This window comes from Psychrobacter halodurans (genome assembly GCF_017498075.1).
GTDB classification, from domain to species: domain Bacteria; phylum Pseudomonadota; class Gammaproteobacteria; order Pseudomonadales; family Moraxellaceae; genus Psychrobacter; species Psychrobacter celer.
This window is the reverse complement of the sequence record NZ_JAGBKN010000001.1, coordinates 230686-288356: the sequence shown is the minus strand read 5'-3', so window position 1 is coordinate 288356 and position 57671 is coordinate 230686. Positions and strand designations below refer to the sequence as shown.

The window sequence follows — 57671 nt, the reverse complement described above, 5'->3', positions numbered from 1 at the left end:
TAGGTCGGTTGTTGTATGATTTTATAATGTAGCTGATGAGCAGTATTTACTCATCTGAAGATACCAGATACCAGATACCAGATATCTGAGACATCTCAGGGCAAAATCGTACAAATTTTTCATACCCTAGCAAATTAAACTGAGCGCTATCAGTAGTAGGATTGTTAATACGATAGCTTTTATAAGTGGTAAGCGGTGGCCTTCATACGGTTGGCCATCCAGCGCATCGTCTGGCGTACAGCGGGTGACAGCGCCGCACCCCCATTTGCGAGCGCCAGCTCACGGTGATGCAGCTCTTCGATATCCATTTGTGCCAATATCTCTTTTGAGCGCTGGTCTTGCTCTGGTAGCTGGGTGATATGATCTTGTAAATGCTCGCTGACTTGCGCTTCTGTCTCAGCGACAAACCCCAAGCTAAACTCATTGGAGATAGCACCTGCCACCGCACCCAGACCAAAAGACATGCCGTACCACAGCGGCGTAAAAATACTGGCATGGCTACCCAGCTCGTCTAGCCGAGTCTCACACCATACCAGATGGTCGACTTCTTCTTCGGCAGACTGCTGCATGGCTTGTTTGACGCCGTCGTCTTTTGCGCTAAAGGCTTGACCATGATACAGGCCTTGCGCGCATACTTCGCCTGTGTGATTGATGCGCATCAGCCCTGCGACATGACGCGCCTCGGTGATGCTCAGCTCAGGAATCTCATCACTACTCACCGGTAAGGGGCGCGTGCTAGGATTTGAATGTGGGACGACAGCTCGTAACGCCTTATCGACCCCAACTAACAACTGGTCGACTTTGGACAAAGGACGCGGGGCCATAATTCACTCCTCATGACTTATAATCAAAAACAACAAACATTACTATAGCAAACAATCCAAAATATCAGCACCACTATTTATTATGCACGTGCCTACATATCGTCTGCGAAATGTATTATAAAACGCTCGTATCATGGGTTTGGATGACCGCCGCTTTGATATGTTTATGCAGCTTGATGTACAAAAACACGCCAAAGGCGATATTTAGCAGGCCTGTCACCAAAAACAACTGCGGTAGCGTCAAACTCAAGGCGTTTAAAATAACAATCGAAAAAATCGCTGAGGTGACCATAAATATCGCATTAAAGATATTGTTGGCACCCACGATACGAGCACGATGGCTTTTTGGCGCATATGCCTGCATCGACGCATACAGTGGCACGATGTACAAGCCGCCACTAAAACCCAAAAAGAATAAGTCGGCAAAGACGCGCCACGTGCCACTCATCCCAACCAGCTCACCGATACCCAGCAGTGTGCCATCAGCGACAGCCATATTTAGGCTAGATAAGGACCAATATAAATCGACAGCAAAAATACTCAAACCTGCGATACCAAACGGCAGTAGCCGCAAGCTGACTTGGTTTTTGGTCAGTGATTTACATAGTAGCGAACCGATCGATACGCCAACTGAAAACAGCGTTAATAAAAAAATCACCACCGACTCATCGCCGTGCAAGATGACCTTGCTAAACTCTGGCGTCTGCGTCAAAAACGTCGCGCCATAAAACCAAAACCAGCTGTTGCCAAGAATGACAAAAAACAAAAACGGCAAGGAGTATAGATAGCGTACTGTACTCAAACTGGTGGTGAAGATATTCCAGTTGATTGTCAGCGCCGGCTGCATTGCAGGCATCAGCGGGATATAGCGCGCGGCCAAATAGCCGAGCATAGCCACTAGCAGCACCGTCGCACTGATCCAATAAAGCGATGCGGAGAGCTGCGTCAATACCCCAGCGACTATCATCCCCAGTAAAATCGCCAGTGAAGTGCCCATCTGAAACAAGCCATTAGCGCCGACCAGCTCATTTTCTTTCATCGCTTGTGGTAGATAAGCGTACTTGATCGGTCCAAAAAACGTCGAATGCGTGCCCATCAAAAACAGCGCCACAAACAGCAAGCCATACCATTCAAAGACAAAGCCCACGGCTGCCACCGCCATAATCACCAGCTCAAGCAATTTAATAAACTGCGTCAGCTTGGACTTTTCAAACTTATCAGCGATTTGACCTGCCAATGCTGAAAATAAAAAATAAGGCAAAATAAACAGCATGGCGGCCAAGTTGTTTAAGATACTGACTTCCATACCCAGCTGGCTTGCCGCCGTATACGTCAGTACCAATATCAGCGCTTGCTTAAAAATATTGTCATTAAAGGCGCCCAAAAACTGCGTAAAAAACATGGCGCTAAAACGGCGATGCTTAAATAATTGAAACTGATTTGCCATGAAAATTCCTACCGATGGGTCGCGGTTGGTGAGTAAAAAACCGTCAAATAAAACAGTCGGGTGACTGTGATTGTTACTAATATCAATAACTTATAAAAATATAGTATAGGGCTTGTAGCCATTAAGCCGTATAATAGCAAGGCTTTGCCAAAAATACATGCGTACAACGCTATGATTTCATAATTATCTAAGTTATGATTTGTAAATTTATATGGCTATATTGCCAAATATAGTGATAATTCAGACCACTGCGATAAGTTTATTCACCGGTAATGCTGAACAATGGCCGTCGTTGTTGATACGGTACCGCGTGAGCTGATAGGAATCAATCATGAAGCACCAGCCATCAACTCTAACGCACAACGTATCGCTGACGCCGCAGGATACCTGTGGTCATAGTGCGATTGCCCGTAGTATTATCCGCTCTGATAACAGCGCTCGACCTCACGCCGTGTGCGCGCACGTTACGCGCTCAGCATTATTTACCGCGCTGACGACCAGCTTGGTGGGTTTTGGGGTAGCGCCTACGGTATGGGCTGATGCGCCGCCTACGGTCATGGTCAAAGCTCCTGCCACTCAGTCTGCTAATAGTCGTTCAAGCGCTAGCTCAGCGCCGCGTGAGCCGTTAGAGGACGGCTCGCAAGTAGATGCTGCACTAGACGCGCTACGCCTAAAAAAAGCGGTGGAGCAAGGTATTATCGATCAATCTGTGCTCGATGAGTATAGTGAGCAAAGTCTAGGCCTCAAAAAGTCAGACGTTAAAAAATCAAACACTGAAACATCAAATGTTGTAAATAGTAACTCTTCAATTAACGACCCTTCAAACCGAGCGAATAACCAGACGAATAACACAAATGGCGCTGACCGTCATCAAATAAATCAGGCCAGCATGATAGATGGTGTCGACAACGATGCGCTGAATAACAGTTCACTTAATGACAATTCACCTAACGACAATTCACCTAACGACAATGCCCTAAACAATGATGCGCTGGCTAGTGATATGTCTAATACAGGCGCGAACGACAATCTGTTGCAGCAGGCCGCTGAGGTACAGCAGCAGGGTTATCAGATGATGACGCCTGCGCAGATAGAGCGTGAGCTGGCAGCTATTAATCGTCAAAATAATGACATGCTAGAGAGTAATAGCACGGTGACTGGCAATAGCAATGTCAGTACTCTTGACGGTGCTGGCCGCTATGACAGAGACTTTGACGCTCCGATTGCCAGTTTGGACGATACCACTCCGCCCGTGGGTTTGGATGTGGCGCTGGATGCCACCAATTTGCCAGTCCCAAGTAACTTGGAGACGCTGGGTAAAAATGAGAAAGATGAGCGCGCGGCAACACAAGCGCAGACAGACGAAGTGATGTCGCGTCCGATCGATGTTAGTGATTCGGTCAGCAGTGGCCGCACTAATGAAGCGACTGATAGCGAGATTGTGGCCAATACCAGCGCCGCTAATGGAGAAAGTGCCGCAGCACAAAACATCAATCCTGATGACTATTTGCCAGATTATCAAACCGATACGCAGGCAGTCAGCCAAAGTATCGAGCAAGCTGATGAAAAAAGACCGCTAGCCCGTAATAACAATGGTAATATCATCAAGCGCCTTTATAATCGCCTGTTTAATGGGGGGGTGAGGGCGTTGCCGCATGTCGACACCACTGTCTATCTGCAGCAGGCAGCGGGTACAGACGATGGCAAACCAAAGCTCAAAAAAGCCGATGACGATACCCAACCGATAAAAAACATCAAAGCGGCGCTGGATGATACGACGGTTCAGTCAGTCGTTGACTTTACCGCAGCTTTGCCTCGCCTGCGTCAGACGGCATTAGATGCGGCAAAAGCGGTGGGGTATTATGATGTGACTTTGCGCTTGCGTCAGCCTAACAGAGATAGGATTGATGTCATCATCGAAAATCTGGGAGAGCCTGTGCGTGTGGATAGCCGCATCGTCGAGATTCGCGGTGAAGGCGGTGAGCAGCCGGAATTTGCTGCGCTCGAAACGGACTTGCCACCACAAGAGGGCGATATCTTTAACCACCGCGTCTACAAAAACAGCAAAGCAGCTTTGGAGTCGTTGAGTAACACTTATGGTTATTTTGATGAGTATTGGCTAAACAAATCGGTTGATATCATCTTGCCAGACAACACCGCCGACGTCGCTTTGGTTTATAACACAGGCGATCGTTACGAGTTTGATGACGTGGTGTTTTTTACTTATGATGAAGCGACCAACACCCTGACACGAGACCCTGACAAGCTGCCAGTTGAGATGTCATTGTTACAGCAGCTCATCGGCTTTGAGCCGGGCGACAAGTTTTATCGGCCAGCGGTGACCAAGTTTAGTAATGATTTGTCGGCGACCCGTTATTTTAACACCGTCAACGTAGAGTCCATCTTGCCACCTGATGAGAGCAGTGAGGCGAGCACTTTGGCTTTTGACAATGCGCCTACTGCTAATGGCGATGAGGTGTTGGACAATGATGTCAATAATGGTGCAATCAATAATGCCGCCACGGCAGCCAGCACAGCCAGTAATGACGGGCGTATGAGTGCAGAAAGCAGCGGTGTCGCAAGCGAAAGCTCGGCCAGTAATAGCGGCGCGACGGTCGACCCTGCCGATATCGCGGCCATCGAGTTTGAGGCAGACGAAGCCACGCTGGATAAACTACAAGCCATTAAACAAAAAGCTGAGCGTTTAAGCCGCTTGCCAAACGATCGCGTACTTGATGAAAAAGACCAAGAGGCGGACAGCATCTTGGGTAAAATCAGTGACTCCATCAGTAATGTGGCGCAAAAGATATTTCCAGATGAAAAAAACTTACTGGCCGACGAAAACTTTGTGCCGCCCACGCTGGCAGGACGTAAAACCCCGCAAGACGTGGCTGAAAGCAAAAAAGTACCGCTGTATGTTTTTGTGTCCTCCAACAAGCCGCGTGATGCGCAAGTCGGTCTAGGTTATGGGACAGATACAGGTGTCAGGGCCACTGCCAAAATAGATTATAATTTGCTCAATCGTCAAGGCTATCAAGCAGGGGTAGAGACTGAAGTTTCGAGAATCACGAAAAATGTCGCCGTCTATGGCAGCAGGCCTTGGAAACATCCGCTCAATGATAAGTTAGATGGGCGTCTGACTTATGAAGAAGAGGTCATTGATCAAGGCGAAGGTAACTTTGATTTGTCCACCAAAACGCTAAAAGCGGCCATTGCCCGTAACATCCGCCGTGACAGTGGCTGGAACCGCAGCTACTCTATGCGTTATCGCTTAGATGAGCTAGAGACGGGCGTAGATGAGACAGAGCTTGATGACCTGCCCATTCGCTTTACGTCTTCTAAGCCCAAGCAGCAAGCATTACTGTTTGGCTATGGCATGAACAAAACCGACGTGGACAGTACGACCAACCCGACGCGCGGTATCCGCCAGTATTACTCGCTCGAAGCTGGGACTGACAAAGCGCTGAGCGACACCGATTTGGCCATCGTTCGCGCTGGTGTCAGTGGTATTTATAGTTTTGGTGATGATAAAAAACATCAAGTATTAGGCAGTCTCAATACAGGCTATATTTGGGCAGATGATTTTTATGATGTGCCTTATAAGCTGCGTTTTTTTGCAGGCGGCGACCAAAGCATTCGCGGCTACGACTATGAGAGTTTATCCCCGCTAGATAAAGGCTACTTGACAGGCGGGCAGGTGCTGGCAGTCGGTAGCGCTGAGTATAACTATGAGTTTAGACCAGGGTTTCGCGGTGCTTTCTTTACGGATGTGGGCAATGCCTACGACAAAGACTTTGAGACAGATACCAAGGTCGGCGTCGGTGTCGGTATCCGCTGGGCTTCCCCTGTCGGTGTGGTACGGGTGGATGTCGCCGCGGGTGTGACAGAGGAGAGTATTCCGGTTAGACTGCACTTCTTTATTGGTTCGCCCTTATAGCTTTATTGTCATTTTTCGTATTTATCGCGCCGATTGCTGGTCATCATTCTTTAACGTAGTTGAGTGTCATGCTGACAAAAAACACCCCGCCCAATAACGCACCAGATGAAGATCCAGCACAGCGCGATGCTCGTGCTGTCAGGCGTTGGTATCCACTGTCTTTTTTGCTCAAACTGCTGGTGCTCATCACCATCGTCTTGGCGATTATGTTTGTGGCGTTTTTTTATGCTGCAGGTACCGAGTCGGGCACGAAGTTTATTTTAGAAAAAGTCAGCGCTGAGACAGGCATTGATTTTAAATATGGCCGTGGCAATCTGCGCGATGGTATTTGGGTTAGCGATATCGATATCAACGCGACTGACGACCTTGAGGTTTTGGTCGATAAGGCGTATGTCAAAATAGGCTGGCGTGCGGTGTTTGCCAAAGAAGTGCATCTGCGCGATGCAGACATTCATACCATTGAGATCATCAATAACCAGCCGCCAACGGGCGAGCCATTTGATTATAAAACCCTGCAACTACCAGTGAACCTGCGTTTTGATCAGGCCAAAATAAAAAACATTATTTATAAACAAGTGACCAAAGAGCCTATCGTGGTGCATGATATCGCCGCCCGTGATTTGACATGGGTTGGTACTCAGGTCACCGTGGGTCGTGGCGACTTGCAGTATGCTGATATCGTCAACGTCAGTGCATTGCAAGGTGAGATTGAGCTGCAGGGTGATTACCCGCTAGATTTGAGCGCTATCGTAGAGGTCAGCGCGCTAGAAAAAGCCTATGTTGATCCGCTCGATGTCACGGCCACAGGTACGCTAAAACGCACCGTTGGTAAAGTGCGTAGCCGCTATAACGACAGCGATGTCAGCGGTAGTTTTGTCGCTCAAGGTTTAGATGACGGCTCGCCATTTCAGGCAAAGCTGCAATGGGATGATATTCTGATTCCGTATGCTGAGAGCCAAAACATCCGTCTACAAAGCGGTACAGCGACAGCCACAGGCGTCATCTCCGAGATACGCCTGCGCATCAATACCGAGCTGACCGCCAAAGACATCCCATCAGGACATTATCAAGGCCGCGGTATCATTGCCAATAGTCAGCTGCGCGTCGATCGCTTAGATGCTCAAGTACCCGCGGGTCATCTTGTATTACAAGGCATCTTGGACTGGCAAGACAGCTTTGATGCCAAAGTGCGCGCCACTGGCAGTAACTTTGATATTCGCCGTGCCATTCCAGATGACTACGCCGACTTTAAAGCATATGCACCGCAAAAACTAAATGGCAGACTGTCAGTCCATTATCAGCAGCAAGACAGTAATGGTAATCTACAGATAGATGCTGATTTGCGCCAGCGTGATGGCGAGCACGTCAACGCCAATATCGCTCGTGGCAAAGCATCGGCCAAATCCACACAAGCCGCGCCTTGGTATATCGATGCCAATTGGCAAAACCTTATCCGCCGTGATGTACCAAGCATCGGCAATATCGACAGCCCACGTGGGCAAGCAGACGTCATCATCCGCGGCTCGCGTCTGTCGGTCGATGCCAATGCCACCATCACTGAGCTAAACGCTGCCCCTAAAGGTAACTATGATGTACGCGTGCGTAAAGTCGGCGACGTCATTGATATCAATCGCCTCAACTACAATGGTGTGGTGGGCGATTTGTCTGGTACCGGCCAGATCCAATTGGCGCGCAAAAACCGTCCGCTGACATGGCAGATAGATGCACGTACCAAAGGCTTGCTACCAAAAGCGTATCGTAGCGACTTGCCGCTAGAGCGCCTGACTGGCAGTATCAGCGCGCGCGGTCGTTTGCTCAATATCAATAAGGGCGGCGCGCGCGGCCAGCGTCATATCGTCACCCTAAACAATACTGACTTACAAGCAGCGCTCGATGCCACACAAGACGGCCGTCGTATTGGGCTGACAGGCACAGGCGATGCCAGTGTCGATATCGTCGGAGGTGAGCTGTCGGTATTTGACGCTCGTTTTGCTGGTCAGGTCGATACCGCTAATGTGCCAAAAGGTCGCCTCTCAATTGACGCAGCGGGCACGCCAAAACTCATCAGCATTCGAAACGTAACCTATAACGGTGAAGCAGGGGCGGTCAATGCCAAGGGCGTTATCGACCTGCGCAACCATATCGGCTGGACAGTAGATGGTCGTTTTGACAAGTTTAATGTGGGGTATTTTTTACCCAATAATCCAGCGATTATCACAGGCGACTTGACCACCAGCGGTGCGTGGCAAACGGCTGCCAAAAACATCCCCAACGCCTCAGGAAAGTTGCAGCGTTTTGCCATAAACTTCGATGGCGTGTTAGACGCCGAGCAGCTACCAGCGGGTAAGCTGACGATAGATGCCAGCGGCGATGCTCAGTTGATTCGTATCAAGCGTCTGCGTCATATAGGCGCTGCGGGTAGTATCGATGCGACAGGTACGGTTGATGTACGTCAAGGCATCGCGTGGGATATCAAGGCGGTCATGGATCGTTTTAATATCGGATACTTCCTAAAAGATACGCCAAGCCTCATCACTGGCACGATCGATACGGATGGCCGCTGGGGCGACAATCAGCAAACCGTCAATATCAGACAGGTAGATTTAAGTGGTCGACTAAAAGGCCAGCCGCTCAGTGCCAAAGGCAGCTTGACGGCGAAAATGCGGTTGCCAAAAGATATAGCAAGCTACTTTAAACGCTTACAAACGCAGGATGCGCAAGCGCAGTATAGACAAGTCAATGCGCTAATCGATAGCTTAAATGCCGATAATTTGGTGCTACGCTGGGGCGACAACTACGTCACTGCTGATGGCAACGCCCAGCAGCTGCAAACCAAAATCAATATCACAAGCCTTGATCAGCTATCAGACAAACTTGCGGGTAAAGTCACAGGCGGCGCAACCTTATCGCAGCCAGTAGGACAGGCACTGCCCACCATTTATATCGATTTGGTCGGTGAGCGCATCGCGCTGCCAGGATTTATCCTGCGTCAAGGCCGCGTGCGCGGCAAGCTTGTCAATTTAGCAAACAGTCCAAGCCAGCTTATCGTGACAGCAGAAGGTTTGGATGCGGCAGGGCAAAGCTTTAAAAGTGTCAAAGCGTCCTTTAATGGCACCGAGCAGGCCCATGTAGTCGATCTGGATGTGGCTAATGAGCAGCTCGATATTGGCGCTAGACTCAAAGGCGGCTTTAATCGTGACAAGCTCGTCTGGTCAGGGGTCATCGGTAAAGGGCGTATAAAGTCTAAATACGCTACCCTAAACCAGCTGCAGCCTGCTCAGCTGATTGTCAACTTGCCTCATGAGCAAAACGGCAGTCGCAACGACTTTAAAGTACAGCTGGCCGCACACTGCTGGCAAGCGTCTGACCAAAGTGGCAAGCTGTGCCTACGCGACAACTTGATTGCCTCACCAGATAAAGGCGAAGTCAATATCGCCTTACAAAACCTTGATACCACGCTGTTTTCAGTATTTTTGCCCAAAGATATTGACTGGCATGGCAAGATAAATGGTAAGGCCATCGTCGGCTGGCAGCGTGGTCGTCCACCGACTATCAATACCACGCTATACTCGGACAATGGCAAAATCGGCTTGATTCAGGACGGTGATAGTGCGCCAGTGACATTACCGTACAAACGCGTGTCCCTGATTGCGTTGTCGGTGCCTGAAGGTATCAAGCTACGCACAGATATCAATACAGGGCGCGGCGCCCGTGGCTATGCTGAGGTGGTTGTAGACCCCTATAAGACACCCAAGCCAATCTCTGGCGCGCTGGTACTCAATGAGCTGAATTTAGCGATATTTAAGCCGTTTTTCCCCGGCATGCGAGTATTGGAGGGCAATGTCACGATGGCAGGTGGTTTAGGCGGTACGTTGGATAAACCGCAGTTTTATGGTGATGTCAAACTGGCAGATGGCCGTATTGCCATGCTTGATTTGCCCGTCAATCTGACCAATGTCAATACTGAGGCCAAAATCCGCGGTACACAGGCGACCATCGATGGTACCTTTAATAGTGGCTCAGGCACAGGTACTTTGACAGGCACGGTGAATTGGCAGCAAAAACTGCAAGCCAAGCTCAGTGTCGTCGGTGAGCGCTTGGTCATCACCCAGCCGCCTTTGCTCGTCGCTGAGATCAACCCTGACATCGATATCATCGTGCGTCCAGGCGATCGTTATGTCGATATCAAAGGGGCGGTGAGCGTGCCGTCAGCGACCATCCGTCCGCCAGAGGCCAGCGAAGATATCATCACTCAGACAGAAGATGCCGTCGTTCTTGACCGCCGCTTGATTGGTAATATCGATGAGGTATTAGCAGTCTCCAAGCCTTGGTCGATCAATGCCGATATCGGTGTCGACTTGGGTGACGATATCAACTTCCGTGGCTTTGGTGCGGTCATTCCTTTGGCTGGGGCGATTAACATCAATCAAAATGGCACTGGTATCATGCGCGCAAAAGGGGTAGTGCAGGTGTCACGTCGCACCAATATCAACGCTTTTGGTCAAAGTCTGGAGCTAAACTATGGGCAAGTACGCTTTAATGGCGATGTGATGAAGCCCAACCTTAGTATCGAGGCGGTCAAAACCATCAGTGGCAAGACGGTGGGCTTACGGGTTAAGGGTAATACAGAAAACCCAAATATCATCGTCTTTAATAATGCAGGACTCACCCAGCAGCAAGCGATGAATGCTCTAGTCACCGGTAGAATCAATAACAAGAGCGCCACCCAAATCAGTGAGCAAGGCTTTAAGTCGCAGGTCACCAACAACTTGGCGGCGGCTGGCTTGAGCTTTGGCCTTAGCGGCACACGCAGCTTGACCAACCAGATAGGTCAGGTGTTTGGTTTGCAAAGTCTGACCGTAGATGCCTCAGGCAGCAGTGAAGACACTAATGTCAATGTCACAGGTTATGTGACGCCGGATCTGTATATTCGCTATGGCGTGGGGGTGTTTAATGCCCAAAACAGCCTGTCTATTCGTTATCAGCTGACACGGCGCATCTACGTCGAGGCTACCTCAGCTGCAGAAAACGCGGTGGATGTGGTGTATAGTTGGCAGTTCTAAAAGGGATATGGTTAGTTGAACATAAAACAGTTATAGATTGAGAGTCACGGCTGGTATACATTTTCCTTATTTGGCTGCAATCTATCTCACTGCTATCCCTGTTTTTAAAACAGAGGCACGCTGCAATAAAAAACGCCTTTGATACAAGGCGTTTTTTATTATCGGGGATGTCTGATAATAGAAAAATATCAATTTATTTGGTCAAAATCAAACGGTTATTACGAGTTAGGCGCAGGCGATACTCTTCGCCCTCATGTTCGATACGGACTTCTTTGGTTAAGGCAAATAGGTGCTGCGACTGCAAAGTAGGCAGACGATTTTCGCGACAGTTTAAGTAACGAGAGATGACCATGCTCATAATAAATTCCTTTTGATAAAGTGATAAAACAATAAGTGGCAATAGAACTACTACCTTTAACGATAATAATTATCATTTAGATTTAATGATTTTGCAAGCCAATTGATAAAATAAAATGCAGTTATTATGTAAACTTATATAAATCCCTTGTCATCAACCACTTTTTTGTGCTCGCAGAATATAGAAAACCAGCCGTTTGCTAAAATCAGCGCATCACTAAAGGCAGTCAGATCGCAGTCAGTATTTCATCATCAATATCATCCATCACTACTACTATTACTATTTTTAAGTAGTTATTAATGCCCTCAAGGACCCTCATGACCCACACAAACCATCCTTCGCTCATTACCAACACTGCCCACATGCCTGCCAGCACCAAAGCCAATGCTAGCACCAAAGTTGTCAATGTCGCCGTGGCGGTCATTTATTATAAAAACTGCTATCTCCTTGGGTTTCGTCATGCCGCGCAGCATCAGGGCAATCTTTATGAGTTTGTCGGTGGCAAGATCGAAGCACAGGAGGGTGCCGAGCGGGCGTTAATACGAGAAGTCGCCGAAGAGACAGGCATCAACGTCGATGATAACTTGATGGTCAAGCTTGGCCGTATCCATCACGACTATGGTGATAAGCAGGTCAGCTTGCAGGTATATCAAGTTGAGCTGATAGCAGAGCAATACGAGCAGCATAAACTGGCTGAGTATGGTCTAGAAGGGCAGGCGCTCAAGTGGGTAGATAAACGAGCGTTACTGGCAGGTGAGTACCCGTTGCCAGCGGCCAATCGTACGATTTTACAGTGGCTGCAGCTGCCACCTGCCATCGCCATCACTTATCCGTTAGCGCATTTTGGCGGCCATACCGATCCAGCGGCAGCATGGCTGGCCTACCACCAGCAGCACCTTTTGCCCAGTGCGTGGGTGTATGTACGGCTCAAAGACGCAAGTGTGTCACGCGCTGACCGCACAATTACCCAACTCATGCAGCAGCGACCAGATATTCAGGTTATTTTGCCATTAACTGATGGTAGCCTTAGTAGCGCTGAGATTAGGGATACGCTCACCTCTCAGGCGCTAATGACACACCCGTCCATCAGCGCATACCATCTGACTCACACGGAGCTGCTGCACTGGCAACATAGCCAATATGGTCAGACGGCAGCTGCCGACTCAATACCCGCAGGGCAGCCACTTATCGTCAGCTGTCATAATGCCGAGAGCATCGCCGCCGCCAATCAGCTGGCACGCATGCGCATTCAGCAGCAACTGCCGCCCGTCATCGGTATTTTTGTATCGCCCGTCCTGTCCACCCAAACGCATCCTGATACTGCGCCACTTGGCTGGCAGGCATGGTCTGCACTGACCAAACTGGCTGACATGCCCGTCATTGGTTTGGGTGGATTATCGCCGTCAATGATCGATAAGGCCAAGCAATACGGCGGCGTCAGTGTGGCGGGTATTCGTCAGTTTTTATAGGCCCAAAACAGCAAAAACACAACAAATATTAAGTCGGCTAAACCACTGATTTTTTAGCGTATTTATCTGCTTGGTAAACATGTATTTATATTGCATCATAAACACATATTTACTTACAAACCGTTGCGTTTCCCTACATTGCGACACTGTTTTTGTGGGGTGGCTGGCCTTAATATATACCGTCTAACAAAGTCAATTAAATACCGATTAAAACGCGTCTAAGCAGCTGACTGTTCATCGCTTATCCAAACGATACCTTATTATAAAAACAGTATGGCAGACGCAGCATTTAGTGAATAGCGTTTAGTAAAAAAGCGCGCTGATACTTACTGATATTCTTATGTGTTTAGCGCCATTATAGGCTTAGGTTAAGACTTAAGACCACGATTACACCCATTAGGTGTTATCTACAATGTATAAAATTGACAGTGTATCAAGCATATTTAACAGACATAATAAATACGGTATATCTATGAAAACCAATAAGTTACCTAAATCAGCTTGGTCTGATTCACAGGAAGCTGGTTCTCAATCTCAGCAGAGCAGTTCATTTAGTGACTGCTATTTACACAGTGAATTGACCAAAAGCAGCGCGCAGCAAACAGACAATGTCAGTCATGCTGCCAGCAATGATGCCAGCAATGATGCCAGCTATCGTGATGATCTGGTAGATGAGATAGCGAGCAGCAGGTATTCGCAGCCAGCGCCTAATCAGGTGTCTTTACAAGACAGTTATTTTGGTTATAAAAAAGTGAGCAAAAAACCTGCCAAAATAGAAGAGGCTGCCATGATGGATGACATCCAAGTAACCTCGTTGCCAAAAGATAAGCACACAACGTCAAAGTGCCTCACGGGTCATGGACAAACGCCTGTGGATGCAATCATGCAGCAAGGCGCTCTTAATACCTACGACAAGTCTAATAAAGTAGGCGCGTCATCAAAGCCTAGCTCATCAACAGCCGATGGACAGACATCCTACGGCTCTACGTCTTATACAGACTCATACAGCGAAATACCGGAGCGCGTATTTATGAATGGATTGATCAAGCACACAGGCATAGCATTAGCGATTATCATACCTCTGGCCGCGTTTTCTGCTTATGCTGCTTCGCCTGAGCCAAACACAGCGGCAAAGGCCAGCAGTACTGAAATAACAGAGACACTAGCTGTGCAGCCAAGTGATATCATCCATAAATCTGTGATCACGCCGACCACAGTCGATAGTGTGGATCTAAACAAATACGCGGGGACGTGGTATGAGATAGGTCGCTTACCGATGTATTTTCAGCGCAACTGTGCAGGCGATGTGACGGCCAACTATACGCAAAAGACGGATGGCTCGGGCGTTATCGTCACCAACAAGTGCTTGGATAGTGACGGCGCAGAGATCGTTGCCGAAGGTTTGGCCAAACCTGCCGATGCCACTGGTAGTAAACTCAAGGTCACGTTTTTGCCATCGTGGATACGCTGGCTGCCAGTGGGCCGTGCCGACTACTGGGTGTTGGCACGTGATGGCGAGTACAAAACCGCCTTGGTAGGGACGCCTGACAAAGACTATCTTTGGTTGCTGGCACGCTCACCAGATATCGCTCAAGAAACGTATGCCAAATATCGTCAAATTGCCCAGCAACAAGGCTACGATTTAAAAGAATTTAAGCTGACACCGCAGTCCAAGCAAACGGTCAACTTGGTCCCATAATACCGTTCGCGTGGTTAATGACTGGCAAAATAGGGCGTTTTAGGCTAAAATCTAGGCGCTCTACATACTCTAACGCAAATAACCAAAATCGAGAGTCTAGATGACTCCATAAGTGTCAACGCTTAGAGCCTATACTGCCCATCTATTTATTTTTCTTCACACTTTACTGATCATACATTACTGACCATAAGGATGTTTCTCGTGAGCAACGCTGATACCTTACGCCAATTACATCAAGACCACTTGAGCAACTACAACACCCAAGAGCAACAAGCCATTGAGCTAATGGGGCTGCTAAATAAGCTTTATAATGAGCAAGACGTACAAGTGACTTTGTTCGGCGAAACGCTAGATACCAGCTCAGTGGGTCAAATATTGGCACTGCATCAAAAAGTAGCATTGCGTGAGCAAGGCGCAAAGACCATCCAGGTCGCTGACACCTTGGCCATGGTAAAAACTTTGGCAGAAAATAAAGGCCTTCAAGCCGCTCGTATCGATGTCGGTCAGCTAATTGCTTCTGACACTGATGTACAGGCTGCTCTGCAAGCCGTCAACCATGAGCAAGGGGCGATGAATAGCGCCACTGACGTGGTACTATACGGTTTTGGCCGTATCGGTCGTATCTTGACTCGCCTATTGTTATCGCAAGCATCTAGTGCCAAAGGCTTGCAGCTAAAAGCCATCGTTGTACGTCCTGCAAAAGCAGGCGATCTGGCCAAGCGTGCGTCGTTGTTAGAGCGCGACTCTATCCATGGCAGTTTTGCTGGCGGCGTGACGGTTGATGAAGACAACAACGGCCTGATCATCAATGGTCGCTTTGTACAAGTGATTTATGCCAATGATCCAAGCACCATCGATTATACCGCTTATGGCATCGCTGATGCATTGGTGATCGACAACACAGGTATCTGGAAAGACGAAGATGGCCTTGGTAAGCACTTACAATCTACTGGTGTCAAAAAAGTACTCCTAACCGCACCAGCAGGCGGCGATATCAAAAACGTCGTGTATGGTGTCAACAATGACACAGTCGACGATGATACCATCGTCAGTGCAGCCAGCTGTACCACCAACGCTATTACCCCAACGCTAAAAGTACTCAACGATGAGTACGATATCGAAAACGGTCACGTCGAGACCATTCACTCATTTACCAATGATCAAAACCTAATTGATAACTATCACAAATCAGACCGCCGTGGTCGTAGTGCCGTATTGAACATGGTCATCACCAGCACAGGCGCTGCAAAAGCAGTCGGTAAAGCGTTACCGGAGCTCAGTGGTAAGCTAACTGGCAATGCCATTCGCGTTCCGACCCCCAACGTGAGTCTTGCGATTTTGAACTTAAATCTAAAAACCGCGCCAGAGAGCGCTGATGCGTTAAATGCATTTATGCGCAAAATCGCCAACAGTCACACTTGGCAGTCGCAAATCGCTTATACAGATTCGACTGAAGCGGTGTCGACCGACTTTGTTGGGACCACTCATGTCGGTATCGTCGATGCGCAAGCAACTATTTTGACTGATAATCATGCCATCGTATATATCTGGTATGACAACGAAGTAGGCTATAGTACTCAGGTCTTGCGTTTGGCTACCCAGATGGCTGGCATTAGCTATACGCAAATTCCTGCATAAAACGTAAGCTAAGCGCTGCAAACTCAAATATAATATAAAGCACCCGATAGTCCGATTGGTTATCGGGTGTTATTGTCATCATGAAGGCTAACTACTCAGTGCTAAGCACCAACAATGGGACTTTGGCAGTCGTCATGACAAACCCCCTAGCAAAAACCTAAAATACAGCCGCTGGTTGTAGCCAGTTATAGACTGGATTGTAAATTAAGGAACGTAAGATGCGATTTATTGATGAAGCCGTCGTAACGGTAAAAGCAGGTGACGGTGGTAACGGAATCGCCAGTTTTCGCCGAGAAAAATATGTCCCACGTGGTGGCCCTGATGGCGGTGATGGTGGTAGCGGCGGTGATGTCTATGTCATTGCTGATGATAACACCAACACCCTAGTGGACTATCGCTATACGCGCCGCTATGATGCAAAACGCGGCGAAAATGGACAAAGTAAAAACTGTTCAGGCAAAGGCTCAGAGGATATTTATCTGCCTGTGCCGGTCGGTACGACGGTGGTCGATACCGAGACTGATGAAGTATTAGGAGATTTGGTCGAAATTGGTCAGACGCTATTGGTTGCTAAGGGCGGCGATGGTGGTCTGGGCAATACCCATTTCAAAAGCTCGACCAACCAAGCACCGCGCAAGGCGACTTCAGGTTTTGAGGGCGAGTTAAAAGTACTTAAGTTTGAGCTAAAAGTCGTCGCTGATGTGGGATTGGTCGGTTTGCCCAATGCGGGTAAATCCACCTTTATCCGTCAGGTTTCGGCTGCCAAACCAAAAGTAGCGGATTATCCCTTTACCACGTTGGTGCCAAACTTAGGCGTCGTCGATATCGGTCGCCATCGCTCGTTTGTCATGGCAGATATCCCAGGCTTGATCGAAGGCGCATCCGAAGGGGCTGGGCTGGGTATTCGCTTTTTAAAGCACGTGGCTCGTACGCGTCGTCTGCTACACTTAGTCGATGTTAAGCCCGTCGATGGTAGTGATCCGGTAGAAAATGCCCGCGTGATCTTAAATGAGCTTGAGCGTTTTTCTCCTGAGCTGGCCAACCTCCCGCAGATTTTGGTACTCAACAAAATCGATCAGGTCGCTGAGGAAGACTTAAACGAGCTGTGTACGCATATCGTGGCCGAGCTTGGCTGGACAGGTATGGTCTTTCGCACCTCTACCTTGACTGGGGAAGGGGTGGACGCGGTCAAATACCACCTGATGAACGATATTGAGCGCGAGCGCGAGCGCGAGATAGAAGACCCTATCTTTGCTGAAGCACAAAAAGAGCGTTTTGCGCGTTTGGAAGAAGAAGTCCGCCTAAATACCGAAGCCCAGCGCGAAGCATATAGAGCCGCTCGCCGAGCTGCGCGTGAAGGCATAGATAACAACGACGATCGTTTAGATGACGACGAAGATGGCGTTGAGGTGGTTTATGTGCCTTAAGCTATGACGCTTAAGCTGATATACTTAAATGTTTAGAGCAACCCCCGTAATCAATTGACACAAGACACAGGAGTTTATATGGCAGATGACATAGCAAATACGACCGAAGAAGCAAGGTTTATTAAGCAAACTCGCAACTTTGATATTCAGCGCGTTATTGTCAAGATTGGCTCATCGTTATTAACCAATAACGGCCGAGGGCTGGATCGAACTGCCATTTACGAATGGGCCAAGCAAATTGCAAAGCTGCATAAGCAAGGCGTGGAAGTGCTGCTGGTGTCCTCTGGTGCAGTTGCCGAAGGTGTGGTACGTATGAACCTTGAGGAGCGCCCACGGAAGCTTGCCGCCTTGCAAGCGTGTGCATCTATTGGTCAGATGGGTTTGATTGAGACCTGGTGGTCGGCTTTGATTCAACACGGTATCCAAAGCTCACAGCTTTTGCTGACGCACGATGATTTGTCCAACCGTAGTCGTTACCTAAATACCACTGGTGCCTTGACCCAATTGTTGGACTGGCGCGTCCTGCCGGTCATCAATGAAAATGATACCATCACTATCGACGAGATTAAGTTTGGTGACAATGACACATTGGGCGCGATGGCAGCGGCGATGGTCAATGCGGATTTGTATATTATCCTCACAGACCAAGAAGGCGTCTTTACAGACAACCCGCGTGACAACCCCAATGCCAAGATGATTCGCCAAGAGCGCGCGATGGCAGATTATTTGTTTGATATCGCAGGTGATGGCGGCAAGCTTGGGCGCGGCGGTATGCTGACTAAGATCCGCGCCGGTCGCCTTGCTGCTATGGGCGGCTGTCCGACGGTGATTGTCAGTGGTGCGATCGATGATGTCATCACTCGAGTGGTCTCAGGCGAGGCGGTGGGTACGCTATTGACCACCAATGATGAAGATAAAATCATCGCCCGCAAACAGTGGCTGGCCGCCCATCTACGCATGTCAGGCACCCTGATCGTCGATGCTGGAGCGGCCAAGGCGGTGGTCGAGCATCATAAGAGCTTATTGCCTGTCGGGGTGGTAGAGGTACGCGGCGATTTTGATGAAGGCGATGTGGTAGAAGTGGTGCACCAAGACACAGGCGAGCGTATCGCGGTCGGCCAAGTCAACTTTTCATCTCGTGATGCGTGCCGTGTGGCTCGTGAGCGAACTGAGGAGTTTGATAAGATACTTGGCAATCATGAAGAGCGCGTGGTCATGGTGCACCGAGACAATCTAGCACTGACTGTCTGATCCTATTTAGCGGTCTGATCGCTATTTTCAATGACGAAGGTGTGTCCTTATTTTTATCGATAAATATCTAGCGATAGATATTTGATTGAGGATACGCCCTAATAATAAATGGCATTTAAGCTTAAGCTTTGGGCGCTCTATCAACTCATGAGACGGTTTTTAGTATTTATATGCCGCCATCTATACGTTATCAGCGTTTATCATTTTTTATTCACTTTATTTATCCAGTACAGTATGCAAAGAGATATAAATACTGTGCGGTTTTGGAGATTTGTACATGAGTGCTTCAGACAATAATCATTCGGCTCAGCAAACGTTTGCGCCGTTAAAAAACGATAGATTGCTACGTGCCTTACGCTTTGAGCCTGTTGATACCACCCCTGTTTGGATGATGCGTCAAGCTGGCCGTTATTTACCAGAATATAAAGCCACGCGGGCAGAGGCTGGCGATTTTATGAGCTTGTGTAAAGACACTGCGCGTGCCACCGAGGTCACCTTGCAGCCACTGCGTCGTTACGATTTAGATGCGGCGATTTTATTTAGCGATATTTTGACCATTCCTGATGCGATGGGTTTGGGCTTGTACTTTGAGACAGGCGAAGGCCCAAAGTTCAAGTACCCGATTCGTCAGCAGGCAGACCTTGATAGACTACCGGTGCTGGATATGAATGACTCGCTTGACTATGTCATGCGTGCGGTGACCAGTATTCGTCAGGCGCTAAATGGCCAAGTACCCTTATTTGGGTTTTCTGGTAGCCCTTGGACACTAGCCACTTATATGATCGAAGGTGGCAGCTCAAAGGACTATCGTTATACCAAAGGTTTTTTGTATAGCAATCCTGAGTTTTTGCATCAGTTATTGGATAAGTTGGCTAGCGCAGTGGTGGATTATTTGGACGCTCAAGTGGTCGCTGGTGCTCAGATTTTACAGATATTTGATAGCTGGGGCGGCGCGCTTGGTCATCGTCAGTTCGTTGACTTCTCTCATGCCTATAATAAGCGTATCGTCGCTGAGCTAAAGATTCGTCACCCGCAGATCCCAGTGGTGCTATTTACCAAAGGCGGTGGCCTGTGGCTCGATGTGCAAGCAGACAGTCAGGCGGACGCACTCGGGCTAGACTGGACCATGCCGCTAGATCGCGCGCGCCAAGTGCTCAATGAGAGCCAGCGTCAATTGACCAAGCAGCACAAAAAACTACAGAGCAGCAAAGCACTACAAGGCAACTTAGATCCAGCAACCTTGTACGGCTCGCCTGCCACCATCCGCGCAGAAGTAACGGCGATGCTCGATAGAGCCTATGCAGATGGTGAAAAAACAGGCTACGTGGCAAACTTAGGTCACGGTATCACGCAGTGGGTCAACCCTGACAATGCCAAGGTGTTTATTGATGCGGTTCATGACTATAAACTTTAGTTTATAGCGCATGAGCCATGCTTTGATGCGAGAGCAAATGCTTATCGCCAGTCGAATCCTGCAACGGGTACTGTCAGCGAGCTTGATGAGAGTAGAGCGATACTTGCGTTTGTTTTCTGGCTACTTTATTTTTAGGCATGATGTTACTCAAGTAAAAAACAAGTAAAAAAGGATATCTTATGATTTCAGCAGCTATTGTCGGCGGTACAGGCTATACAGGTATTGAGCTTATTCGCTTATTGTCTGCCCACCCCAACGTGTCTCTTGATTTGCTAACGTCACGTAGCGAGGCGGGTACGCGCGCTGATGAGATATTCCCAAGCTTACGCGGTATATCAGACATCGTTTTTAGTGATTTGGGTGAAGATACGCTCGGGGCGTTACAAAAGTGCGATGTGGTGTTTTTTGCGACCCCTCATGGGGTGGCGATGAAGCAGGCCGAGGCGCTCACGCAAGCGGGCGTTAAGGTCATCGATTTGGCTGCTGATTTTCGTTTGCAGTCCTTGACGGATTTTGAGCACTGGTATCAGCAGTCGCACGCCTGCCCTGAGCTGCTAAAAACGGCTGTTTATGGCTTACCTGAGGTCAATCGTGCCAAGCTTGCCGAGGCGCTGGTCGTGGGCAACCCTGGTTGCTATCCTACCACGGCGATTTTAGGTCTCAAACCCATTATCGAAAAACAAAACGCCCAAGCAGATAGACTGATCGAGCCGCGTATCGTCATCGATGCAAAATCTGGTGTCTCAGGCGCTGGACGTCAGGCAAAACTTGCGCTCAATTATGCCGAAACGACAGATAATTTTAAGGCTTATAGCGTTGAGGGGCATCGTCACCTGCCTGAGATCGAGCAGGGGGTGGCACAGTTACTAGGCAGTCAGTTTACGCATCGCATTCGTTTTTTACCGCATTTGGTGCCGATGATACGCGGTATGCTCAGCTCCATTCATATGGAGATGACAGAGGCTGGGACGGCTATTGACTGGCAGCAAGCCTTCGAGAATGCTTATGCAAGTGAGCCATTTATCGATGTCATGCCCAAAGGCAATTATCCAGATACCCGCAGTGTCCGCGCCAGTAACCGTCTGCGTATAGCGATACATCAAGACAACGAGCGCGCTGAGCTGACAGTGATCGTGGTACAGGATAACCTCGTAAAAGGAGCAGCAGGACAAGCGGTACAAAATATGAATGTCATGTTTGGGCTTGATGAGTCATTGGGATTGAATTTTGCACCCATTGTCCCTTAAGGTGTTGTTTTGTTCGCTTTTTTCTCACCTTATCATTCATCTTTATGGTGCTAGGTATTGATTATAAATTCCGCTATACTAACTTGCCCTTACTATTAAGAGATACTGTCTAAATGCGTATTCAGATCGCACTACGCCTTAGCCCGCAGCCAGCATGTGTATCATGCCAAGCCTTTGCTCCATGTGATATGGAGCAAAGAAAGCAGTCTTTTAAAACCAGCGTGGCGAGCAATATCGGGCGCACGCAGCAAGGCGCTTCGTCGTTGGTACTGGCTTTGTTTGTGGTGGTGATTCTGGTCACCGCGATTGTGGGGCTGATGTTTGGTCACAAGCTTGGCTATCAGCGCGGTACTCACTCGATGCAAAACGAAGCCAAGCAGGCGATCATTGATAGCAAAGAGGCCAGTAAAGAGCTGGAGGATTTGCGTCTAAGTAATAAGATTGCGACCAATCAAGCCGCCACTGCCAAGCAAGAGCTGGCTATTAGCTTGGCAAACTTGCATGAACTGCGTGAAAACCAGCAAACTCTGACAGTAGAAAATCGCCAACTGACGCAGCTAAATGAGGTGTATGCAGAGGCGCTCACTGAAAAAGGCGGCATGCCACTAAAAGTACTGGGGGCTAAGATTGAGCCACTACCTGAGAATGCTTTTGAGTATGGGTTTGATATTGGTATGCTCAGTGCGGATGGATCAGCCAAACGTCTAAGACCGACTTTGACCTTGCTCAATGATGGCGAGCTGGTCGAAGTGCCACTTGAGCCGGCAAACCATATAATAGAAGGTATCGTACGTATTCGCGGTCGCTTTATGATGCCATCAGGCTTTAAACCTCTACAAGTCAAGCTCAGCTTGCAAGCAGGCGATCAGCAAGTAGAGCAGCTGTATGACTGGAAGTTGGGCGATAGGGTGGACAATATGCCGCTGTCTTTATTGGATCTGCCTGAGGTGGATGAAAGTCCGATTGAGACAAAGAATACGACAGACTAGCGGCCATCTGTCTGTTCAAATCGACATCAATAACAGACGATAATAGTCTGCCTGCTAGTTACCACCTTTATCACTTCTATTACTTCAAACTTACCTTATAATTATACTTTGATTATGATAAAACAAACGACACTACAAGATGCGCCAACGGTATGCGATTGGCACTTTCCAAACCTACCCGCCCACCGTGCCCAAGATGGTGATACAGAAGAGGAAACCTCACCGCAAGCAGACGTACTGGTGGCTGAGCCAGAAATCGCCAAGCCGCCGATGTATGCGGTGGTCATGTACAACGACAACTACACACCGATGGAGTTTGTAGTGTATGTCCTGCAGTCGGAGTTTCGTCATAGTATGGATGCTGCTGTGGAAATTATGCTGACTATTCATAATAGTAGTAAAGGTATCGCGGGCATCTACCCAAAAGATATCGCTGAAACTAAGGCCAAAAAAGTCAACAGTCTGGCTCACCGCGAAGGGTATCCGTTATTGACCCAAATCGAACCACATCAAGGGGAAGGATAATAGCGACGTCTGATGCCCACACCTTTACGGAAGCCTCAAATTAATAGGTTTGGTTGTTGATGGTGTTTATCAGTCATTCCCCCATCACCATACAAGTCGCTCAATAAAACAGTGAAAACATGAAGCAGTGAGATAATAAAACGATGTTTTATCTCACTGTACTGTTTTTATAATGAATTCACTATCACGTCCCCATTCTTCACCTTACTTCTGTCTCTCTGCCTCTTTGTTGTTTGTTTTCCATTCTGTCTGTTTATCTATCTTGCTGTCTTGACGCAATATGCTTCGATACATTTTAGTCGATGTTAATAGATTGACTATGGGTAAATATCGTGTTGAGATAAAGAAAAGCGAATATGAGTCATAATGCCCTGTACTTGACTGCTCGGCGCAGGCTTAATCGTCGATAGATGACTCTTTTTATCGGTAAGGGTATCCAAAACAGGGAGGTTATGGTCCGCATTATTGATTGATATCAAGCAATTATGCCGCCATTGCCCTTGAACAATCCATCTATCGCCCTGATTTACTTACTAACTCATTCATAAAGCTATCAATTATAAAGATAGGTACAACCGTAGGAAGTCCTTATGTTAAGTCGTCATCTTGAAGTTTCTTTGCGTTTAGCAATGACGCTTGCGCGCCAAAAATCGCATGAGTATCTCACTGTTGAGCATCTATTGTTGGCACTACTAGAAAACACTCATGCCGCCAACACCCTAACGGCTTGTAATGCCAATGTTTCAGCGTTACGCACCGAGCTTGAGGCTTATATTAATAAGCACACGCCGACGGTGGATGCTGATACCGAGCAATCCCCGCAGCCAACCCAAAGCTTTGATCGCATCTTGCAGCGTGCTATCTTTCACGTACAGTCTATCGGCGGCGGCCGTTTGGTAGAAGGCTCGGATATTCTTGTGTCGATGTTTTCAGAGCACGACACCTATGCAGTATATTTGCTCAAAAAGCAAGGCATCAGCCGTCTTGAGCTGACGCAGTATCTCTCGCATGGTCAAGATAAAGATGAGCCATCAGAGCCGCGTGCATCGATGACAGGTGAGCGCCGCGGTGCCTCAGAAAAAACCAGCAAAGATCCGCTAGTCGAGTTCGCTACCAATCTAAACCAGCGTGCCGCGGAAGGTAAGACCGATCCGCTTATTGGCCGCGCGTCTGAGATTGAGCGGGCGGCACAAGTGCTATGCCGTCGCCGCAAAAACAACCCGCTATTGGTGGGCGAGCCAGGCGTAGGTAAGACCTCTATCGCTGAAGGTTTGGCGTGGCTTATCATCAACGAAAAAGCGCCAAAGCCATTAAATGGCTGCGTGATTTATAGTCTGGATATCGGCGCGCTCATCGCTGGCACCAAGTATCGCGGTGATTTTGAGAAGCGCATGAAATCCTTGCTTGATGCGCTAAAGAAAAAACCCAATGCGATTTTGTTTATTGATGAGATTCATATGATTATCGGTGCAGGGTCATCGATGAGTAGCAATATGGATGTCTCAAACTTGATCAAGCCGGCCCTTGCCAACGGCGAGCTGCGCTGTATCGGCTCGACCACCTTTACCGAGTATCGTCAGGTGTTTGAAAAGGATCATGCTCTCTCGCGTCGTTTCCAAAAAATCGACGTAAAAGAACCAAGTGTCGACGATACTATCGATATTTTACGCGGGCTTAAACCGCGTTACGAAGAGTTTCACAATGTCGAGTATAGTGATGAAGCATTGGTCACAGCAGTTCAGTTGTCAGCCAAGCACATCCATGAGCGTTTTTTGCCAGACAAGGCGATAGATGTCATCGATGAGGCAGGTGCCTATAAGCGTTTGGGTGTCGTCCCTGATGCTGATGCTGTCGCGGCAGAAGAAAGCTTCATCGCTGATTTAGAGCAGGATTTTGATACACCAGGTGCAGCAACGGACGACGATGAGACAGACTATAGCAGCGAGATGCAAGCAGAGGCAAAAACTGCCAAAGCCGATGATCGAGCCTATGCGAACGAGAAGTCTCACGAGGAATCTCAAGCCACTAAAGTGAAAAAAGCACCGATGAAAATCGATGTGGCAGATATCGAAGCCATCATTGCTAAGCTTGCCCGTATTCCGCCCAAGTCGGTGTCCAGTGATGATAAGAGTATCTTGGAGCACTTGGACCGTGACCTCAAGCACTTGGTGTTTGGTCAGGATGAAGCCATCACGACTTTGGCAGATGCCATCAAGCTGTCGCGAGCTGGGCTCAAAGCGCCAGACAAGCCGATTGGCTCGTTTATGTTTGCCGGCCCAACAGGGGTAGGTAAGACAGAGGTATCACGTCAGTTGGCCAACCTGCTCGGCGTGGAGCTGGTACGTTTTGACATGTCAGAATACATGGAAGCGCACACCGCATCACGTTTGATTGGCGCGCCTCCTGGCTATGTTGGTTATGATCAAGGCGGTCTGCTGACCGAAAAAATCAATCAGCATCCGCATTGCGTGCTGCTACTAGATGAGATCGAAAAAGCCCACCCAGATGTCTTTAACTTGCTACTGCAGGTGATGGACCATGGTACGTTGACGGATAATAATGGCCGCGTTGCTGTCTTTAAGCAGGTGATTATCATCATGACGACCAACGTCGGTGCGGAGAGTATCAGCCGCTCGTCCATGGGCTTTACCCAGCAAGATCATAGCCGTGACAATACTGAGGCGTTAAAACGGGTCTTTACCCCTGAGTTCCGTAACCGTTTGGATGCGATTATTCAGTTCAACCCATTAGATACGTCGGTTGTGGTATCAGTGGTCGATAAGTTCTTGGTTGAGCTACAAGTACAGCTCGATGACAAACAAGTGACATTAGAGATCGACGATGACGTACGTGACTATCTGGCGGACAAAGGCTATGATCGTCTAATGGGGGCTCGTCCGATGCAGCGCTTGATACAGGATGAAATCAAGAAGCCGCTCGCAAGTATGATTTTGTTTGGTGACTTGGTCAATGGCGGGGTCGTACATCTGACCTTGGCACCTGAGGCACAAGATGAAACAGACGAAAACGCTGTCGCATTAGAAAAAGGTCAGAGCGCCAATAAAGGCTCAGCAGACAGTCGTATCGTGCTGACGGTGGTGGAGACGCACGAGCCACACCCAGATTCTGAGTCATTAGCCAGCTAAGATTTTGCTACTAATATAATAAGAACGGTTGCCATATTCGTGCGGTAGCCGTTTTTTTATTGTTATAATTCATCATCTCATTTTTATTTATGTTGATTGATTTTACTAAAAGTAAGGGTCTTTTAGGTAGTAGCCAGCCAACTTTTATACATAGTTAATTCATTTCAAAATAAGTACCAGTCGTATATAACAACTAAAAAAGGACACAGTATGGAACCTCTCGATGCAAAAGCGCCAAAAACAGCCGCACAAAAAAAAGCCATCTTAGACAAAGTACGTTTGCCAGAAGACTGGAAGATGGCCTTGGCAGATGAGCTGACTTCTGAGAATATGGACAACCTACGGGCTTTTTTAAAGGAAGCTTATCAGTCGCCAGATAGCATCTATCCACCAGCGCCACTAATGTTTAATGCCTTCAATCTCACGCCATTATCTCGCGTTAAAGTGGTCATCTTAGGGCAAGACCCTTATCATCGCCCAGGTCAGGCCATGGGATTGTCGTTTTCGGTACCCAAAGCCATTCCAAAACCGCCATCACTCAATAATTTGCTAAAAGAGATGGCCGATGATATCGGTGTTCAGCCATCAGCGCATGGGGACTTGACCTATTGGGCGCAGCAAGGTGTATTACTGCTAAACAGTGCGTTGACTGTGCGAGAAGGTGAACCAAACAGTCATCAAAATCAAGGCTGGGAGCAATTTACCGATGCAGTGATCGATGTGATCAACGAACAAACAGAGCATACGGTGTTTATTTTGTGGGGTAGTAAAGCCCAGAAAAAAGGCAAATACATCCATGCTGATAAACATTTGATTTTAACCGCTGTCCATCCATCGCCGCTGGCGGCAAACCGTGGTGGATTTTTTGGTACTAAGCCGTTTTCGAAGACCAATGATTATCTCCGGCAGCATGGTCGTACACCCATTGACTGGCAGTTGCCACAGTAGCTATCTATGACCATTCCTTTTTTTGCCGCAGAGACACTGCTGCCTGATGGTATTAGTTACCACTCAAGCCCTGATAGCTTGTCTGTGGACGCTGCTGGTAGCCGTGCTCGACATCAGCTTGAGCTGAGCACTCAGCAGTTTTGGACGCTAGAAGATGTACAGTGGATGCATCAAGCATTGGCATTGGCTCAGCATGGCGCTGAGCTGGGCGAGGTGCCAGTTGGCGCGATACTGGTACATGAGCAGCAGATGATTGGTAAAGGCTTTAATGAGCCAATCGGTCGCCATGATGCCACCGCCCATGCCGAGGTAGTCGCTCTAAGAGATGCCTGTAGCCACCTAAAAAACTACCGCCTACCATCAAACACCACCTTATACGTGACCTTAGAGCCTTGCACCATGTGTATGGGCGCGCTAATCCATGCGCGAGTGGCGCGGCTGGTGTATGCGGCAAATGAGCCGCGAGCTGGCATGGTGGGTAGTCAGATGGATCTATCGGCACAAGATTTTTATAATCATATCATTACTGTACAACGGGGTTTGTGCAGTGAGCATAGCAGTCAGCTACTTAAGCGGTTTTTTCGAGCGCGTCGTCAGCTGGCCAAGCAAAAAAAATTAGATGTTAAAAAATAAGGGCTTTTGCTTATCTACAAAATGCACTGCCTGCAAATATAAGCATCAGTCATGGTGATGATAGGGTTTTCTTGCTATAATATCGCCCTATTTGGCGCTGCGATTATCAGATGGCTGTTAAGCGTTTGATAAGGTGGTGAATATCGCGCTGTCCTTGCTAGCAGTGGGCGATATATGTTGTTTTTATAATTGAGTAAACATGATGACTGTCTCTACACCTGACTTTACGCCTGATAATGCCTTACAGGACCATGATCCCTCTGAGCAAGCGGTACAGCGTTATCCCGTGATTTGTATTGATGGTCCAAGCGGGGCGGGTAAAGGCACAGTCACCTGGCGCTTAGCGCAAGCACTGGGTTATCAGTTATTAGACTCAGGGGCGCTATACCGCATCGTCGGGCTCAAAGCCTTTGAAGCAGGGTTGCTCGGTGCCGATGGTTGTCAAGACATTGACGAGCAGGCAGTACTGGCATTGACCCAAGGTTTAGATATCGTGTTTGTGCCCAATGAGGCATCAGGCCGCGTAGATATCATCGTCAATGGCGATGCCGTTGGCGAGCAAGTCCGTAACGAAACCGTTGGCGGTTATGCCTCAAAGATCGCGGTATTCCCTAAAGTGCGTCAGGCGCTGCTCACGCTGCAGCAAAAAATGGCCAGTCGCTCAGGGCTGGTCGCTGACGGCCGGGATATGGGTACTGTGGTATTCCCTGATGCGGATGTTAAGGTGTTTTTGACAGCCAGTGCCAAAGCGCGTGCTGAGCGCCGTGTGACTCAGCTACTGAATGCAGGGCAAACCGCAGACTTTGAGGCGATTTTAGCAACGATCAAAGCGCGTGACGAGCGTGATGAAAACCGCGCGACGGCACCATCGAAGCCTGCCAAAGACGCTTTATTGCTGGACAGTTCATGTTTGGATGCCGATAGCGTATATGCACAAGTCAAAAAATACTGTCAGGACAAAGGTATTTGTTTTAATAATTAATAAAAACAATACAGTAACTACCAACTCACTACCAAAAAATTTGCTACAGGCTTTGGTTTTAGTATAAAATTGTATAAGTAGAGATGTGCAATAAGCCAAAGCCAACATTGAACCAAGAGTAAAAATGTGAGCGGGCAGTAAAGACAGTTGTTGCTAATGAGTGTGATGAGATGCTCGCTTATTAGCAACAAAGGTTTTTTATATGACTGCATAAGATATAAAACCAGTATTCTCGTTTTATGCAATCATAAATTTGATCCGTACTGTGCTGGACAGGATACGGCTATACAAAGGTAGACATAATGGAATCATTTGCTGAACTATTTGAAGCGAGCATTGAAGAGCAGGGTCTGGATATCGAGCGTGGCTCGGTTATTACAGGTACTGTTGTGGCCATCGATAGCGATTGGATCACAGTAGATACTGGTCTTAAATCTGAAGGTATCGTCGCTCGTGAAGAGTTTTTAAGCGAAGAAGGCGAACTTGAAGTTGAAGTTGGCGATAGCGTTGATGTCGTGGTTGAAGCGGTTGATAATGGTATGGGTCAAACCCTACTATCACGCGAAAAAGCCAAGCGCGTCGAGACGTGGAATGTCCTTGAAAAAATCTATGATAACGATGAGATCGTAAAAGGTATCATTTCTAGCAAAGTAAAAGGTGGTTTTACTGTAGACGTGGGTTCAGTACGCGCGTTCTTACCAGGCTCATTGGTTGATGTACGTCCGATTCGTGACACCACACATCTTGAAGGCAAAGAGCTAGAATTCAAAGTCATCAAGCTTGACCAAAAACGTAACAACGTTGTGGTTAGCCGCCGCGCAGTAATGGAAGCTGAAAACTCAGCTGAGCGCGAAGAGCTATTGAACAAGCTTGAAGAAGGTATCGAGATCGAAGGTATCGTCAAAAACCTAACTGATTACGGTGCGTTCGTTGATCTTGGTGGTATCGATGGCTTGCTACACATCACTGACATGGCATGGCGCCGTATCAAGCACCCATCTGAGGTGGTTGAAGTCGGTCAAGACCTAAAAGTTAAAGTATTGAAGTTTGACCGTGAGCGCAACCGCGTAAGCCTAGGTCTAAAACAACTTGGTACCGATCCTTGGGACAACGTTGGCGGTACTTACCCAGTCGGTAGTATTGTTAAAGCTCGCGTTACCAACCTAACTGATTACGGTTGCTTCGCTGAGATCTCTGAAGGTATCGAAGGTCTAGTACACGTATCAGAGATGGATCACACCAACAAAAACATCCACCCATCAAAAGTTGTACAAGTGGGTGACGAAGTTGACGTGATGATCCTAGATATTGATGAAGAGCGTCGTCGTATCAGCTTGGGTATCAAGCAAACCCTAGCAAACCCATGGGAAGAGTTTGATAAGAAACATGAGCGTGGCGATAAAATCACTGGTACTATCAAGTCAATCACTGACTTTGGTATCTTTATCGGTCTAGACGGCGGTATCGATGGTCTGGTTCACTTGTCTGATATCTCTTGGAACGAAACGGGCGAAGAAGCAATCCGCAACTACAACAAAGGCGACACTGTAGAAGCAATGGTATTGTCTGTAGATGCAGAAGCGAACCGTATCAGCCTAGGCGTGAAGCAGTTAAGCTCAGATCCATTTAACGAATACCTAGTCGCCAATGACCGCGGTGCTATCGTCAATGGTAAAGTAAAAGAAGTAGACGCTAAAGGCGCTACTATCGAGCTTGCTGATGAAGTTGAAGCGTACTTACGTGCCTCTGAGATTCAGCGTGACCGTGTCGAAGATGCAACCAAGCATCTAAGCGTTGGTGATGACGTTGAAGCGAAGATCATCAGTGTGGATCGTAAGACTCGCAACATCAACTTGTCTATCAAAGCAAAAGACGAAGCTGAAGAGCGTCAAGCGATCAAAGATCTAGGTAGCAATGCGCCACAAGCAGCTGATGCTCAACCAAAAACCATTGGTGATTTGATCAAAGAGCAAATGCAGTAAGCGACAAGTTATTGATCTAAAAGTAATATAAAAAAAGCGACTTCGGTCGCTTTTTTTTATGATTGGGTGTTTGGTATGCGTTACATCTTCAAGGTTTTTGCGGAAACAAAGCAAACTCTTATTTCCATTTATGATAATATCCGCTATCATTTGCAACATTGAGTAACGAGATGTAAATCACTGCTTACTGATGAGAGCTACATTAGCACTGCTGACCGGTATTTTGCTTTTTGTTTCGATTTTCAGTATGGTCTTATACGGCTATATGAAGGGTTAAAACCTTTAAAAGACTTTAAAAAATAGTAACTTGGTTTACAATCATCTTATCCATCAATTAACAAGGCAAGCGTAACAATGCAGCAAGCGATTAATAAGTCTGAATTTATTAGTAATTTGAGTGCGAACTGTGACAATATGACTGATAGCGTGGTCGATGATGCAGTGCGTGAAATATTAAACTTAATGACCGATACACTGGCCAATGATGGCCGAGTAGAAGTACGTGGGTTTGGTAGCTTTTGTTTACATCATCGCCGTGCCCGTATGGGCCGCAATCCTAAGACTGGGGAGAGCGTACCAGTACCTGCCAAAGCCATTCCGCATTTCAAGCCAGGCAAAGCCCTGCGTGAAGCGGTCAATGACAAAGTGGCTAATGGATAGATAATACGATCATTATAGCAGCGTTTGGTAGTATTCATTAACAGTAGCGTGTCAGTCAAAAAGTAGCATCGCTGTTTGTGACAAAACGTGGTCTTTGAGTCCTTTGCAACCCATCAAACCAAGGTATATGTCTTATGCGCTTTTTACTGTTTGTACTACTGTTTTTAAGCTTCGCGTATTCATTAGGGTTGGTATTGGCCAATAATACCGAGGTTGGCGTAAATTTACTGTTTTCACAAGCGCCGACGATGAATTTGGGCTTATTACTGATCCTGTGTCTGATACTAGGTATTGTGATTGGTATGCTACTGGCGCTGCTGCTCTTTCGTGTTTTACAAAACAAATGGGAAATCTCACGTCTACAAAAAGCCAATACCAATCTGCAAGAACAACTGACGCAAGCCAATGTGGTCATCGATCGTCAAGCGACTGCGCCTTCGGTAGAAGAGGCAGTGTATGGTTCGACAGCGACCAACGTGCACGATAATCACGCCGCTAAAGATGAAGCGGCGACACTGACCAAACAAAAACGTGACTAAATCTGACTAAGTCTGAAGAGAGCGTCAGCTAGGCACCTTATGATACAAACTTGCGAGACAGGTGAGTTGATAGCCATCCGTTTGGTCGCTGTTTGGTTTTTTTAACTTCGATATAAATGTGGCAACACTATGAATAATGCAATCAAATCTCCTGTCGTTGTCGCCTTAGACAATATGACAATGGAAGCGTCGCTCGCGCTGGCTGACAAGCTCGATCCAGCGCTGTGCCGTTTAAAGGTAGGCAAAGAGCTGTTTACTCGCTGTGGCCCTGATATCATCAAGGCACTGCACCAACGTGATTTTGAAGTGTTTTTAGATCTTAAATTTCATGATATCCCTAATACTACGGCACAGGCGGTACTCGCGGCGGCTGATTTGGGTGTGTGGATGGTCAATGTGCATGCGAGCGCAGGCTTAGAAGCGATGTCGCTTGCCAAACAGCGCTTGTTGGATAATAACTTAGATACCTTGCTGATTGCGGTCACGGTGCTGACTTCTATGGACAATCAAGCATTGACGCAGACGGGTATTACCGATGGGCTGGATACACAAGTCAGTCGCCTAGCACAGCTGACCAAGCAAGCAGGTCTCGATGGCGTGGTCTGCTCAGCACAAGAAGCTCAGAGCCTAAAGGCACTATGTGGTCAGGATTTTAAACTGGTGACGCCTGGTATTCGCCTCGCTGAGGACAATGCTGACGACCAAAAACGCATCTGTACGCCTGCCCAAGCGCTACAAGATGGTGCTGACTATCTGGTGATCGGACGTTCTATCACGCAGGCGGCCGACCCAGCGGCCAAACTGCAGCGGATACTTGAGGGTATCTAGCCTAAGTCAAAGACAAAGAAAAGAGACAGCCTAAGCCGCTGTCTTTTTGCTTTTTGCGGGTAGATAAAAAGGTGCTACACTACTTAAAATTTATGTTGATATCTATGACAAAAAATACGCTATGCTTCTATGCATCGTCTGATTGATTTTTGTCCTTGATGTCCTAAGACACTATTGGAAGATATGAAATTACAGATTTTAAGTGACTTGCATATTGATAGCTATGCACGTCAGTCGCATCCGATGGGGCATATCCCCAAGACTGATGCCGATGTGGTGCTGGTCGCAGGCGATACGGCCAATAGCGACAGCGGTATGCCGTGGTTACAAGCGCAAGCGGCCCGTCTGCAGGTACCTCTGATCACCATTGCAGGCAATCATGAATACTTCAATGAAGACGTGCTGCATTTTGATAAAAAGCTGACCATTTGGGATAACTATGATGCCAAGTCGCAGCAAGGCGTGCGGGTTTTACAGTGTCAACACATCGATATTGGAGACGTACGTATCTTGGGCTGCACCTTATGGACGGATTATCAGTATCAGGCCAATGAAGAAACCATGGCAGCGGCCAAGCGTTTTATGCGTGACTATAAACAAATCTATGCCGGTAGCGAGTTGTTTTCCCCTGAGGTGTCCATGCAACTGCATGCTAAGCAGCGTCAATGGCTACAGCAAGCATTAAAAACCGCTCAATCGCTTGGCAAAAAGACCATCGTCATGAGTCACCACAGCATCAGCCCGTTGTCGGTATCTGAGAAATATGCCAGTCTACCCAGTAATGCTGCTTTTGTGAGTGACTTGTCAAGCTGGATGCAGGAGGAATGGGCACCAGCGCTATGGGTGCATGGCCATACCCATGAAGCCTTTGATTATCGTATTGGTCGTACCCGAGTGGTTGTCAATCCACGTGCGTATCCCAACGAAGTCAGTAGTACCGAGATCGCATTTGCTTGGGATAAAGTGATTGAGCTTGATTAGATAGCATACTCTTGCTTGAGATAAAGCGCATAGCAGTGCTGGGCGGTTTTCATTTCGGTTTTGCTTATTTGCAACTGAATTTATATTTTGTTCATTCTTCACAAAAAATCTGCTACGCTTGCTGGCATGAGCAAATACTTCCACAACACTTTATCGAAACTATCTGCAGAAAGGCGTGCCAGTCATACGCCAAGCGCGCCCGCGCCGTCGCACCTGCCTGATAGTATGATCTCTTCAGTAAGCTTGTTGCCTGAAGACAAGCGCCTGATTTTATTTACCAGACACTCCCTGCGAGAGCGCTCTGACGGTAACGGCTTTGCCAGTTATCAGTTGCCATTGACTCCTAAAGGTCGCGTCTTGGCCAAGTCTTGGGGGCGCTGGTTGGCAGGTCATCTGCCATACTCTCTAGACGTGGATAGCATCTCAAGCCCTATCGGCCGCTGTATTGATACCGCGCAGCTTATGCAAGCAGGTGCAGGGTTACAGCGTGACATCCTACATCAGTCGCTGCTGGTAGAGCCTGGTAGCCTCGTTACTGACCCCGAGATTGCCACTCCGGTATTTAAAGAAATCGGCGTGCTTAATTTTATCAATCGTTTTTTACAAGGCAATCTTGCTGGCACCAAAAACGCCTATCAAGGCGGGCTTGATCTTTTATCGTTGTTTTATCAGCATCAGCCGCAGCCTGGACATCTTATGCTGGCGGTCAGTCACGATACGTTGCTGTCAGCGTTTTTGGCGGTGATGTTCGATGTGGTAGAGATTGATTGGAATGATTGGCCAAAGATGATGGAAGGGGTGTTTTTGTGGTTTGATGATAAGCCTTTTAAACAAGCCAGTGCCCACTTCGTCTGGCGCGGTGAGGTCTATATACGGCCGATTGCGACGTTGTTAGAAGGGTACCGTGCAGCAGGGTTTCATCCAAATACATTGCTGTTGCCACCAGAGGTGAGGTGGGACTAAGCTTAGCATCAGCAGTGCCATGGTTGAATGTTCAACAGGCCCTATAAACGAGGCTTTGTTTTTATGGTTTTTTGCGCATAAAAAAACCTTGCCTCAGCATAAGAACTGATGACAAGGTTTTGATCATCACCCAAACAGAGTGATGCGGTCTAAACGTAACCCATCTTAAGCTTGTAAGCCTTTGATGGTTTTGTTTAGGCGGCTCTTACGACGAGCAGCTTTATTCTTATGAATAATACCTTTGTCAGCCATACGATCAAGAACAGGTACCGCTTTTTTGTAAGCTTCGGTAGCCGCGTCATAATCTTTAGCTGCGATAGCCGCATCAACACGTTTTAAGTAAGTACGAACCATAGAGCGTTGTGACGCAGAGTTCTGACGACGTTTGGTGTTTTGACGGGCGCGTTTACGAGCTTGTGCAGTATTAGCCACGCGTATCTCCTTGATAAAGACAGATAAAAATATGAATGTTGATTGCAATAATGGGTTTAACAATCATCGGTGACGAGCAGCCGTCTCGTCAAACATGATGTCGATGTCCAATACTAAAGTATCTAATATCGGTAGTCATCGCAAGCGTCAGAACTGTTTGGAATAATTAAACAGCGTTGACGTGTAAAGCCGGTTATCTTAGCAAATTATTGTGCTTAGGACAATATATTTGATGGTTAATCGGTAAAGAAGTTATGCTATTTTATCAATATTCGGTTTTTTCATGTATCTACTCTCAAAGGGTACGGCCAGTAAAAGGCTTGACGGATAAAATCTCTTACAATAAATTCGCTATAATACCCTCACCGCCGAGTGATTTTAGGTATGATACGCAAGCGGTAAGTTAAAATAGCGCCCAGATATGCTGGCGGATAAGCGAATACGATAAATAAAGAGAATGCTTTGTATAAGAGTGCTCTCATATCTCATACGATACGAATGGATAAGATATGCAGCGAAAAGCAATTGTGATTGGCGCGACAGGATTGGTAGGGCAATATCTTGTCAAGCAGCTAAGTGAGCTTTATGACACGTTGATTGTGATTGCACGGCGTCCGCCACGCTATATCAATGCTAGCATGAGGTTTTATCAGGTCAATGATTTTGACAATTTGGCTGAGGTGTTTGCCAGTGTCGGCGCTGATCGCAGCACCGATGCTTTTAGCTGTCTTGGTACGACCAAAAAGCAAGCTGGCAGTGATGAAGCCTTTCATAAAGTGGATCATGACTACAATGTGACGTTTGCTACGCTGTGCCGCGAGAAAGGGGTAGAAAACTTCTTTTTATTGTCTGCGATGAATGCTGATATCGACAGTCGGTTTTTGTACAACCGAGTCAAGGCGGAGACCGAGCAGTCCATCATGGCGCTAAACTTTGCCCATTTGGTGATTTTTCGGCCATCGTTGTTGCTCGGTAAGCACAAAGGTCGCCCGCTTGAGAGCCTAGGTCAAAAAGCCTTTAAGCTCGTTTCGCCTTTGGTGCCGGAGTCATTACCCCTGCATCCTATTTCTGCAAAACGTGTTGCTAGCGCCATGGCCATGAGCGCCCATGATATCTACGAGCGTAGTAAGTACCGCCGTGAGCCTGCGATTACCACCACAGATATCATCGAAAATAAACAAATGCTGGCAATGACTAAAGTCAAAAAATAGCCTAAGTAAAAATATCAATCATACTTTTTATACCCTTTAATCCTAGCCAACAACGAACAAGGAGTGTACTCATGTCAAACGCAGCAGCAGAGCCTACCATGAACCAAGAAAATTTTGTGACGTGTGATTTATTGGATGCCAATCCTGAGTCGCAAGTATGCCTGCCAAATATCGAAGGCAAGTCGTTTTATAGCTTTGGTGGCAAAGATCGGTTTTGCGGTGAGATTGTGACGGTCAAGTGTTTTGAAGACAACAGCCGTGTCAAGTCACTATTAAACAGCGATGGTAAAGACAATAAGGGCAATGGAAAGGTACTGGTGGTCGATGGTGGTGGCTCGATGCGCTGTGCGCTGCTCGGCGATATGATTGCCCAGTCGGCGATTGATAATGGTTGGGCTGGGGTCATCGTGTACGGCTGTGTCCGTGATGTCGATGATATGGCACAGATGGATATTGGTGTCATGGCGCTTGGCTGTATCCCGCGTAAGTCGACGCGCCGTGACGAAGGCCAAACCGATCTCGAGATTAGCTTTGGGGATTTGACCCTAAATTCAGGCATGTTTGTCTATGCAGACAATAACGGTATTATCGCGAGCGACAAGCCTCTGCTTTAAGCCGACTGCCAAGCCTAGCCCAACCATTAATATGAAATCTCGGCTTAAGCGTTGAGGTTTTTGTGCGTGATGTGCTGAGTGACAAACCGTTACGGCATAAATTTTGGTAATTGCATAAATATTCGTATAATAGCTTTCTGACTCTTAACTTTGATCTTATCCTCTATGCCTATCACTGCTTTGACTGACGCGTTTGACCCTATTAACCAGCAGTTGTTTCCTATCGCTCATGCCGAGCGGCGCTGGCTGACCCCTGTTTATGGTGCGGTCAGTAGTCTATGGCTGGCAAGCTTGATGCAAGCGTTGGTATGGGACGTGTCCGAGCGTCTAAAAGTAGTGGTAACGCGCGATCAAAACCAGCTCAATCAGATAGAAACCGAGCTGGCGTTTTGCGGCGTCGATGCCTATGTGTTTCCTGATTGGGAGACGCTGACCTACGATGAGCTGTCCCCGCATCAAGACATCGTCAGCGAGCGTATCAACCTATTGACCGATATGCCCACTAAAGGCGTGCTGCTCATCTCGGTGCAGGCGCTCATGCACCGGATCGCCCCGCCAAGCTGGCTGATAGGGCAGCATTTTGATTTGAGTGTCGGTGATCGCTTTGATATTAATACTCAGCGCGAGCTGCTTGCAAAGGCAGGCTACCGTGCGGTCGAAAACGTCTTTGAGCCAGGCGAGTTTGCGGTACGCGGTAGTATTGTCGATATCTTTGCTATGGGGCAGCCATTTCCGCTACGTTTAGACTTGTTTGATGATGAAATCGAAACCATTCGCTTTTTTAATCCGCAGACGCAGCGTACGCTGACCGTCGACGATCTAAAAAACATGATGAGTGGTAACGACAGTAGCATCGGCAAAGAGTCACTGTCGCTACTGCATAAACTGCCTGATATCTCAAAACCTATTCAGCAGTTTCAGATACTACCTGCCAAAGAGTTTCCGCTCGATGAAGGGCGCGAGACGTTTCGGACCAACTTTGCAGCGATGTTTCCCAATACCAGCAGTCGCAAGTCTGAGCTGCATAAAGATGTGATGGCGGGTATCGCCAGTAGCGGGCTTGAGTACTATCAGCCATTGTTTTTTGATTTGGATGACTGGCAAGCTGACAGCAGCTTGTTTGCTTATTTGCCAGATGACGCTCTGTTTATCATCGATGAGCGAATCCACGAAACACAAGCGGATTATTGGTCGCAGATTCAGCGCCGTTATGAAGAGCGCAGGCACGATATCGACAAACCCATTGTCGCCCCAGAATTGTTATATTTATTATCAAATACCTTAAACGAGCATCTTAACCACTATCCGCGAGTGATGCTCAGTGCGCATGAGACGCGCGCGGCGATAGACAATGATGCCTCATCGACCGCACAGGCTGCCTTTAATCGGCAAGGGTTGGTCACACTCACGGCGCAACAACCGCCGCAGCTGGCGGTCAATCACCAAAAAGCAGAACCATTGGCCGATTTGCTAGAGTTTTTGCTACAGCAAGCACAAACAGCGACGCCGGTGCTGATCGTTGCCGAAACAGCAGGGCGCCGTGAGATTTTGATAGAGCTGTTTAAGGGTAAGGTAGATACCAAAGCGTATGATAGCTTTGAAGCGTTTTTGGCCGCTGATAAGGTCACAACCCTTAGTGACAATAACTTGCCGCAGGTAGGGCTGACGGTGGCGCCTATCGAGCGCGGGGTGTATATTCCTGAGCGCCTGGTGGTGATCAGTGAGACTCAGCTGTTTGGTAGGCAAGTGCTACAAACACGTCGCCGCCGCCAAAGCGGGGTGTCAGAAGAGTTTTTGGTCAAAAGCGTCACAGAGATTACCGAAGGCAGCCCAGTGGTGCATATCGAGCATGGTATCGGCCGCTATAATGGGCTGATTACCTTAGATGTCGGCGATGGCGAGCAAGAGTTTATTCATCTAAAATACGCGGACGACGCCAGTATTTATGTACCCGTTGCCAATTTGCAAATGATCAGCCGCTACAGCGGTGGTGACCCCGCGCTTGCACCACTCCATAAAATAGGTAGCGGCAAGTGGGACAAAGCCAAACAAAAAGCGCTGGAGCAAATCCATGATGTCGCCGCCGAGCTGCTCAATATGCAGGCAAGGCGTGAGGCCAAAGTCGGTATTCATTTCAAGATTGACCCTTCACAATATGAGCTGTTTGCCAGTCAGTTTGCCTTTGAAGAGACCGCCGATCAGGCCAATGCTATCCATGCGGTGATGGAGGACATGAGACAAAACCAGCCGATGGATCGCCTCATTTGCGGTGATGTGGGTTTTGGCAAGACAGAAGTGGCGATGCGCGCGGCGTTCATTGCGGTCAGTGCCGGTTATCAAGTGGCGGTATTGGTGCCAACGACGCTGCTGGCAGGTCAGCACGAAGACAATTTTCGCGACCGTTTTGCCGATTGGCCAGTACGTATCGAGACATTATCGCGTTTTGGTGGCAAAAAGCATCAAGAGACGGTATTGGCAGACCTTGCCGCGGGTAAGGTGGATATCGTCATCGGTACCCATAAACTGTTGCAGCCGGATGTAAAGTTTGCCAATTTGGGGCTGATGATTGTTGATGAAGAGCACCGCTTTGGTGTGCGCCACAAAGAGCGTATCAAAGCCATTCAGACCGATGTAGACAGTATGTCGATGACAGCGACGCCGATTCCGCGTACGCTTAATATGGCACTATCTGGCATGCGTGATATGTCGATTATCGCCACGCCGCCTGCTCGTCGTCTGGCGATCAAAACCTTTGTCATGCAAAAGACCGATGCCTTGATGAAAGAGGCTATCTTGCGTGAGCTATTACGCGGCGGGCAAGTCTACCTGCTGCATAATGATGTGGCGAGCATTGAGCGCATGGCAGAGACGATACGTGAGCTGGTGCCCGAGGCTAGAGTGGGGGTCGCGCATGGGCAGATGCAAGAGCGCCAGCTTGAGCAGATTATGGAGCAGTTTTATCATAAAAAGTTCAATGTGCTGGTGTGTTCGACCATCATCGAGACCGGTATCGACGTACCAAATGCCAATACTATCATCATTGAGCGCGCGGATAAGTTTGGTCTGGCGCAGCTGCATCAGCTGCGAGGCCGCGTAGGCCGTAGTCATCATCAGGCGTATTGCTACTTGCTCGTGCCATCTATCAAAGGCTTAAAAGGCGATGCCAAGCGCCGTCTGCACGCCATTGAACGCGCCAATACATTGGGTGCAGGCTTTATGCTGGCGAGTGAGGATTTGGAGATTCGCGGGGCAGGTGAGATACTGGGCAAGCAGCAAAGCGGTAACATGCAAGCCATTGGCTTTAGCTTGTATATGGATATGCTAGAGCGTGCGACAAAGGCCATCAAGGCGGGCAAAGAGCCTGATTTGAATACCCCATTGTCACTGACCAGTGAGATCAATCTGCACAGCTCAGCGCTGATACCAGAAGAATACTTGCATGATGTGCATCAGCGTTTGCTATTTTATAAGCGCATCAGTAATGCTGATGATTTTGAGGCGCTCACCGATATCCGTACCGAGATGATTGATCGTTTTGGCACACTGCCAGATCAGACCAAGCATTTATTTGCCATCCATAGACTGCGCATACAGGCCGAGCCATTGAAGATCAACAAAATCGATGCCAATAGTAGCAGCATGACGTTAGAGTTTGCTCCTGATACGCCAGTTGACGCCTTGGCAATTATCCAGCTTATTCAAAAAGATGGACAGCGCTACCGGATGAATGGCGCCTCTGGCATTCGCTATCAAGATGCCGATAAGCTGGCCACGCCTCAGCAACGCGTGACTGTGCTTGAGGAGTTGCTACGCTACTTTAGCGAGCATATGGTAGCAGAGCCTGCTTAGCACTTCGAGTGACGTCAATCATCATATCAAGCGCCGCATCTATTAGGCAGCAGCACAGTAAAACAGCAGCCAATCTATCAAGGCGCTATTTTATCTACTGGATAACTGATAAAATAGCAGATACTCTGTGTCTACTCTATGGCCTATAGCGTCCGATAGGTCTTGGCCACCCTTATTTTTAGTATCTAAGCGTTATCCCCTTCATAACAAGAGAACCGTCATTATGTTCCAACTTCATCATAAACTTGCAGCCGACAGTTTTTTGGTGGGAGATTTCCCATTATCGACCTGCCGTTTAATCAATGATTGTCAGTTTCCTTGGTTGATATTGGTGCCACGTGTCTCTGGTATCAAAGAATTGTATGAGCTGTCTGAGGCCGACCAAGCGCAGTTTTTGCGTGAGTCGAGCTGGTTGTCCAGCCAACTTGCCAAGACTTTTCAGGCTGACAAGATGAACGTGGCTGCGCTGGGCAATCAGGTGCCGCAGCTTCATTTTCATCATATCGTTCGTTATCAAAACGATATGCAGTGGCCCAACCCAGTGTGGGGCGTCCCTGCTGTACCTTACACCAAAGAAGTACTGGCGCAAATGCAGCAAACCTTGATGATGGCGCTGCGTGGTCATCATCAAATGCCGTTTGATTGGCAGATGCAGTAGGTCTTTTAGCAATAAGCCTTTGGTAATAAACGGTTAAATACGCATAGTCATGAGCGTCGTCTGTAAGCATAGCTCTCTGTGTTAATGAGTTTATTGTACGGCTTTACGAAAAATATTTTACATTTGTCTGTCAGTCGTTATATTAGAGTGTAAGTTGGCTACATGGATATAGCCAGCTTGTCAGCTCAGTGTCTTTGCTGCGTCACATCAGAGTAGATGCGGTGCGAAGTGCTGAGACCTTCAATTTTAAATCAAGATTGTTTGATTTAAAGTTTCACTCTATGTTAAGGACAACAAATGGCTACTTCCTCTATCTCACCACCCTCGTCACGACGATCTACTATGTTGTTTCTCTCGATTTGTACCGCGTTGCTGGGTATGACGGCCTGTGAAACAGACTCTACTGAGCCTACCGCCATGTCGCCCGCGGCAACACAAACCATCACAACTGATGCTGACCCATCTAACCGCTCTATTACGTCAAACTTTAGCGCCAGCGCTGCTGCTAAATCGGTCGCGCACCGTTACCTTGTCGGTACTGGTAAAGCCGACATCACAGGAGCTGCAGCCGAAACGGGCATGTTTGGCTATGCTGCAGGTCAGGTGGTGCAGGGTATCAATGATCGTCTATATTCTCATGCTTTTATTGTCGGCGAAGCGGATAGCAATGCAGGTAACCGAGTCGTCTATGTCTCAGCGGATATGGGCGCGATGTTTACCGCGGTCAAGCTTGAGGTTATCAAACGCTTGCAAGCAGATTTTGGCGACTTGTATAACGATGATAATGTGATGCTTGCCGCCACGCATACTCATGTGGGAAATGCTGGCTACTCGCATCAGCAGCTGTATCAAATCGCCAGCACGGACGACACACTAGCGGGCTATAGTCAGCAAAACTTCAACGCTATCGTCGGCGGAATTGTCACTTCGATCAAACGCGCTCATGAGTCATTGACGCCAGGGACGTTGTCTGTGGCACAAGGCGAGTTAAAAGGGGCGACTGTTAACCGTTCACAGATTGCGTATAACAACAATGTCGATGCGCAAGAGTTTGATAGTAATGTCAATGAGACCATGACTCAGCTGCGCCTAGATGCTGCCGATGGCACACCGATGGGACTGATCAATTGGTTTGCCCTGCACCCGACCAGCTTTAGCAATCAGTTTATGCATCTTAGCGCGGACAACAAGGGCTACGCTCAGCTTGGCGCCGAAAAGCTGTTTAATAACAACGCGGACAGACCTTTTGTCGCGGCCTTTGCCAATGCTGATGAAGGGGATGTATTGGCGGCAGGCGGTAATGCCAACTCAAAACCCGGCTTTCAGGGTAGTGATGACGAATGGGAAAACGTCCGACGCGATGGGCAACTGCAGCTTGATAAGGCTGCTGAACTATGGCATCAAGGTGCCCCTGTCGCGGGGCCGGTGGATGTCCGCGCACGCTGGGTTGATCTAAAAGGCTATCAGGTCGAAAGCAGGTTCACCAATGGTGCGGGTGACAAAGTCTTATGTACGCCTGCCCGAGGTTATTCTTTTGCTGCAGGCGGCGAAAACGGGCCATCAAATATCCCTGGCATATACGAAGGCATGACGCGCGCGAGCTTTCGGATCAATGATGATATCAATAAAGTCGATCAGTCGCTTTTGGCCAGTTTGACACGCGGCGCCTTTGGTATCGTCTCAACCGTCAATCAAGACGACTGTCAGGCAGAAAAACAAGTGCTATTGCCAACTGGCAAGTGGGGCTGGATAAATACTGAGCAGCCTGTCCAGCTCATGCGTATCGGTAATATCGCTATTGTGGCTATTCCTGGCGAGCCGACCACCATGGCGGGGCGGCGGATACGAGCCGCTGTACTTGCTCAGCTAAAAGACGCAGGGGTCGATACCGTCATTGTCAACGGTTTGGCCAATAACTATAGCGGCTATTTGAGTACACGTGAGGAGTTTGCCGCCCAGCATTATGAAGGTGCCTCTACGGAGTATGGCCCTTATCAAACGGCGGCGTATATACAGGAGTATAGCCAGTTAGCCGAAGCGCTACGCACCGGTACAGACGTGCCTGACAGTGCCGCACCACCTGATCGCTCACATAAGTCGTTTCATGAGCGTACAGGCGTGGTATTCGATGACAAACCCATACATCAACGTTGGGGGCAAGTGCTCACGCAGCCAAACCCTAGTTACCAAAGCGGGGAGGTCGCTACGGCGGTATTTCGCGCAGCGCACCCCAAAAACAACCTACGTACTGAAGACAGCTTTCTTAAGGTGCAGCGTTACCAAGATGGTCAATGGGTGGACTATCTAAGCGACCGTGACTTTGAGACCACCTACACGTGGCAGCGAGAAGGGGCGGCCTATAGCAAAGCGATTATCGATTGGCGCATCCGTGCCGATACGCCAGCAGGGACATATCGACTAACCCATGCTGGCGACTGGAAAAGCGGCTGGACAGGCAAAATTAAGCCTTATTCTGGCGCCTCAAGCAGCTTTAGGGTGCAGTAAGACAGCCTAGTATCAAGTAAGGCTATAAACTTGCTCATGATGGCTTGCTTATTAAGTGACCAACGGTAGGGTTTTGCGTATCAGTAACGTATGTTTTATAAAAATGAAAACGTATAATAATCTTTCAGGTTATTTTATACCAAACCTAAAGTGCCATCAGTGTTGGCGAGTTGCGTTTGTCTGCCTGTTGTTTGGATTTTGAAAATAGTATGTTCATAACGATATCGACTGTCTCTGTACTATTCTCCTGCTTCTAACATTTATCGATAGTCTGCGTTATTAAGCGAACACTTCATATGCCTCTTTTAGATACGTTGAGACCGAAATTTCCATCGCAGACGAATGGTATCTATCGATTCGACTATCCAGAAGTGTTTGTCTTGATCCTAACGGTTGTGCTTCTTGCCCTGCATTTTGACTTTAGTGCCACCTCGATGGCACTGCTGATCGTCGTTAGCCTGCCAAGCTTGCTGATTTTGATATATAACTATCGCCGTCAGACCAGTTTTTGGACCTCCAATATCGTCATTATTTTGCTGTCTGCAGTCATAGGCTCGATACAGCTGTGCACGGTCATGTCGATCAGTCTGGCAGCTTTGATTGCGCTACGTATTATTATTAGTAGTCCTGAAAACCAAATTAGACTGGTCATTGTCTCGATAGTGACTGTGATTGTTTTTTATTATGTCAGCGTGATTTTAAACAGCACGCAGATGGACTGCCATGACAGTTGGCTGCCGCCAGTGGTGCTACTGTCCAGTATGGCGGTGATGCTGTGTCAGTTTCGCTATGTGTATCAAAAGTACATGGGTCACCAACAGCGTGCGCAGCAAGCGGTAGGGCGTTTGGGTACCATGGTTTCAGTCATCAATAAGTTGACCCGTTTTGTGCCACCGCAGATTTGGGAGCCAATTGTAAAAACAGATGCGCCCGTTAGTGTGTCAAACAAACGTGCCAAGCTGACGATTATGTTTTCAGACATTGTGGGTTTTACAGAGCTGTCTGATAGTTTAAGCTCGGACAATCTGGCAGATATTTTAAATACCTATATGCACTGCATGACGGTCATCGCCAATAAGCATGGCGCTGTGCTTGATAAGTTCGTCGGCGATGGGATGGTGTGTTTTTTTGGAGAGCCTAGCAGTCAAGGCGCGCGTCAAGATGCGCTTGACTGTGTGGCAATGGCGCTAGACATGCGCCGTGAAATGCGTACCCTGAGGCATAAGTGGCGGCTTATGGGTTTTGCAGGGCTGTATATACGTGTTGGTATCACGACAGGCTATTGCCATGTCGGCAACTTCGGTAGCAATAATCGCTTGAGCTATACATTGATTGGCAAAGAGGCCAATCTCGCGGCGCGGCTGGAGAGTAGCGCGGGCAAAGATGAGATACTGGTCAGCGAAAGTACTTATGATTATGTTTGTCACAATTATGAGTGTCAGCATGCAGGTGCGTTTCAGCTCAAAGGCTTCGACGAAAAAGTCAATGCTTGGCAAGTCCTCGATCCTGATGCCAATAAAGGTCAGCTATCAAAATGGGTGGACCATACGTTACCAGGATTTAATTTGCATCTAAACTTCAAAGACATGAAAGATCAAGACTATCAAGACATCCGAGAACGTCTAAACCTCGCTCTCGAGCGTATCAAACAAGAGCAAGAAAAAGTAGCAAATACTATTGCAGCAGAGAGCCAGCGTCACAACGATTAATAGCGAATCTTTTACTGATTTGACATCTGTATGACCATATTTAATATGCCAGCACATTCGTAAGCAGACAAAAATGCCAACCATGATATGCAGTCATCGTTGGCGTTTTATGATGGCTTTGACTATATGTTATTAGTAGTATGTTATCAGTGGTTTTCTTTAGCATGGTTGAGCGTGTATTTGGGAATCTCGATGGTCAAGTCGTCGTCTTCGAGCATCACCTGACAAGACAAACGTGAGTCTGGCTCCAGACCCCAAGCACGGTCTAAAAGATCCGCTTCGATATCGTCCATCTCATCTAAGCTATTAAATCCTTTACGCACCACCACATGACAGGTAGTACAGGCTTTTGACATCTCACACGCGTGCTCTATCTTAATGCCTTTTTCTAGTAGGGCTTTGCAGAGGTTCTGGCCAGCTTCTAGCTCGACTTCAGTGCCTTCGGGGCAAATCTCATGATGAGGTAATACGGTAATCTTTGGCATAAATTATCTATCCGGTGCTAATCAATTAAAAAATAAAAACTCAAAAATATATCAGGCCTGCTATACGTCATCACATCTATCATGGCTAAGCCGTATATAGATAGATTCTATACGCGCTGTTACCAATCTTGAGCGCTGGTACCTGCCATGCTGGCCTTGACGCTTTGATTCATAATGCGAGCAGCAAATGCATCGCTATGTGGTTTGAGCTTGGCTTGTTCGGCTTCAATGAGAGTCAAGTCATCGGTGTTTAGTGCCGTTTGTAGCGCTTGTATTTGCTGTGTTAGAGCTTGCTGCTCATCAGGGGTCAGTAGGGCTGCAAACTCTTGCAACGCAGACTGTAGCGCCAACACTTCGCGTTCTGCCTCTACTTTTGTCTCAATCAAAGAGCGAGCGTTTTTGTCCGCTTCTGCATGCTCAAACCCTGCCATCAGTAGCTGCTCTTTTTGCTCATCAGACAAGCCATAAGAGGGTACAATCTCGATTTTGCTTTCAGTCTTAGTCGTGGTTTCTTGCGCGCTGACTGTCAGCTGTCCATTGGCATCAATGCTAAAGGTGACCTCGATACGGGCAAAGCCCGCTTTCATCGGTGGGATGCCATATAATTCAAAACGTCCAAGCGAACGGCAGTTTTCGACAGTTTCGCGCTCGCCTTGAACCACATGAATCACCATGCCTGTCTGACCGTCCTGATAGGTGGTAAATACTTGGCGTTTTTTGACAGGGATAGGGGTGTTACGGGGAATCAGCACCTCAACCAAGCCGCCCATAGTTTCAAGGCCGAGTGACAAGGGAGTGACATCTAATAATAAAAGTGTGTTGTCGCTATCGCCATTGACCAGCTGATGCGCGGTTTGTGCAGCTCCTAGAGCGACGACTTCATCTGGGTTTAAGCGGCAAAGTGGCTGCTTGCCAAAAAACGTGGTCACCACTTGTTGCACAGCTGGCATACGGGTTGAGCCGCCCACCAAGATGACTTCATCCAAATCGTCAATAGATAGCTTGGCATCGCGTAATACCTGCTCGCAGACGCTAAGCGTACGGCGATTGACAGGCTCAGCAATGGTCAATAAATCGTCACGGTGCAAGGTGCCTTGATAAGAGTGACCGTTGACCGTGATGTCGATAGCGACCTGCTCGGCGTCCGTCAAAACTTGCTTATATGCTTTGGCTTGCTGGGCAAGGATTGACTTGTCATGCCGACTGACGTCTTTTGGGTCAATACTTAATTGTTTGATCAACCAGTTGGTCAGCAAGCGGTCGATATCATCACCGCCTAGCGCACTGTTGCCGCCAGTTGCTAAGACTTCAAAAACCCCATCGGTGAGCTTTAAGATAGACACATCAAAGGTACCGCCGCCCAAATCATAAATTAAGTAATGGCTTTGCGTGTTGTCTTGATTGGGCTTATCAAGGCCGTAGGCGACAGCGGCAGCCGTGGGCTCATTTAACAGACGTAGCACATTGATACCAGCAGCTTGTGCAGCATCTTTGGTCGCTTGGCGCTGCGCCTCATCAAAATAAGCGGGAACAGTGATCACTGCCCCTTCGATACTGTCGGCAGGTAATGCGCTTGCGGCGCGCTGCTCGAGGGCGGCTAGGATACGTGCTGAGACTTCAACAGGGGATACCTTACCTTGGGCGGTGACAAAAGCTGGCATGTCGTCTGCATTGCCGCTTAACTCATAAGGATGAGAGAATTTAATATCTGCTTGACTACGACCCATAAAGCGCTTGGCGGATACGATGGTGTTTTTTGGGTCATCGGCCAAATGTGCTAGGGCATCATACCCTACCATGGGTTTGCCAGTGCTGGGGTAGTAGACGACAGAGGGCAGCAACGTATCGTTGTCAGCGCCTGCCTCTAAGACTTGCGCCTTGCCTGAGCGTACGACTGCGACCAGTGAGCGTGTGGTGCCAAGGTCGATACCTAGACCAAAACGATGCTGATGAGGTTGGGCACTTTGATTGGGTTCGGCAATTTGCAATAAAGACATAAAATCACTCAAAGATAAAATAAATAAAGGAAATGGCGCAATTATGATGACGGACGAATGATGATAAATATCAATCTTTAAATCTACATATTGAAGGTATGTTTATCTAGACACCCTAAACATATAAATCATCGTCATCAGAGTGCTCAGCACTGGCGACTTCATCGAGACCAGTCGTCACATCGGCATTGAGTTTTACCAAAAACTTAAGCTTTTGGGTGGCATCAATCGCGGTCTGCCAGTCTTGCTTTTGATAGGCACTGCTAAAGTGCTCAGATTGTTTGCTCAGACGAGTGGTAATCTGGGGTTGTAGCTGCGCAAGCGTTGTCCGATCCTTATCTTCGATCGCTTCATCTAGATCGATACGCATCTGCATGGCGTCTTCTAAAAAATCTAAATCGGCAATTGAGTGCTCAAGATTATGAGCCTGATTTGCCATCTCTAATAGGTAGCCGGCGCGGCTATCAGGAGCCTTTAAGGTTTGGTATGCTTGATTTATCAGCGCTGAAGCTTGCTCTGATTGCTGCTTGGCCTCCGTCACACTCCCCACGTCTTTTGTGCTATCTACCATCAGATTATCAGGATGATAGCGTTTTTGTAGTAGACGTAACTGCTGATCCAGACGGGTCTGATCAATCTCAAACTGAGCGGGCTGCTCAAATAGAGCAAAAAAGTTATCAAACTGTGCTTCTGCGGTGATGTCTGTCATATCATACGCCTTGCTTTTATTTATTATAAAGTGTCTGAGATACCAGTGCTTATCATATCCAGTGTGCTATCAAGCGCCAGATTGGGTGGTGTATAGCCTACCAACTGAATAATAGAAATGTTACAAATGATATTTTTTATCAAAATACAACATGCTTAAAGGCCAGTAGGCCTCAGTCATAACGATGGCCAATGGCTAAGGGTGGGCAACTTTAAACAGTAAACGACTCACCGCAACCACATTCGCCTTTTTGGTTGGGGTTGGTGAACTTAAAGCCTTCGTTCAAGCCTTCTTTTTCATAATCCATCAATAAGCCGTCTAAATAGACCAAGCTTTTCGGATCGATAAAGATGCTCACACCGCGGCTTTCGTAACGCGTGTCATTGTCATCAGGGGTATCTACAAACTCTAAGACATAGGCCAAGCCTGAACAGCCTGCGGTACGAATGCCCACACGGATACCTTCGCCTTTGCCGCGATTGTCCAAAAACTCTCGAACATGCTGAGCGGCGCGTTCTGTCATTTCAATCATGCCAACTCCCATTGACTATCAATAATAAAGATATCTTTCAATATGATGTCATCGACCATAAAATCAATGACGGTTATTCATAACAACTACTAATAGCAGCTATCAATAACGAATATGAGACTAGTAGCAAACCTACCAGACTTATGTGTTTGCGCCAGTTAGAAAATAAAAGGTGACAATTACAGTAGCGTTATTGTCACCTTTATGGCCTCAGTAGCGATCGATTAGAGCACTACTGACGCCTTGCTGATAAAACAGTGCATACGCCAGTAAGCTTAGCTGGTCGCTTCTTCAGCGGTACCATGCTTGCCTTTATAGTCGCTGATAGCCGCTTTGATGGCGTCTTCTGCGAGTACAGAGCAATGCACTTTTACAGGTGGCAAAGCCAACTCTTCAGCGATGTCCATATTTTTAATCTCGCCAGCTTGGTCCAAGCTTTTGCCTTTTAGCCACTCGGTGACAAGTGAGCTTGAGGCAATCGCTGAGCCGCAGCCATACGTTTTAAAACGTGCATCTTCGATGATGCCGGCGTCATCTACTTGGATCTGTAGGCGCATCACGTCGCCACACGCTGGGGCACCGACCATACCTGTACCAACGTTTTTGGCATTTTTGTCAAGATTGCCGACGTTGCGTGGGTTTTCGTAATGATCAATAACTTGGTCACTATAGGCCATGGGGTTTTCTCCTAGTTAGGGGATGAGCGATAGATTGTTTACTACGTATCAGTCGCTCATCGATAATTGGGGTCAAACGCTTACTGTAATTGTCTGATCAATCGTTTTATAAATATTTAAAACAAAGCGCATAAAGGCGATTTGTTTGGTAAATGTTAGTGCTCAGCCCATTCTACTGAATCTAAATCCACACCTTCTTGATACATATCCCAAAGTGGTGATAGGGCGCGCAGTTTCTCAACCGCTTCGTGCATTTGTTTGATGACACGGTCGATGTCTTCTTCGGTGGTATAACGGCCAAAGCTGAAGCGGATTGAGCTGTGAGCCAGCTCATCTGGACGACCAATAGCACGTAATACATATGATGGCTCAAGCGTCGCAGACGTACAGGCCGAGCCTGATGAAACAGCTAAGTCTTTTAGCGACATCATCAATGACTCGCCTTCTACAAAGTTAAAACTGATATTGACGATATTAGGCACGCTATTGTCTAAATCACCGTTTAGGTAGATCTCTTCGATATCTTGCAGGCCATCCCATAGTTTTTGGCGGAGTTTGGCAACGTGAGCATGATCTTCTTCAAAGCGCTCATTGGCTAGGGCAAATGCTGCTCCTAGACCTACGATTTGATGCGTCGGTAATGTACCTGAGCGCATACCACGCTCATGACCACCGCCATGCTGCTCAGCTTTTAGGCGAATGCGCGGCTTACGGCGGACAAACAATGCGCCGATACCTTTAGGGCCATAGGCTTTGTGTCCTGAGAAACTCATCAAATCGATTTTCATTTCTTCAAGATTGATTTTTACTTTACCGACAGACTGCGCGCCATCGACGTGGAAAATCACGCCAGCGTCACGAGTGATTTCACCAATCGCTGCGACATCGGTGATGGTACCAAGCTCATTGTTTACCATCATCAGTGATACCAAAATCGTATCGTCACGTAATGCATCTTTTACTTGCTCTGGCAAAATAAGACCCGTACCGGCTTGTGGCTCTAAGTAAGTAATCTCAAAACCTTCTTGCTCAAGCTCACGGCAGGTATCTAAAACCGCTTTGTGCTCAATTTTACTGGTAATGATGTGCTTGCCGCGCGATTGATAAAAGTGCGCCGCGCCTTTGATGGCAAGGTTGTCAGATTCAGTCGCACCAGAGGTAAAGACGATTTCACGCGGATCAGCGTTGATGACTTCAGCCACTTGCTGACGCGCGGTTTCTACGGCTTCTTCTGCTTGCCAGCCGTAGCCGTGCGAGCGCGAGGCTGGGTTACCAAAGATGCCATCTACAGTCAGATACTCGCTCATCTTAGCAGCTACTGACTTAGCAACTGGCGTGGTGGCGGCATAATCTAAATATATAAGGTTGTTATGTTGGCTCATGCTGGGTTTGCCTCGCTGTTCGATAGGGTAATGGTATTAATGTCTTTTATAGAAACTTCTTTGGTGGAGGTGTGCTGTCGCTCTGAGACGGACTGCACATTTTCCATATCTAATAATTGCGCTAATGTTATGTTTTTCAAGTACTGCTCGATATGATTGGACAATGCACACCATAGATCATGGGTTAAGCACATTGTACCACCTTGGCAGTCGCCGCGTCCTTCACACTGCATCGCATTAACCGACTCATCGACCGCAGATATGATGCTCATCACATCTATCTCGTTTAGCGGTTTGGCTAAGTAATAACCACCCGCGGCACCGCGTATACTGGTGACAAGCCCACGTTTGCGTAGTTTGGAAAATAACTGTTCGAGATAAGAGATAGATATTGATTGCCGTTTAGCGATATCAGATAAGGATACCGCACTGTCTTGTTGGCTGGTTTGTAGCGCCAAATCTAGCAACGCGGTCACGGCGTATCTGCCTCGAGTAGTCAAACGCATGTGTTATCTCCAAACTTATATATCATTTTTATTTAACAACGATCTTAGTAAGAAACTCTCTACCAAAGCGAAAGATAAAAAAGGCAAAACCTCTGCCATGCTCAAATAAAAGTCATCTGCTAAGTGGTGTCTTATCGTCGTTAAACAACAGATGGTCAACCCGATGTGTGCAACGATTAAGCCAATTATACTTAATCCTGAGTAATTTAGTCAAGATTAAAGTGTGGTTGAATGGTTAATCAAGCTGATGGCTATGATTGATAAAAACAATGATGCATAAAAGCAATGATGAATAAACATCGAGAGTAAAAACAAATGAGCAGTAAAGATATAGTCGATGCACTATAAAACAAACCCAGTGTTACAGGTATAAATGCCGTAAAGTCTCAAAAGTAAGCAGCACGTCAGATAAGTTGATAGCAATCGCATGCGGACATTGCTGCATTTTTTTGGTTTAGGATTAACGATACTTGATAAAAGGCAAGGTAGGAGAAGGTAGGGTGACAGCAATAGATATCTAGGCTGTGCTTTTGATATCGCACCCTACTGTTTGATGACTGGTCAGTAGCCTGTTAAAGACGCCACCATAAAGCGACTAATAGACTTCTCAATGATACCTGTCGATTTTATTGCTTCGTTTAGTGGACTCGTTTAATTTATTAATAATGCGATAATCGCGCCAATCATGACAAGCAGGGCGACGACAGTCACAATTGTCAGTGTTTTTTGTTTGCTTTGTAGCTCTTTGACCGTGGTTTCAAGCTCGCGGTTTTTGATGGTTAAGGTGTTGATTTGCGTTTGCTGCTCTTTGATACGCAGTTTGTAGTTTTCTTTTTTTTCTGCCATCTCCGCTTCAGTGGGCTTAGATTTGCCTTTACCACCTTTGAACTTTTTCACCAGTCCTTGGATGAGGCTGCCTAGACCCAATTGCATGATAAATTGCTTGACCAACTGTACTTGCACTGACTCCCCGCGCATTTGTAGCTTTTCAGTGCTTTCGCTGTCGTGAGTGGTGATGGCGTTGATGACTTGGATACTATAGGCATTGATGACGACATCAGGCTCGCTACGGCCTATCGGCAATTGCGCGTCTAATAACACGCCTTTGGTACTAAAGGTGGCAAAAACTTCTACATGGGGAAGGTACAAGCGCAGCGCGACGACAGTACCTTGCTTGGCTAAAGGATAAGCTGCTTTACGTAATTCAGGATCTAGGCGTAACAGTAAGGTCAATGCTGACTCGATGAACACCAAAAAGATATTGAGAAAAGAGTGAGATAACGTAGAACGCTTCATGTAGATAATCCGTGGTTATTTTAGTAACGTGTCGTAAAATGAGGATTTGATCAATAAAAAACAACTTAAAAATCAAGATACAGCCAAAATATGCGATTATATTTTGCTTATAGTAACGTCTTTATAGTAAAAAGTAACGCAAGTTTCTGACTCCTGGTACCCTTTATGTCAAGTGTATTGATAAGTCGATATTTTTTGTGCTATTTTCGGCTTTGGCTGCCTGTTGTCTTAGAGCCAGTAGTGGCTTGTTGATGACTCATTAGTATTTTTAAGCTAAGGATAGGTTCAAATACTATAATGAGAGCAATTTACTGGACAAAACACTGGGTAGTCAAGCTGCCTAAGGTAAAGTAGTGAGTTGATAAAAAATTGCAGGGGTTTTGCGTAACATTGAGTGTCAAATACGTAGTAAGCGGCACAAAAATATGTAAAATCGCTTGCGCTCCTTATGCGGCCTTGATATAAAGACGATAACAAAGCGAAACCTGTTAATACGCAAGTCAGGTAGTTTTTATTGCTTAAGTGCTATGAGAGCGTTACAATACCTGGCGTGAGCGTGTATTATCCCCCTTAAACTTGAAGGAAATTTTATGAATAAGTCAGAATTGATTGATAGCATCGCAGAAAAAAGTGGTCTGAACAAAACCCAAGCTGGCGATGCACTAAACGCTGTTATGGAAAGTGTTGGTGAAGCTTTAGAAGCTGGCGACAGCATCTCTTTGGTTGGTTTTGGTACTTTTAGCGTAAAAGACCGCAAAGCACGTACTGGCCGTAACCCTAAAACTGGTGAAGAGCTAAACATCCCAGCAAGCAAAGTACCAAGCTTTAAAGCTGGTAAAAACTTAAAAGAGCGCTTAAACTAAGCCTTTATTAAGATAGTATTTTTTAAGACTATATAAGGTATAGACCACTATAAAACCACGGCTACCTATTAGGCAGAGACTAAAATTGGATACAAGATACGTATAAATGCAGTGTCTGTAGGCCGTAAAAAGATAGAAGGTCGCTCATGGATTTGCTTATTATTTAAGTCATGAGCCAAATAGCAAAAAGCACCTAATATTTAGGTGCTTTTTTTATTGCGATAGTTTGTATCAGACATCATGAATATTTTGAGTCTGTCTTAAAAATCACGTATCATAGGGCGCGCTGTAGATGCATTGTCTAAATCAAGATTGATTGATATCTCTTGGTTTTGCACCAAAACGCACACGCCCTTACTCATACCATTGCCGGCTTAGATAGCATCGTTACCACAGCGTCGATAGGCATCATATTACAATGGTTTTTCATCAACATAGGTTAATAAAGCAGAGATAACTATGGATAAATTGCGCGATTTTTTAAAAAGCTGGCCAGGTCGCATTTTATTGATTTTATGCCTGTCACCGCTTGCGCTATTGGGTGTCGAAAGCTACTTTGGCGGTAGTGTCGACCCAAACCAAGTCGCTCAGGTAGGTGAGGCAAGCGTGGGGCTGTCTGAGTATCAAGCTGCGGTAAATAACCGTCGTACCGAAATTTTAGAGCAAGTTGATGATGCCAGCCTATTAAATGAGGATGTGCTACACGAGCAGGTGCTAAAAGGCCTTATAGATCGCACATTGTTAGAGCAGCAGGCAGGCAAGCTTGGAATGACGGTCTCTGATGACACCATCAACCGTTTACTGCGTCAAGAAGAAGTATTTAAGGATGCGGACGGCAATTTTTCTAATGAGCAGTTTGCAAACTTTTTGCGCAATCGCGGTATGACAAAAAACCAACTGTTTGCTGAGTTTCGCAATCAGTTAAGCCTCGATCAGCTCAATGCCAGTATCGTCGGGACTGCGACTTATCCGATGCAAGCGGTTAGTCAATTGATTGATTTGCAAATGGAGTCGCGCAACATCTGGCTCCATCGGTTTAATTGGCAAGACTATGCCGATCAAGTCGAGGTCAGCAAAAGCGACATCCAAGCTTATTATGATGCCAATAAAGACACACTAAAAAGTGCCGCGATGGTGGATTTGGCTTATATTCAACTAGACCCGCAAGCCATTCAGGTTGATGAGGTCACTAAAGCGGATCTCCAGCAGCAGTATGAAGCGTATAAGCAAAGCCAAGCGGTGGTAGACGAGCGTAGAATCAGCCAAATACTCCTCACAGGTGACAACGCCAAGGCGCGTGCTGAAAAAATTCAGGCACGTTTAGACAAAGGTGAGTCGTTTGCCGCGCTTGCCAAAGCCGAGTCCGATGATCCGTCAGGAGAGAACGGCGGCGATATCGGTCGTCTGAATACCTCGGTGTTTGGTAGCGATGCTGCTGCGGTCGAAAAAGCGCTTGAGGGCCTAAGTGTTGGGGATGTCACCGCACCCATCAAAACCAGCTTTGGCTATCAGATATTTACAGTGACCGAAGATAATGGTAGCAAGGTGCCAAGTCTGGAGAGCATGCGCGATGAGCTAACGGCGAAAGCAAAAGAGTACAAGCGTCAAGAGATTTATGCCGATAAAGTCACGGCCATTAATGATTTGGCGGCTGATGGTTTTAGTATCGAAGATATTGCTCAGCAAGAAAACGTCCCACTAAAACGCATCAAAGACTACCGTAAAGAAAATAACCAATCGGTCCTGTCACAGCCAGCTGTGCTAAAACAAGCCTTTGATGAATTTACCATTCAAGATCAGGCAGTAACCGCAGGTATCGAAGTAGGTAACAGCAAGGTGTGGGTACAACCGAGCAATTATCGTCCTACTAAAACCTTGTCTTTGTCAGCGGCGACGCCAAAAATTACGCAGATACTACGTCGCCAAAAAGCCACAGCATTGGCCCTAAAAGAAGCCAAAGCCATCGCTGCTGGTATCAAAGCGCCAGCAGATATCAGCAAGCAGCCTGTAACACTGCAAGCGCTCGGTCAGATCAATCGTCAAACGACACAATTGACCGAAAAAGAGCGTGGTATGGCCTTTAGCCAGCAAGCTGATGATAACGCTGTGGTAGCCATCGCAGGCGAGACGGAAGTGGGTGCCAGCTTGTTGGTCGGTGACCGCATCAAAACGGAGCAGCAATCACCATTATCTGATGTGCAAAGAGCACAAACGGCGGCTATTATTCGTGATAATTTAGGCCAAGATCAACTGCAAGATTACTTAGAGTATCTGCGGATGGTGTATCAGGTTGAGATTAACGACACCAACATGGCCAACGCGCAGGGTCGTTAAATAAAAATCGTTAAATATCGATAATTGAGTCATCTTAAATGGCTTAAATGACGATAATCGCTCGCACATAAAGACGTAAAAAAGCCACTGTATCAAAGACAGTGGCTTTTTTTAATCTGTAATTTAGCAATCAAAACCGACCCGCCTCATGCGCGCCGGCTCAGTTACAAAAGACTAGTGGCGGAAATGACGCATACCTGTGAACACCATGGCGATACCATGCTCATTGGCCGCTGCGATGGTTTCGTCATCGCGCATCGAGCCACCCGGCTGAATGATAGCAGAGATGCCGACATCCGCTGCATTATCGATGCCATCACGGAATGGGAAGAAGGCATCTGAGGCCATAACGGCGCCTTCGGTGGCAAGTCCTGCGTGTTCAGCTTTGATGGCGGCGATACGGGCTGAGTTGACACGGCTCATTTGACCGGCACCAACACCGATGGTGCGCTGAGCTTTGGCATAGACGATGGCGTTTGATTTGACATATTTTGCGACGTTCCAGCTAAATAGCAAGTCTGCAATCTGCGCCTCTGTTGGCTGTACGTCGGTGACAATTTTTAGATCATTGGCAGTGATTAAGCCAAGGTCTTGTTCTTGTACGAGTAGGCCACCATTGACGCGCTTATAATCAAGCTGAGCGTCGCGTTGGTCTGGTGCTGGCAGCTCGCCGCATACCAAGACGCGGACGTTTTTCTTGCTGGCGGTGATATCGAGGACGCCTTCTTCGATACTTGGTGCGATGATGACTTCGACGAACTGATTATCAATGATGGCTTTAGCCGCGGCTAGCGTCAAGGGACGGTTAAAGGCAATGATGCCACCAAAAGAAGACTCAGGGTCGGTACTAAAGGCCGTTTGGTATGCAGCAACTTGGTCTTGATCCACAGCCACGCCGCAAGGGTTGGCGTGTTTGACGATCACACAAGCAGGCGCGCTAAAGGCTTTGACACACTCCAGTG

The 57671-nt window shown here is 47.4% G+C and carries 42 protein-coding genes (1 of these 42 running past the window's edge); 29 read left to right on the top strand and 13 right to left on the bottom strand.

What is annotated here, in order from left to right; translation table 11 throughout:
- Positions 1 to 179: 179 nt before the first annotated feature.
- The gene (gene coq7, locus J3491_RS01125; RefSeq protein WP_207968914.1) at positions 180 to 824 is read right to left on the bottom strand and encodes a 2-polyprenyl-3-methyl-6-methoxy-1,4-benzoquinone monooxygenase; all 645 of its coding nucleotides are present in this window, start codon (positions 822 to 824) and stop codon (positions 180 to 182) included.
- Positions 825 to 939: 115 nt separating this feature from the next.
- Complete coding sequence (locus J3491_RS01120; protein WP_207968913.1) at positions 940 to 2271, bottom strand: MFS transporter; 1332 nt, start codon at positions 2269 to 2271, stop codon at positions 940 to 942.
- A 331-nt stretch (positions 2272 to 2602) separates the two neighbouring features.
- On the opposite strand from J3491_RS01120, the gene J3491_RS01115 reads away from it, so the two are divergent.
- A complete protein-coding gene (locus J3491_RS01115; RefSeq protein WP_207968912.1) occupies positions 2603 to 6208 on the top strand; it encodes an autotransporter assembly complex protein TamA in 3606 nt (1201 codons plus the stop codon).
- Between the two features lie 68 nt (positions 6209 to 6276).
- A complete protein-coding gene (locus J3491_RS01110; RefSeq protein WP_207968911.1) occupies positions 6277 to 11271 on the top strand; it encodes a translocation/assembly module TamB domain-containing protein in 4995 nt (1664 codons plus the stop codon).
- Between the two features lie 193 nt (positions 11272 to 11464).
- Here the strand turns inward: J3491_RS01110 and hemP are convergent, their stop codons facing one another.
- The gene (gene hemP, locus J3491_RS01105; protein ID WP_227672156.1) at positions 11465 to 11623 is read right to left on the bottom strand and encodes a hemin uptake protein HemP; all 159 of its coding nucleotides are present in this window, start codon (positions 11621 to 11623) and stop codon (positions 11465 to 11467) included.
- A gap of 323 nt (positions 11624 to 11946) precedes the next feature.
- On the opposite strand from hemP, the gene J3491_RS01100 reads away from it, so the two are divergent.
- The 19 genes from J3491_RS01100 (at position 11947) to J3491_RS01010 (ending at position 34950) form a co-directional block, all read left to right on the top strand.
- A complete protein-coding gene (locus J3491_RS01100) occupies positions 11947 to 13098 on the top strand; it encodes an NUDIX domain-containing protein (protein ID WP_243456004.1) in 1152 nt (383 codons plus the stop codon).
- A 472-nt stretch (positions 13099 to 13570) separates the two neighbouring features.
- On the top strand, positions 13571 to 14797 hold the full coding sequence (locus J3491_RS01095; protein WP_207968910.1) for a lipocalin family protein: 1227 nt from the start codon (positions 13571 to 13573) through the stop codon (positions 14795 to 14797).
- A 192-nt stretch (positions 14798 to 14989) separates the two neighbouring features.
- Complete coding sequence (locus J3491_RS01090; protein WP_207968909.1) at positions 14990 to 16435, top strand: glyceraldehyde-3-phosphate dehydrogenase; 1446 nt, start codon at positions 14990 to 14992, stop codon at positions 16433 to 16435.
- Between the two features lie 218 nt (positions 16436 to 16653).
- Complete coding sequence (cgtA, locus tag J3491_RS01085) at positions 16654 to 17862, top strand: Obg family GTPase CgtA (RefSeq protein WP_201584712.1); 1209 nt, start codon at positions 16654 to 16656, stop codon at positions 17860 to 17862.
- Between the two features lie 78 nt (positions 17863 to 17940).
- A complete protein-coding gene (proB, locus tag J3491_RS01080; protein WP_075100693.1) occupies positions 17941 to 19113 on the top strand; it encodes a glutamate 5-kinase in 1173 nt (390 codons plus the stop codon).
- A 277-nt stretch (positions 19114 to 19390) separates the two neighbouring features.
- A complete protein-coding gene (hemE, locus tag J3491_RS01075) occupies positions 19391 to 20527 on the top strand; it encodes a uroporphyrinogen decarboxylase (protein ID WP_207968908.1) in 1137 nt (378 codons plus the stop codon).
- A gap of 179 nt (positions 20528 to 20706) precedes the next feature.
- Positions 20707 to 21774: an N-acetyl-gamma-glutamyl-phosphate reductase gene (gene argC, locus J3491_RS01070; protein WP_207968907.1), complete on the top strand. Its 1068-nt coding sequence runs from the start codon at positions 20707 to 20709 to the stop codon at positions 21772 to 21774.
- Positions 21775 to 21887: 113 nt separating this feature from the next.
- Positions 21888 to 22763, top strand: coding sequence for a hypothetical protein (locus tag J3491_RS01065; RefSeq protein WP_207968906.1), 876 nt, complete (start codon positions 21888 to 21890; stop codon positions 22761 to 22763).
- A gap of 114 nt (positions 22764 to 22877) precedes the next feature.
- Positions 22878 to 23288 carry an ATP-dependent Clp protease adaptor ClpS gene (locus tag J3491_RS01060; RefSeq protein WP_207968905.1) on the top strand — a complete coding sequence of 137 codons (411 nt, stop codon included), beginning with the start codon at positions 22878 to 22880 and terminating at the stop codon, positions 23286 to 23288.
- Between the two features lie 590 nt (positions 23289 to 23878).
- Entirely contained in the window at positions 23879 to 26434 is a 2556-nt protein-coding gene (gene clpA / locus J3491_RS01055) for an ATP-dependent Clp protease ATP-binding subunit ClpA (protein ID WP_207968904.1), read from the top strand.
- 210 nt (positions 26435 to 26644) lie between these two features.
- Positions 26645 to 27382, top strand: coding sequence for a uracil-DNA glycosylase (locus J3491_RS01050; RefSeq protein WP_100749879.1), 738 nt, complete (start codon positions 26645 to 26647; stop codon positions 27380 to 27382).
- Between the two features lie 6 nt (positions 27383 to 27388).
- Positions 27389 to 28015: a tRNA adenosine(34) deaminase TadA gene (gene tadA, locus J3491_RS01045; RefSeq protein WP_207968903.1), complete on the top strand. Its 627-nt coding sequence runs from the start codon at positions 27389 to 27391 to the stop codon at positions 28013 to 28015.
- A gap of 202 nt (positions 28016 to 28217) precedes the next feature.
- Positions 28218 to 28997 (top strand): (d)CMP kinase, encoded by a 780-nt coding sequence (cmk, locus tag J3491_RS01040; RefSeq protein WP_207968934.1) that lies wholly within the window; start codon positions 28218 to 28220, stop codon positions 28995 to 28997.
- Positions 28998 to 29299: 302 nt separating this feature from the next.
- Positions 29300 to 30979 (top strand): 30S ribosomal protein S1, encoded by a 1680-nt coding sequence (gene rpsA / locus J3491_RS01035; RefSeq protein ID WP_075100700.1) that lies wholly within the window; start codon positions 29300 to 29302, stop codon positions 30977 to 30979.
- Positions 30980 to 31333: 354 nt separating this feature from the next.
- Positions 31334 to 31639, top strand: coding sequence for an integration host factor subunit beta (locus J3491_RS01030; protein ID WP_075100701.1), 306 nt, complete (start codon positions 31334 to 31336; stop codon positions 31637 to 31639).
- A gap of 134 nt (positions 31640 to 31773) precedes the next feature.
- Positions 31774 to 32178 carry a lipopolysaccharide assembly protein LapA domain-containing protein gene (locus J3491_RS01025; RefSeq protein WP_075100702.1) on the top strand — a complete coding sequence of 135 codons (405 nt, stop codon included), beginning with the start codon at positions 31774 to 31776 and terminating at the stop codon, positions 32176 to 32178.
- 129 nt (positions 32179 to 32307) lie between these two features.
- Positions 32308 to 33006 carry an orotidine-5'-phosphate decarboxylase gene (gene pyrF, locus J3491_RS01020; RefSeq protein WP_207968902.1) on the top strand — a complete coding sequence of 233 codons (699 nt, stop codon included), beginning with the start codon at positions 32308 to 32310 and terminating at the stop codon, positions 33004 to 33006.
- 183 nt (positions 33007 to 33189) lie between these two features.
- Positions 33190 to 33987: a metallophosphoesterase gene (locus J3491_RS01015; protein ID WP_207968901.1), complete on the top strand. Its 798-nt coding sequence runs from the start codon at positions 33190 to 33192 to the stop codon at positions 33985 to 33987.
- Between the two features lie 126 nt (positions 33988 to 34113).
- On the top strand, positions 34114 to 34950 hold the full coding sequence (locus tag J3491_RS01010) for a histidine phosphatase family protein (RefSeq protein WP_207968933.1): 837 nt from the start codon (positions 34114 to 34116) through the stop codon (positions 34948 to 34950).
- 165 nt (positions 34951 to 35115) lie between these two features.
- Here the strand turns inward: J3491_RS01010 and rpsT are convergent, their stop codons facing one another.
- Positions 35116 to 35382, bottom strand: a complete 267-nt coding sequence (gene rpsT / locus J3491_RS01005; RefSeq protein ID WP_010200097.1) for a 30S ribosomal protein S20 — start codon at positions 35380 to 35382, stop codon at positions 35116 to 35118.
- 509 nt (positions 35383 to 35891) lie between these two features.
- Here rpsT and J3491_RS01000 point away from each other — a divergent pair.
- The 6 genes from J3491_RS01000 to J3491_RS00975 all read left to right on the top strand — a co-directional run bounded on the left by J3491_RS01000 (position 35892) and on the right by J3491_RS00975 (position 45928).
- Positions 35892 to 36593 (top strand): NAD-dependent epimerase/dehydratase family protein, encoded by a 702-nt coding sequence (locus J3491_RS01000; RefSeq protein WP_075100706.1) that lies wholly within the window; start codon positions 35892 to 35894, stop codon positions 36591 to 36593.
- Positions 36594 to 36691: 98 nt separating this feature from the next.
- A complete protein-coding gene (rraA, locus tag J3491_RS00995) occupies positions 36692 to 37207 on the top strand; it encodes a ribonuclease E activity regulator RraA (RefSeq protein ID WP_207968932.1) in 516 nt (171 codons plus the stop codon).
- Between the two features lie 165 nt (positions 37208 to 37372).
- Positions 37373 to 41056: a transcription-repair coupling factor gene (gene mfd / locus J3491_RS00990; protein ID WP_207968900.1), complete on the top strand. Its 3684-nt coding sequence runs from the start codon at positions 37373 to 37375 to the stop codon at positions 41054 to 41056.
- 223 nt (positions 41057 to 41279) lie between these two features.
- Positions 41280 to 41714, top strand: coding sequence for an HIT domain-containing protein (locus tag J3491_RS00985; protein WP_075100708.1), 435 nt, complete (start codon positions 41280 to 41282; stop codon positions 41712 to 41714).
- 297 nt (positions 41715 to 42011) lie between these two features.
- Positions 42012 to 44219: a neutral/alkaline non-lysosomal ceramidase N-terminal domain-containing protein gene (locus J3491_RS00980; protein WP_243456002.1), complete on the top strand. Its 2208-nt coding sequence runs from the start codon at positions 42012 to 42014 to the stop codon at positions 44217 to 44219.
- A 296-nt stretch (positions 44220 to 44515) separates the two neighbouring features.
- The gene (locus tag J3491_RS00975) at positions 44516 to 45928 is read left to right on the top strand and encodes an adenylate/guanylate cyclase domain-containing protein (protein WP_207968899.1); all 1413 of its coding nucleotides are present in this window, start codon (positions 44516 to 44518) and stop codon (positions 45926 to 45928) included.
- 146 nt (positions 45929 to 46074) lie between these two features.
- Here the strand turns inward: J3491_RS00975 and fdx are convergent, their stop codons facing one another.
- The 8 genes from fdx to J3491_RS00935 form a co-directional block, all read right to left on the bottom strand.
- The gene (fdx, locus tag J3491_RS00970; protein WP_075100710.1) at positions 46075 to 46413 is read right to left on the bottom strand and encodes an ISC system 2Fe-2S type ferredoxin; all 339 of its coding nucleotides are present in this window, start codon (positions 46411 to 46413) and stop codon (positions 46075 to 46077) included.
- A gap of 119 nt (positions 46414 to 46532) precedes the next feature.
- Entirely contained in the window at positions 46533 to 48410 is a 1878-nt protein-coding gene (gene hscA / locus J3491_RS00965) for a Fe-S protein assembly chaperone HscA (protein ID WP_207968898.1), read from the bottom strand.
- A 115-nt stretch (positions 48411 to 48525) separates the two neighbouring features.
- Positions 48526 to 49119: a Fe-S protein assembly co-chaperone HscB gene (gene hscB, locus J3491_RS00960; protein ID WP_207968897.1), complete on the bottom strand. Its 594-nt coding sequence runs from the start codon at positions 49117 to 49119 to the stop codon at positions 48526 to 48528.
- 211 nt (positions 49120 to 49330) lie between these two features.
- Positions 49331 to 49651: an iron-sulfur cluster assembly protein IscA gene (gene iscA / locus J3491_RS00955; RefSeq protein ID WP_075100713.1), complete on the bottom strand. Its 321-nt coding sequence runs from the start codon at positions 49649 to 49651 to the stop codon at positions 49331 to 49333.
- A gap of 275 nt (positions 49652 to 49926) precedes the next feature.
- Positions 49927 to 50328, bottom strand: coding sequence for a Fe-S cluster assembly scaffold IscU (gene iscU / locus J3491_RS00950; protein WP_075100714.1), 402 nt, complete (start codon positions 50326 to 50328; stop codon positions 49927 to 49929).
- 155 nt (positions 50329 to 50483) lie between these two features.
- On the bottom strand, positions 50484 to 51710 hold the full coding sequence (locus tag J3491_RS00945) for an IscS subfamily cysteine desulfurase (protein WP_207968896.1): 1227 nt from the start codon (positions 51708 to 51710) through the stop codon (positions 50484 to 50486).
- Complete coding sequence (locus tag J3491_RS00940; protein ID WP_207968895.1) at positions 51707 to 52216, bottom strand: Rrf2 family transcriptional regulator; 510 nt, start codon at positions 52214 to 52216, stop codon at positions 51707 to 51709. Before J3491_RS00940 ends, J3491_RS00945 begins: the two co-directional genes overlap by 4 nt.
- Before the next feature lie 651 nt (positions 52217 to 52867).
- Positions 52868 to 53512, bottom strand: coding sequence for a hypothetical protein (locus J3491_RS00935; RefSeq protein ID WP_075100717.1), 645 nt, complete (start codon positions 53510 to 53512; stop codon positions 52868 to 52870).
- 590 nt (positions 53513 to 54102) lie between these two features.
- Between J3491_RS00935 and J3491_RS00930 the strand changes: the two genes are divergently transcribed.
- A complete protein-coding gene (locus tag J3491_RS00930; protein ID WP_075100718.1) occupies positions 54103 to 54375 on the top strand; it encodes an HU family DNA-binding protein in 273 nt (90 codons plus the stop codon).
- Between the two features lie 459 nt (positions 54376 to 54834).
- Positions 54835 to 56709 (top strand): SurA N-terminal domain-containing protein, encoded by a 1875-nt coding sequence (locus J3491_RS00925; RefSeq protein WP_207968894.1) that lies wholly within the window; start codon positions 54835 to 54837, stop codon positions 56707 to 56709.
- A gap of 174 nt (positions 56710 to 56883) precedes the next feature.
- Here the strand turns inward: J3491_RS00925 and purH are convergent, their stop codons facing one another.
- On the bottom strand, positions 56884 to 57671 hold the final stretch of the coding sequence (gene purH / locus J3491_RS00920; protein WP_207968893.1) for a bifunctional phosphoribosylaminoimidazolecarboxamide formyltransferase/IMP cyclohydrolase. 793 nt of this gene lie beyond the right edge of the window; 788 of the gene's 1581 nt are visible here — the last part of the coding sequence; its start codon lies beyond the right edge, outside the window; its stop codon occupies positions 56884 to 56886.

Coding starts and splice junctions, on each gene's coding strand:
- coq7 (WP_207968914.1), bottom strand. CDS start 824: ATGGCCCCGCGTCCTTTGTCCAAAGTCGACCAGTTGTTAGTTGGGGTC.
- J3491_RS01120 (WP_207968913.1), bottom strand. CDS start 2,271: ATGGCAAATCAGTTTCAATTATTTAAGCATCGCCGTTTTAGCGCCATG.
- J3491_RS01115 (WP_207968912.1), top strand. CDS start 2,603: ATGAAGCACCAGCCATCAACTCTAACGCACAACGTATCGCTGACGCCG.
- J3491_RS01110 (WP_207968911.1), top strand. CDS start 6,277: ATGCTGACAAAAAACACCCCGCCCAATAACGCACCAGATGAAGATCCA.
- hemP (WP_227672156.1), bottom strand. CDS start 11,623: ATGGTCATCTCTCGTTACTTAAACTGTCGCGAAAATCGTCTGCCTACT.
- J3491_RS01100 (WP_243456004.1), top strand. CDS start 11,947: ATGACCCACACAAACCATCCTTCGCTCATTACCAACACTGCCCACATG.
- J3491_RS01095 (WP_207968910.1), top strand. CDS start 13,571: ATGAAAACCAATAAGTTACCTAAATCAGCTTGGTCTGATTCACAGGAA.
- J3491_RS01090 (WP_207968909.1), top strand. CDS start 14,990: ATGTTTCTCGTGAGCAACGCTGATACCTTACGCCAATTACATCAAGAC.
- cgtA (WP_201584712.1), top strand. CDS start 16,654: ATGCGATTTATTGATGAAGCCGTCGTAACGGTAAAAGCAGGTGACGGT.
- proB (WP_075100693.1), top strand. CDS start 17,941: ATGGCAGATGACATAGCAAATACGACCGAAGAAGCAAGGTTTATTAAG.
- hemE (WP_207968908.1), top strand. CDS start 19,391: ATGAGTGCTTCAGACAATAATCATTCGGCTCAGCAAACGTTTGCGCCG.
- argC (WP_207968907.1), top strand. CDS start 20,707: ATGATTTCAGCAGCTATTGTCGGCGGTACAGGCTATACAGGTATTGAG.
- J3491_RS01065 (WP_207968906.1), top strand. CDS start 21,888: ATGCGTATTCAGATCGCACTACGCCTTAGCCCGCAGCCAGCATGTGTA.
- J3491_RS01060 (WP_207968905.1), top strand. CDS start 22,878: ATGATAAAACAAACGACACTACAAGATGCGCCAACGGTATGCGATTGG.
- clpA (WP_207968904.1), top strand. CDS start 23,879: ATGTTAAGTCGTCATCTTGAAGTTTCTTTGCGTTTAGCAATGACGCTT.
- J3491_RS01050 (WP_100749879.1), top strand. CDS start 26,645: ATGGAACCTCTCGATGCAAAAGCGCCAAAAACAGCCGCACAAAAAAAA.
- tadA (WP_207968903.1), top strand. CDS start 27,389: ATGACCATTCCTTTTTTTGCCGCAGAGACACTGCTGCCTGATGGTATT.
- cmk (WP_207968934.1), top strand. CDS start 28,218: ATGACTGTCTCTACACCTGACTTTACGCCTGATAATGCCTTACAGGAC.
- rpsA (WP_075100700.1), top strand. CDS start 29,300: ATGGAATCATTTGCTGAACTATTTGAAGCGAGCATTGAAGAGCAGGGT.
- J3491_RS01030 (WP_075100701.1), top strand. CDS start 31,334: ATGCAGCAAGCGATTAATAAGTCTGAATTTATTAGTAATTTGAGTGCG.
- J3491_RS01025 (WP_075100702.1), top strand. CDS start 31,774: ATGCGCTTTTTACTGTTTGTACTACTGTTTTTAAGCTTCGCGTATTCA.
- pyrF (WP_207968902.1), top strand. CDS start 32,308: ATGAATAATGCAATCAAATCTCCTGTCGTTGTCGCCTTAGACAATATG.
- J3491_RS01015 (WP_207968901.1), top strand. CDS start 33,190: ATGAAATTACAGATTTTAAGTGACTTGCATATTGATAGCTATGCACGT.
- J3491_RS01010 (WP_207968933.1), top strand. CDS start 34,114: ATGAGCAAATACTTCCACAACACTTTATCGAAACTATCTGCAGAAAGG.
- J3491_RS01000 (WP_075100706.1), top strand. CDS start 35,892: ATGCAGCGAAAAGCAATTGTGATTGGCGCGACAGGATTGGTAGGGCAA.
- rraA (WP_207968932.1), top strand. CDS start 36,692: ATGAACCAAGAAAATTTTGTGACGTGTGATTTATTGGATGCCAATCCT.
- mfd (WP_207968900.1), top strand. CDS start 37,373: ATGCCTATCACTGCTTTGACTGACGCGTTTGACCCTATTAACCAGCAG.
- J3491_RS00985 (WP_075100708.1), top strand. CDS start 41,280: ATGTTCCAACTTCATCATAAACTTGCAGCCGACAGTTTTTTGGTGGGA.
- J3491_RS00980 (WP_243456002.1), top strand. CDS start 42,012: ATGGCTACTTCCTCTATCTCACCACCCTCGTCACGACGATCTACTATG.
- J3491_RS00975 (WP_207968899.1), top strand. CDS start 44,516: ATGCCTCTTTTAGATACGTTGAGACCGAAATTTCCATCGCAGACGAAT.
- fdx (WP_075100710.1), bottom strand. CDS start 46,413: ATGCCAAAGATTACCGTATTACCTCATCATGAGATTTGCCCCGAAGGC.
- hscA (WP_207968898.1), bottom strand. CDS start 48,410: ATGTCTTTATTGCAAATTGCCGAACCCAATCAAAGTGCCCAACCTCAT.
- hscB (WP_207968897.1), bottom strand. CDS start 49,119: ATGACAGACATCACCGCAGAAGCACAGTTTGATAACTTTTTTGCTCTA.
- iscA (WP_075100713.1), bottom strand. CDS start 49,651: ATGATTGAAATGACAGAACGCGCCGCTCAGCATGTTCGAGAGTTTTTG.
- iscU (WP_075100714.1), bottom strand. CDS start 50,328: ATGGCCTATAGTGACCAAGTTATTGATCATTACGAAAACCCACGCAAC.
- J3491_RS00945 (WP_207968896.1), bottom strand. CDS start 51,710: ATGAGCCAACATAACAACCTTATATATTTAGATTATGCCGCCACCACG.
- J3491_RS00940 (WP_207968895.1), bottom strand. CDS start 52,216: ATGCGTTTGACTACTCGAGGCAGATACGCCGTGACCGCGTTGCTAGAT.
- J3491_RS00935 (WP_075100717.1), bottom strand. CDS start 53,512: ATGAAGCGTTCTACGTTATCTCACTCTTTTCTCAATATCTTTTTGGTG.
- J3491_RS00930 (WP_075100718.1), top strand. CDS start 54,103: ATGAATAAGTCAGAATTGATTGATAGCATCGCAGAAAAAAGTGGTCTG.
- J3491_RS00925 (WP_207968894.1), top strand. CDS start 54,835: ATGGATAAATTGCGCGATTTTTTAAAAAGCTGGCCAGGTCGCATTTTA.